This window comes from Acaryochloris thomasi RCC1774 (assembly GCF_003231495.1).
Classification (GTDB): domain Bacteria; phylum Cyanobacteriota; class Cyanobacteriia; order Thermosynechococcales; family Thermosynechococcaceae; genus RCC1774.
In genome coordinates this window covers 1-51,060 of record NZ_PQWO01000028.1, presented here as the reverse complement: position 1 = coordinate 51,060, position 51,060 = coordinate 1, and the positions used below count along the sequence as shown (strand labels likewise).

The 51,060-nt window shown below is 49.7% G+C and carries 42 protein-coding genes, 1 tRNA gene and 4 pseudogenes; 29 read left to right on the top strand and 18 right to left on the bottom strand.

Translation table 11 applies throughout. The annotated features are described in order from the left end of the window. Nucleotides 1-228 precede the first annotated feature (228 nt). On the top strand, nt 229-636 hold the full coding sequence (locus tag C1752_RS24710; RefSeq protein ID WP_110988716.1) for a hypothetical protein: 408 nt from the start codon (nt 229-231) through the stop codon (nt 634-636). Nucleotides 637-674: 38 nt separating this feature from the next. Here C1752_RS24710 and C1752_RS24705 read toward each other — a convergent pair whose 3' ends face one another. Together C1752_RS24705 and C1752_RS24700 are read right to left on the bottom strand one after the other, a co-directional pair. Next, the gene (locus C1752_RS24705) at nt 675-866 is read right to left on the bottom strand and encodes a hypothetical protein (protein ID WP_110988715.1); all 192 of its coding nucleotides are present in this window, start codon (nt 864-866) and stop codon (nt 675-677) included. Nucleotides 867-940: 74 nt separating this feature from the next. Continuing rightward, entirely contained in the window at nt 941-1,207 is a 267-nt protein-coding gene (locus C1752_RS24700; RefSeq protein ID WP_233501875.1) for a phospholipase D-like domain-containing protein, read from the bottom strand. A gap of 546 nt (nt 1,208-1,753) precedes the next feature. Here C1752_RS24700 and C1752_RS24695 point away from each other — a divergent pair. From C1752_RS24695 to C1752_RS24685, 3 genes are all read left to right on the top strand, one after another. Continuing rightward, on the top strand, nt 1,754-2,107 hold the full coding sequence (locus C1752_RS24695; protein WP_110988713.1) for an Alr5209 family pentapeptide repeat protein: 354 nt from the start codon (nt 1,754-1,756) through the stop codon (nt 2,105-2,107). A gap of 493 nt (nt 2,108-2,600) precedes the next feature. After that, a complete protein-coding gene (locus C1752_RS28145; RefSeq protein WP_146242423.1) occupies nt 2,601-2,888 on the top strand; it encodes a hypothetical protein in 288 nt (95 codons plus the stop codon). Nucleotides 2,889-3,358: 470 nt separating this feature from the next. Next, nucleotides 3,359-3,637, top strand: coding sequence for a hypothetical protein (locus C1752_RS24685; protein ID WP_110988711.1), 279 nt, complete (start codon nt 3,359-3,361; stop codon nt 3,635-3,637). 231 nt (nt 3,638-3,868) lie between these two features. On the opposite strand, the gene C1752_RS24680 is transcribed toward C1752_RS24685, so the two are convergent. Together C1752_RS24680 and topA are read right to left on the bottom strand one after the other, a co-directional pair. Beyond that, on the bottom strand, nt 3,869-4,084 hold the full coding sequence (locus C1752_RS24680) for a Nif11-like leader peptide family natural product precursor (RefSeq protein WP_110988710.1): 216 nt from the start codon (nt 4,082-4,084) through the stop codon (nt 3,869-3,871). A 302-nt stretch (nt 4,085-4,386) separates the two neighbouring features. Next, nucleotides 4,387-6,549: a type I DNA topoisomerase gene (topA, locus tag C1752_RS24670; protein ID WP_110988709.1), complete on the bottom strand. Its 2,163-nt coding sequence runs from the start codon at nt 6,547-6,549 to the stop codon at nt 4,387-4,389. A 270-nt stretch (nt 6,550-6,819) separates the two neighbouring features. Between topA and C1752_RS24665 the strand changes: the two genes are divergently transcribed. Further along, on the top strand, nt 6,820-7,662 hold the full coding sequence (locus C1752_RS24665) for a hypothetical protein (RefSeq protein WP_110988708.1): 843 nt from the start codon (nt 6,820-6,822) through the stop codon (nt 7,660-7,662). A 188-nt stretch (nt 7,663-7,850) separates the two neighbouring features. Here C1752_RS24665 and C1752_RS28640 read toward each other — a convergent pair whose 3' ends face one another. From C1752_RS28640 to C1752_RS24645, 5 genes are all read right to left on the bottom strand, one after another. Then, nucleotides 7,851-7,994 (bottom strand): hypothetical protein, encoded by a 144-nt coding sequence (locus C1752_RS28640; protein WP_158535192.1) that lies wholly within the window; start codon nt 7,992-7,994, stop codon nt 7,851-7,853. 154 nt (nt 7,995-8,148) lie between these two features. Further along, nucleotides 8,149-8,442, bottom strand: coding sequence for an Arm DNA-binding domain-containing protein (locus C1752_RS24660; protein ID WP_146242422.1), 294 nt, complete (start codon nt 8,440-8,442; stop codon nt 8,149-8,151). Nucleotides 8,443-8,580: 138 nt separating this feature from the next. Next, a tRNA-Pro gene (locus tag C1752_RS24655) sits at nt 8,581-8,654 on the bottom strand. A gap of 29 nt (nt 8,655-8,683) precedes the next feature. Further along, nucleotides 8,684-10,570 carry a GTPase family protein gene (locus tag C1752_RS24650; protein ID WP_110988706.1) on the bottom strand — a complete coding sequence of 629 codons (1,887 nt, stop codon included), beginning with the start codon at nt 10,568-10,570 and terminating at the stop codon, nt 8,684-8,686. A 41-nt stretch (nt 10,571-10,611) separates the two neighbouring features. Continuing rightward, on the bottom strand, nt 10,612-11,922 hold the full coding sequence (locus C1752_RS24645; protein ID WP_146242421.1) for a PulJ/GspJ family protein: 1,311 nt from the start codon (nt 11,920-11,922) through the stop codon (nt 10,612-10,614). Nucleotides 11,923-12,215: 293 nt separating this feature from the next. Between C1752_RS24645 and nrdR the strand changes: the two genes are divergently transcribed. From nrdR to C1752_RS24615, 6 genes and pseudogenes are all read left to right on the top strand, one after another. Continuing rightward, nucleotides 12,216-12,725, top strand: a complete 510-nt coding sequence (gene nrdR / locus C1752_RS24640) for a transcriptional regulator NrdR (RefSeq protein ID WP_110988704.1) — start codon at nt 12,216-12,218, stop codon at nt 12,723-12,725. A 310-nt stretch (nt 12,726-13,035) separates the two neighbouring features. Next, a complete protein-coding gene (locus C1752_RS24635; protein WP_110988703.1) occupies nt 13,036-13,995 on the top strand; it encodes a 30S ribosomal protein S1 in 960 nt (319 codons plus the stop codon). A 22-nt stretch (nt 13,996-14,017) separates the two neighbouring features. Next, the gene (gene pdxA, locus C1752_RS24630; RefSeq protein WP_233501874.1) at nt 14,018-15,037 is read left to right on the top strand and encodes a 4-hydroxythreonine-4-phosphate dehydrogenase PdxA; all 1,020 of its coding nucleotides are present in this window, start codon (nt 14,018-14,020) and stop codon (nt 15,035-15,037) included. A gap of 174 nt (nt 15,038-15,211) precedes the next feature. Continuing rightward, on the top strand, nt 15,212-15,478 hold the full coding sequence (locus tag C1752_RS24625; protein ID WP_158535190.1) for a hypothetical protein: 267 nt from the start codon (nt 15,212-15,214) through the stop codon (nt 15,476-15,478). A gap of 100 nt (nt 15,479-15,578) precedes the next feature. Further along, nucleotides 15,579-15,680 (top strand): annotated as a pseudogene (locus C1752_RS30590) (IS6 family transposase); the annotation flags it as partial. Between the two features lie 859 nt (nt 15,681-16,539). After that, a complete protein-coding gene (locus C1752_RS24615; RefSeq protein WP_158535189.1) occupies nt 16,540-20,679 on the top strand; it encodes a PAS domain S-box protein in 4,140 nt (1,379 codons plus the stop codon). Between the two features lie 160 nt (nt 20,680-20,839). On the opposite strand, the gene C1752_RS24610 is transcribed toward C1752_RS24615, so the two are convergent. Next, the gene (locus C1752_RS24610; RefSeq protein WP_110988720.1) at nt 20,840-22,456 is read right to left on the bottom strand and encodes an NAD(P)H-quinone oxidoreductase subunit 4; all 1,617 of its coding nucleotides are present in this window, start codon (nt 22,454-22,456) and stop codon (nt 20,840-20,842) included. A 321-nt stretch (nt 22,457-22,777) separates the two neighbouring features. Here C1752_RS24610 and C1752_RS24605 point away from each other — a divergent pair, with 321 nt between their 5' ends. Next, nucleotides 22,778-25,138: an endonuclease MutS2 gene (locus tag C1752_RS24605; RefSeq protein ID WP_110988699.1), complete on the top strand. Its 2,361-nt coding sequence runs from the start codon at nt 22,778-22,780 to the stop codon at nt 25,136-25,138. A gap of 95 nt (nt 25,139-25,233) precedes the next feature. On the opposite strand, the gene C1752_RS24600 is transcribed toward C1752_RS24605, so the two are convergent. Further along, on the bottom strand, nt 25,234-27,105 hold the full coding sequence (locus C1752_RS24600) for a protelomerase family protein (protein WP_110988698.1): 1,872 nt from the start codon (nt 27,103-27,105) through the stop codon (nt 25,234-25,236). Nucleotides 27,106-27,202: 97 nt separating this feature from the next. On the opposite strand from C1752_RS24600, the gene C1752_RS30390 reads away from it, so the two are divergent. Then, nucleotides 27,203-27,550 carry an alpha/beta hydrolase gene (locus C1752_RS30390; RefSeq protein ID WP_315865276.1) on the top strand — a complete coding sequence of 116 codons (348 nt, stop codon included), beginning with the start codon at nt 27,203-27,205 and terminating at the stop codon, nt 27,548-27,550. Between the two features lie 32 nt (nt 27,551-27,582). On the opposite strand, the gene C1752_RS24595 is transcribed toward C1752_RS30390, so the two are convergent. The 3 genes from C1752_RS24595 to hemH all read right to left on the bottom strand — a co-directional run bounded on the left by C1752_RS24595 (nt 27,583) and on the right by hemH (nt 30,330). Further along, nucleotides 27,583-28,194, bottom strand: coding sequence for a chromophore lyase CpcT/CpeT (locus C1752_RS24595; RefSeq protein ID WP_110988697.1), 612 nt, complete (start codon nt 28,192-28,194; stop codon nt 27,583-27,585). A 55-nt stretch (nt 28,195-28,249) separates the two neighbouring features. Beyond that, nucleotides 28,250-28,966 carry a biliverdin-producing heme oxygenase gene (locus tag C1752_RS24590; RefSeq protein WP_110988696.1) on the bottom strand — a complete coding sequence of 239 codons (717 nt, stop codon included), beginning with the start codon at nt 28,964-28,966 and terminating at the stop codon, nt 28,250-28,252. A gap of 200 nt (nt 28,967-29,166) precedes the next feature. Continuing rightward, nucleotides 29,167-30,330, bottom strand: coding sequence for a ferrochelatase (gene hemH, locus C1752_RS24585; RefSeq protein WP_110988695.1), 1,164 nt, complete (start codon nt 30,328-30,330; stop codon nt 29,167-29,169). Between the two features lie 585 nt (nt 30,331-30,915). On the opposite strand from hemH, the gene C1752_RS24580 reads away from it, so the two are divergent. The 3 genes from C1752_RS24580 to C1752_RS24570 are packed head-to-tail and all read left to right on the top strand — an operon-like array spanning nt 30,916 to nt 33,450. Next, the gene (locus tag C1752_RS24580; RefSeq protein ID WP_110988719.1) at nt 30,916-31,797 is read left to right on the top strand and encodes a phycobilisome linker polypeptide; all 882 of its coding nucleotides are present in this window, start codon (nt 30,916-30,918) and stop codon (nt 31,795-31,797) included. 4 nt (nt 31,798-31,801) lie between these two features. Continuing rightward, nucleotides 31,802-32,239 (top strand): rod-capping linker protein CpcD, encoded by a 438-nt coding sequence (cpcD, locus tag C1752_RS24575; RefSeq protein WP_110988694.1) that lies wholly within the window; start codon nt 31,802-31,804, stop codon nt 32,237-32,239. After that, the gene (locus C1752_RS24570) at nt 32,239-33,450 is read left to right on the top strand and encodes a class I SAM-dependent methyltransferase (RefSeq protein WP_110988693.1); all 1,212 of its coding nucleotides are present in this window, start codon (nt 32,239-32,241) and stop codon (nt 33,448-33,450) included. Before cpcD ends, C1752_RS24570 begins: the two co-directional genes overlap by 1 nt. A 56-nt stretch (nt 33,451-33,506) precedes the next feature. On the opposite strand, the gene C1752_RS24565 is transcribed toward C1752_RS24570, so the two are convergent. Then, nucleotides 33,507-33,932 carry a hypothetical protein gene (locus C1752_RS24565; protein ID WP_110988692.1) on the bottom strand — a complete coding sequence of 142 codons (426 nt, stop codon included), beginning with the start codon at nt 33,930-33,932 and terminating at the stop codon, nt 33,507-33,509. A 608-nt stretch (nt 33,933-34,540) separates the two neighbouring features. Here C1752_RS24565 and C1752_RS24560 point away from each other — a divergent pair. The 9 genes from C1752_RS24560 (at nt 34,541) to cpcF (ending at nt 43,831) form a co-directional block, all read left to right on the top strand. Further along, a complete protein-coding gene (locus C1752_RS24560; protein WP_110988691.1) occupies nt 34,541-35,161 on the top strand; it encodes a phycobiliprotein lyase in 621 nt (206 codons plus the stop codon). 333 nt (nt 35,162-35,494) lie between these two features. Continuing rightward, entirely contained in the window at nt 35,495-36,184 is a 690-nt protein-coding gene (locus C1752_RS24555) for a phycobilisome rod-core linker polypeptide (RefSeq protein ID WP_110988690.1), read from the top strand. Between the two features lie 604 nt (nt 36,185-36,788). After that, the gene (locus C1752_RS24550) at nt 36,789-37,652 is read left to right on the top strand and encodes a phycobilisome rod-core linker polypeptide (RefSeq protein WP_110988689.1); all 864 of its coding nucleotides are present in this window, start codon (nt 36,789-36,791) and stop codon (nt 37,650-37,652) included. Between the two features lie 356 nt (nt 37,653-38,008). Then, nucleotides 38,009-39,109, top strand: a complete 1,101-nt coding sequence (locus C1752_RS24545) for a ParB N-terminal domain-containing protein (protein ID WP_233501873.1) — start codon at nt 38,009-38,011, stop codon at nt 39,107-39,109. Between the two features lie 450 nt (nt 39,110-39,559). Continuing rightward, on the top strand, nt 39,560-40,288 hold the full coding sequence (locus C1752_RS24540; RefSeq protein WP_110988688.1) for a phycobilisome rod-core linker polypeptide: 729 nt from the start codon (nt 39,560-39,562) through the stop codon (nt 40,286-40,288). Between the two features lie 603 nt (nt 40,289-40,891). Beyond that, nucleotides 40,892-41,407: a bilin-binding protein gene (locus C1752_RS24535; RefSeq protein WP_110988687.1), complete on the top strand. Its 516-nt coding sequence runs from the start codon at nt 40,892-40,894 to the stop codon at nt 41,405-41,407. Nucleotides 41,408-41,506: 99 nt separating this feature from the next. Further along, the gene (gene cpcA / locus C1752_RS24530) at nt 41,507-41,995 is read left to right on the top strand and encodes a C-phycocyanin subunit alpha (protein WP_110988686.1); all 489 of its coding nucleotides are present in this window, start codon (nt 41,507-41,509) and stop codon (nt 41,993-41,995) included. A gap of 175 nt (nt 41,996-42,170) precedes the next feature. Next, nucleotides 42,171-42,983 carry a C-phycocyanin alpha-cysteine-84 phycocyanobilin lyase subunit CpcE gene (gene cpcE / locus C1752_RS24525; RefSeq protein ID WP_233501872.1) on the top strand — a complete coding sequence of 271 codons (813 nt, stop codon included), beginning with the start codon at nt 42,171-42,173 and terminating at the stop codon, nt 42,981-42,983. A gap of 77 nt (nt 42,984-43,060) precedes the next feature. Beyond that, a complete protein-coding gene (gene cpcF / locus C1752_RS24520; protein ID WP_110988684.1) occupies nt 43,061-43,831 on the top strand; it encodes a C-phycocyanin alpha-cysteine-84 phycocyanobilin lyase subunit CpcF in 771 nt (256 codons plus the stop codon). Between the two features lie 25 nt (nt 43,832-43,856). Here cpcF and C1752_RS24515 read toward each other — a convergent pair whose 3' ends face one another. After that, nucleotides 43,857-45,443, bottom strand: coding sequence for a response regulator transcription factor (locus C1752_RS24515; RefSeq protein ID WP_110988683.1), 1,587 nt, complete (start codon nt 45,441-45,443; stop codon nt 43,857-43,859). A 502-nt stretch (nt 45,444-45,945) separates the two neighbouring features. On the opposite strand from C1752_RS24515, the gene C1752_RS24510 reads away from it, so the two are divergent. The 4 genes and pseudogenes from C1752_RS24510 to C1752_RS30385 form a co-directional block, all read left to right on the top strand. Continuing rightward, nucleotides 45,946-47,178 (top strand): serine/threonine-protein kinase, encoded by a 1,233-nt coding sequence (locus tag C1752_RS24510; RefSeq protein WP_110988682.1) that lies wholly within the window; start codon nt 45,946-45,948, stop codon nt 47,176-47,178. Nucleotides 47,179-47,447: 269 nt separating this feature from the next. Continuing rightward, nucleotides 47,448-47,639: an NblA/ycf18 family protein gene (locus C1752_RS24505; RefSeq protein ID WP_110988717.1), complete on the top strand. Its 192-nt coding sequence runs from the start codon at nt 47,448-47,450 to the stop codon at nt 47,637-47,639. 102 nt (nt 47,640-47,741) lie between these two features. Next, entirely contained in the window at nt 47,742-48,050 is a 309-nt protein-coding gene (locus tag C1752_RS24500; RefSeq protein ID WP_110988681.1) for a transposase, read from the top strand. A gap of 2 nt (nt 48,051-48,052) precedes the next feature. Beyond that, nucleotides 48,053-48,345: pseudogene (locus C1752_RS30385) on the top strand (transposase family protein); the annotation flags it as partial. A 4-nt stretch (nt 48,346-48,349) separates the two neighbouring features. Here C1752_RS30385 and C1752_RS24490 read toward each other — a convergent pair. Further along, nucleotides 48,350-49,231: pseudogene (locus C1752_RS24490) on the bottom strand (IS630 family transposase). 379 nt (nt 49,232-49,610) lie between these two features. After that, nucleotides 49,611-50,074, bottom strand: a pseudogene (locus C1752_RS24485) (IS630 transposase-related protein); the annotation flags it as partial. Nucleotides 50,075-51,060: the final 986 nt, after the last annotated feature.

The following is a 51,060-nucleotide window of genomic DNA, read 5'->3' as shown; positions in this document are numbered from 1 at the left end:
TCTATCTGCTCCCATTGATCATCGCGCAGAGCATATCGTCGGGGCATCTCAAAGCTCCTCACAGTAGAAGAGTCTTTAAGATGAAAGATTAATGTAGATACGTCAAGTTAATTGATGACACGCCCTAATGAGCTGTTGTTCTGTAATATATCTTGACACTACCTTGATCGTTTACTTACTCCAAGTGTCCAAGCTGGTTATGCAACCCTAGTAGGTTCGATAGTCATAATGAGAGCGATTGAAGTTGCCCGACTCCAAAACATCTTAGATCGACTGGAGGTAGGAGAACCCAAAGACTTATTGCTGCGATGGATTGAACGTCAGGTCAAAGCTATGGGTGAGACCCGTTTTCATCAGTGGGTAGAGTGTGATTCATCAGAGGATCTAGGTATGCTATTGCATCGGCGTTTCAATGATGCAATCTTGTCTCATCTGTCAGAGCTTGAAGATCAGTTCATGCGGCAGAACTATATGCCTATTGCCCAGTGCCTGATTCAGGATGGATTTCAGCTTGGTACAGACTTCAGTAGCTATAACGGTAGCCTTATGGTTTCAGAGGAAGCCAGAGAATACTTGCTAGGCGCAACGCCCCCTGAAGGGCTAAAAGAAATTCAGCTCACGTTGCCTGCTCTCTGACAGCTGATGTGAACTTGCTGAAGCTCGGACTTTCGATATCAGATCCGGTGCTCTTCTGGAATCTGTGCGATCGCATCCCTCTGCCTTTGGTCCCGCTCAGCTCTCTGCTTGGCAGCTAGTCTAGCTTGAGCATTCTTGGCCCGCATCCGTTGGGCATCACTTTTGTAGGACTTCTGGATACCTTCGACATTCCGAGGGGCGGGAACGGCGTACTGTTCTTGTTCTTGCATGGATGTCTCAACTGCAGATAATTATTAGGTATCAATCATTACAAATTATCGATGAGAGAACAGTGGTGAAATCACTACGCGGATAGTTCGGTGGGGTTGTTCTTTAATTTTAGAAGTGGTGCTTTTACTGGCGAGATTGTAGGTGCATCCTCATAGCTCTGCAGTCGTTGATGGATCGCGTTTTGGTCAGTCGTCCGTAGGCTCACCTGTCGCTCCTGAGATCCATCATCCGGAGTCAGGAAGTTGTGGGTTCCGATCATGGCGAAGGATCGATCGCAAACCAGGAACTTCTCATGAGTGCCAATCGCCTTCAATCGTAGGTTTGAGTGCTGTCTGGCCAATTGTTGCACCAAGAGTAGTGCGTCATAGTAGATGCTGTCCCTGCACTCGCCTGTCTCCAAATTACGCAGCCGTCCCGCTGATGCCGATCGCAACCTCTCGTTTCAGAGCTGACTGTAGGTGGTGTATGAGCACACTATCGATAGCCGTCTTCTTCAGCCAGGGACACACGAACAGCAGGTGCTGCTCTGCCGTTTGGTGTGCATGGATAAGCTGCTCACGGCTGGCTGTTCTACCGAACCTTAGGTACTATGTCAGCAAACGTTTCGCGGGCTTTCTATCGTCTCAGTACTGATGGCATACTTATAACCAAAGGGATGTAGATTGAGATCTTAGATCGCGATTGCCTCCAAATGCTTAGTCATCCATCAACACTTGAGCAGTCCCTAGACTTAACATAGTTCCGAAAAATGTATGGATAGTGATTAGAAGCTGGTCTCTTGCCTAGAACATGCCACTGAGAACCGATAACTATCGCTGACCATTACTGGCAATCTCAGCTCAGTGACATAGGCTTGAATGTAGAAAGTCAACTCACGAATCAGAATATGGAATCGAGTCACAGTTCCCAGGTCGATGAACTCCTTAAAAGCTATGCCGCTGGAAAACGCGATTTTAGAGAGATTGATTTAAGTCAAGCTGACTTGAGTGGCCTGAATTTAAAGGGTGCAGATCTCAGTTATGCAGACTTCAGTGAAGCCAATCTCAATAGTGCCAATCTGAGGGGAAGCGACTTGAGTTATGCAAACTTAAACGAAGCTGACCTAACCCAGACTGATCTTAGAGGAACTAGCTTACTAGGCACAGATCTTAGAGGTGCAATCCTTGAAGACGCTGAACTTGCTGAGGCTGACTTTGATGACACGACTCACTTCCCGACTGGATTTAACCCAAATAATTAGCATTCAACCTCCTGCAACGACTATTTTTCCAATCATTGCAGGCATCTAACAGAATTTGAACGCGCCTTGACATTTATCGGGGCATCAATACTGTCATAGGAGCTGCAATATAGATCGCCCGCTGTGTGATGGCAGTTGTAATCACTGTAAGTTCTGCGGTTTTGCTGAGGTTGGGCACAGTCTAGAGAAAGAAGGGCTGATCTCTGAGTGCCCAGAGTTGCGATGGTCTCCGACCGGCCTTAGACCATTGCTCCTGGGAGTGGAGTTGCGATCAGGGTGTGTTTTGTAGTTTGGGTGAGAGAGGGTATGAAGTGTGGGGGAGGGTATGAAGTGTGGGGAGCGATTGTCTCAGCTTAGGGTTCTCCCTTTCTCAGTTTTCTCAGCAAGCTCGACCGAACCCCTCAGCAAGTTTGTCATGCGCGTATCGAAAGGGATCATCTGGTTCTCAGACAACCCTCGTAGATTGAAGTCATCGAGGTTGGAGAACCAAATAATGAACAACAAAAACCGTCTAATCAATACCACTCTTGTCGGACTCGTCGTGATGACCCTTGGCTTAACGACAGGTCGCACAGCCGAAGCGAAGACACTTGACCATTCCATTGAAAGCCAGTCAGAGACGCAACTGGTGGCCCTTAAGTTCAAGAAATTCAAGAAAGGTCATCACGGTCACAAGAAATTCAAGAAAGTGAAGAAAGGCCACCATGGTCATGACAAATTCCACGGCAAGAAGAAGTTCATCGGCCACAAGAAATTCCACAACGTTCACCGTTTCCGTTAGTCCCCTGACAGCACGTAGATAGATACTTCCTAACTCCACAATAGTGCTGGCAGAAATAAGATAGATGCGCTGCTCTGCAGTCAGAGCTGAACGATATCGTTCAGCTCTGATTAATCGCATGGTTGTTTGACTATCCTACAAACCGAGTTCTCTCTAACCCTATTTCCCGCTGCTGGATGCCAATGCTAACAGAAGCGGGATTTTTCTAAACCTATCTAGTATTCACGCGAAATCTGTCATGCAGCCTATTAACCCCCTGCTTCATCAATTAATGGTGGCGAAAGACTCTGGTCATCTCGCTGGCTCAGATTTTTCTAAGACGGCCCTGAGAGAGACATTCCAAATTACGAATCCTGCTCTCAGTGGAGGCTAAAAATACCCCTCTAGAGTAGGACTTAACGAATCAACTGCACGGGGCATCCTTGCCTTAAGCAGAAAGAATCGTTAGCTCACCTACAAATGTTAAAACTATGATCTCTTCCCCAAGCCAGATTGGTCAACTTTCTACAATAGACACAGCACTTTCCTCACTTATCAGAAAAGTACAAAGCTGGGTCCGTCATGAAATTATTGATGAAGATCCCTATGATGACGCGGCATTGCTGGAAGAAGCATTACTTGCTGAATTAATGAAATCTGACCCGACTCACATTCAAAATCAAATTGTAGATTCTTATCGTACAGACGAAGAGTATCGGGAGACTTCATCAATTCTGAGGCAGAACCTGCAGACCATAGGCTTTCTATAGACCAATAGAAAGGATCAGTACTTTTGGATATGAAATGCTCTTGCTGCCACTTTATACCCTATTTGAACGAACTAATACAGGAGGGTAAGCTGGTCGGAGACCATCGCTGGTGAGTGCTGCTGACGCTACTTGAACGGTTTAGCAGGGTTCGTGAATCGAGTGAAGAGAGGCGGGAGAGACTCTCAAGATTTCAGCCACTGCTGATCTCACCCAGTTTTTGCGACACTCCCTTTAGTTGTACTCTCCAGGAGTATCTATTTTTGTAACAGTAACCCTGCCAACTTTCATACCTGACATTCTCAATAGTTCATCACCTGAAAATTCAAAACCAAGCTTTAGTGCTATTCGCGCAACATCATCTGCAGTTGATGCTGCTTGCACCTCATTGTTAAGTGCAGGTTCAGACTGCATTTTCTTTAAAAATGCTTCGAGTTGATCTATAGCCATATCCTAAACTCTTATTCTCGCTGGCTGGTCTATGAAACAGGGAAACCTTTACAAGCTTCAAGTAAATTCTACAGCAATTGTCATTATGGAATCGATCATCGCTAAAGGCTGGCAGCAGGAGGACCGATGGACCAGAGCCAAGGGTTTCACTGGCAACGTTGAACCCTGCCATTGCCATGTATAGGTTGACACAGTGCTCTCTAAATTAGCGTGGGATAGATAGCGTCTCAAGCTCCATCAGTCGTAAGCCTGATCCTCATTGTCTTTTATATCTGTACCTTGACTCTGAGTTCGCCAGCACCTCATCGCTCGGCCTCCTCTCCCAACACCCCAAACTTAGGGGACCACCAAGCCCCTTTAGATTGAAAGTAAACCACATCTTTGTGCTTTCGATCCTCCCTAGTAGCGGCACTTGAACAGCGCAGCAATGACTTTTGCTGTCCATCCTTCGTATAAAAGTATTCCTCTAGCTTTAGGTCACAGGCTGGGCAAACATACTCGGTTAATTTCGGTGCTTTCAGTCCCTCTCCGGTTCCACTGCCTCCCGGTTGCTGCCAAGCTTTATTCCGGCTACTCCAGAACATTACTAATTCCTTACCCGGTTCGGTCTCACATCCCTGCTGACACTTCAGGAAAAATCCCTTCTTCACCTTCTTGCTCTTCGTTGGCACTTTTGACAACGCCTGATTACAAAGCGGACACTTTGTCCGTGACTTCTGCAGCTTCCTTTCCGGGTATTGTCCTGGTTTTGGTGCAGGTAGAGTACTCACAGCCTTACCTAAAGCTGGCTCAAAATAGCTCTGATTCCAACTGATCAGATACTGCTGCCAGTCCTGCTTCCCCTCCGAGATTAAATCAAGCTGCCCCTCCATCTGTGCCGTGAACTTAGCTTCGAGCAATTCCGGGAGCGCCTTCCCCATAAACTCATCCACCTCTAGCCCCATCATCGTCGGCTGCAGCTGCTTCTTCAACACCTCCACATACTGACGCAGCTTGAGGGTCTTAATCGTGGTGGCATAGGTAGAAGGACGACCAATCCCTTTCTTTTCCATGATTTGTACCAGCTTTGGTTCCGTAAAGCGGGACGGTGGCTGCGTTTGCTTCTGCTCATGACCCACCTGCTGAACCCGCAGCTGTTGACCATCCTGGAGAACAGGGAGTTGCTTGTCTGCACTAATGTCTTGCCAATATTTGCTGTAGCCCTTGAACTCCACCACCTGCCCTTTGGCTTGCCATTGGATTGGACCGGAACGGATCAAGACTTTCGTTTTCCGAATCTGAGCCGGTTTACATTGCGACGAGATCGCCCGCATCCAAATGAGAACGTACAGCTTAAATTCATCTTCAGGCAGCTCTTGCTTTAGGCCCTCAGAACTTTTGGTCAGCTCAGTCGGTCGAATTGCTTCATGGGCTTCTTGAGCACCCTTCTTACTTCGTTGTTTTGCCACCTTCTGTGGGACATTCTTCGAGTCATTCGCCTGCAGCCAACTGCGGGCCGCTTGGCAAAAATCAGGACTGAGCTGCACTGAATCAGTTCGCATGTAAGTAATCAGACCCTTCTCATAGAGCTTTTGCGCCACTTCCATCGTCCGCTCAGGGCTGAATTTCTGACGTGACCCTGCCGCCTGCTGCAGGCTAGAGGTAATAAACGGAGCTGGGGGTTGCTTGGGGCTGAGCTTTCCCTCTATCCGTTCAATGGTGTGACTCTCTGCCTGAGCTATACCTACCAAGCGTTCTGCTTCGGCCTCACTTAAAACTCGGGTTGATTCTGGAGAGGCGACTGAGGCACCCGCATCATCAATACTGGATTGTTCTGGATGTGAGGGTGAACTAGATCCGTGATAAAAGGCTCGAAAGCCTTCCTGGTAGTCCACAAAGACAGACCAGTAATCTTGGGAAGTAAAAGCTTGGATTTCTCTCTCTCGCTGGCAGATGAGATGAAGGGTGGCAGATTGGACCCGGCCCACGCTTTTTGCGCCATTATTCAAGCTCCATACCAGGGGTGAGCCACGATAGCCAACCAATTTGTCCAGGCAGTCGCGACATCGGCCCGCATCGACAAGAGCTTGATTGAGCGGTCTGGGATTGGAAACTGCCGCTTTGACCGCCCGATCTGTGATTTCGGTATAGACGACGCGTTGAGCCTTTTTGAGGTGCAATGCATCCTGGAGATGCCAAGCGATTGTTTCCCCTTCGCGGTCGGGGTCAGTGGCCAGAAAGACTTGCTTAGCTTTTTTGGTCGCAGCCCGTAGGTCAGAGATCGTCTGTTTTGCTTGAGGGCTACGGGGAATATAGCGACAGTCAATTTGATGAAGTCCAAGATCAAAGCCGAGGGAGTCTTTTCCATCGTTTGCTAGTTCACGGATGTGACCCACGCTGGCCTTCACTATCCAGTCACTGCCGAGGATACCCTTGAGCTTTTTAATTTTGCCGGGGGATTCAACAATCAGTAGTTTCATGACCATTAGCTTTGTCTAGGATCAATTCCCACATCAATCAATAGTATTTGGCTTTTGCCATAGCCTGAAGCAGCATTCAATGGCCTTGATGCTTTCATCAAATGTATTGGGTTGATATGTATTCCTCCAAATTGAACCGAAGTGATGACTATCAATGTCAGACGTGACCCACATCATCAGGTGCGCTAAGCCATTCACTTAACTTAGAGAGTGTAAAGACAGGGGCGTTGTTTGAGCTGTAGATCATCAAACAACATATTTATGAGAACTAACATCATGAAAAAACTATCAATACTAATTAAGCCACTTCTGGCCACAACTGCTATCGCCTTGATGTGTGGTCCCGCTCTAGCCGCGACCTGGGCTGCCCGACATGGCATGACCTCAGCACAGTATCAACAACGGTTCGACCAGTATGTCAGTCAAGGTTATCGCTTATCAGATGTCAGCGGCTACAGCATCAATGGTAAACCTAAATATGCAGCCATCTGGTCCCAAGGTCGTTCAGTCCCCTGGGTTGCACGGCACGGGATGACCTCCGCCCAGTACCAACAGAAGTTTGACCAATATGTAGGTCAAGGCTATCAGCTCGTAGATGTCAGTGGGTACGAATCCAACGGCCAAGCACTCTATGCAGCCCTCTGGCAAAAACGAGGAGGTACAACACCCTGGCAAGCCCGCCACGGAATGAGCGTCTCCCAATACCAACAAACCTTTAATGACTTAGTGGGCAAGGGATATCGCTTGACCCACGTCAGTGCTTATAACGTAGGCGGCAAAGCCCGATTTGCCGCAATCTGGCGTAAGGGTGGCAATGTTCAATGGCAAGCTCGTCATGGAATGACCTCCTCTCAGTATCAGGCTAAATTCGACAGCCTTGTCTCTCAGGGTTATCGGCTAAGCACCGTCAGTGGCTATGAGGTCAACGGCATAGCCAAATATGCCGCACTGTGGGTCAAAGGAGGCTCATCTCCTTGGCAAGCTCGTCATGGCCTTAGTTCAGCTCAGTATCAGCTGACCTTTAATCAATTGACCTCCCAAGGATATCGGCTGACCCACGTGAGTGGCTATGAGGTCAATGGCCAAGCAAAATATGCCGCAATCTGGCGAAAAAACTAGACATCCTGGCAGTTCATTACTGGGTGTTCAGAATTACCTCGGCTTTCAACATATCGAAGCCGGGGTAGTCACTTTGGTTCTGTTGCAGGGATCGGAGCTGAAGATGGTAGGTTGAGACCTTTGCAACTTCGAGCTTTTAGTTATGCCTCTTGATAGCCCTTTCAAAGATCAACAATATCCGCTGTGCATTATTCTGTGGGCTGTGCGCTGGTATCTTCGTTATCGACAAAGGGCTTCACCTTCTGTCTCAGTTCAGGCTTGATGGCTTTTGCTAATCCCACCCACGGGTTACGTCCGGCCAATAATCCGGCCTCAATCGCCCATTTCCGCATGATTGAAGTAGCCAGACCCTCGCCCTAGCAATGTGAGTGGTCACCCGCTCCCGTTGGATAGAAACAAAGTCTTTCGCCTTGCCTTCATTTACTGCATGAGCAGGAACATCAAGCCACTTCTGCAAAGCTGCCACCACGGGCTGATATCGGGTTTCTATCGACCGAATAGAAACCCCCAAGTTTCGTTCTTTATGGTCAGCGAACTGGCTGAATAGGCTTGAGCAAGATAGCCTGTTTGGCCTATTGCCTGGGGTCTGTACTTGTTCTTGCTGGGGTCAAACTGCCCACAACAGATATCATCATCAATCTGACGGGCGATGCTTTTTGCATAGGCTCGATTAGAGCGGGTATCCTCTAGCCCCAAGCTAATACTGTGGCGCTTCCCGATGTGGGTCCACCTTAACCGCAACATGCCGCGATCATTAATCACTGATATTTTCTTCCTCACGGGCTAACCTTCCGGCCACTTAGTTTACTTAGCCAGCCCTAACGTCCCTAAAGTCTGTGGATATATTCACAAAAAAAGAGGTCTCAAGGACTGACATAAAAGTCCCTAAGCCTCACCAGTGATAAGTTATTTAGCCAATCGGAGCGGCGGGATTTGAACCCACGACCCCCACTACCCCAAAGTGGTGCGCTACCAAGCTGCGCTACGCCCCGCGATCGCTTATCAAGCGTAGCATAAGGCATTACATTTTTGTCTTTGCTTCCTGCAGATAACTTTGATAGCGAGTCTGCATTATTGAGAGCGGCATTTCTTTCCCTGAGGCCGTATCTAGCCAGTACTGCACTAAGGTTTGACCAAAAGCCCAAGCATCCTGAGTGGGTGATGAGGATCTTTCAAGTACCAGGGGCCACAGCTGTAGCAAGTCAAAGGTTTGTTCTGCTGTACTTAGCAAAGCGTAAAGTTCCCAGGCTATCTGGAGCTTGCCCATTACAACTGGAGACTGCTCAATGGGTAGGTTTGTTGCTAAGACCGTGGCGAGCGCTGGAGTCCCGGACATCATGGTTGAAATAAAGCCCAGGATCGGACTTTTTAGCAATGCTGCGAGCCCTTGGGTCGTACTCATCTGAAAGGCGTACCGGTCGATGATTTTAGCCGCAGCCTGGATCCGGGTGTCTTGATCTGTGAGAAATCTGGCTAATCGGCCCTGCTGTGCCGAGGGGAGGGCTTCAACTAAGGCTTGAGATAGCATTGTCTTGCCCCACATTGAGCGATCGGGGGCATCCGCTACCAGCGGCAATATCGTGGAGCTGTAGTCTGCTAACATTTCCTGGCGATAGGCTATTGCATCTCGAATCGCGCGTTCTTTAGGTTTTTCCCCCTGCTGCCAATCATAGGGAGGTTGCCATTCACGAATGGGGCGTAGGCGGTCTACCTGGGTGACCACAACAATAATAGGGAGACCATCCGCTTGCACTTGACTCAGGAAGTCACGATCCATTTTTAGGGCTGGGTCAGGGGCTGGAGTTAACAGCAGCAGGATGTCTGCTTCTGTGGCTTTCTCTAGAATGTGCGATCGCAAATCTTCTCGACCTGCCTGCTCATATCCTGGTGCATCCCAGAGCGTCAGTGCGTCACCCTCCGGCGTCGCAAAAGCGTAGGATTGGAGGCGATCGGTGCTGGGTAATACATCTACTGCCGCTAACTCTTTTGCGAATAGCGTATTAATTAAGCTACTTTTTCCGGCTCCCGTGCGCCCCACCAAAAGTACGTTGAGAGGCGATCGTTCTAGACTGTCAACCGACTCAGATTCTTCAAAGAGCGACCGCAGGGTTTGCGTCTTTTCTGGAGCCACCTCTTCTACCACCATTGGTTGAGGTGCTTGACCGCTGTAAAGAGCGATGGCCCGCTCTCCTAAAGCCTTAAGCGTTGTTTCACGCAGTAATTGACCTAAGTTGCCCAGTAACTGTTGGTTGGCCTGTTCTCGATAGGGTTGGGTGGCTGTTCGGGCCGCCGCTGCTGCTGGATTAAATAACCAGCGAGACCAGTTGAAAACCTTAAGTGCCTTGCGGGCGGCAGGCTCTAGCCGTCGATAGGTTTCGTACGTCTCATAAGCTTGACCGATTGAAACCTGTCCTAAGGTAGGCGCAAGCTTCTGCATCCATAGATCTACATCATCGACGGTGCCTCGCAGCAGCCCATAGGCCTGCGGCACGTAGATATTCAGCAGAGGGCGCTTAACCTCTGGATAGTAGATTTGGGCCACTCCCGAGACTAAGTCTTGGCAGCGTCCAAAAAACGTTGCCCAATCTTCCCAAGGCAAGATGTCATCGCGGGCTGCCGTCAACACACGCTGAACCTCCAGCTCGGCCTTGGCTTTCAGATTTGCTTGTGACTCGCTCTGGTGATCTGCCGTCGTGAAATTAGAGAAGTCAGCGGTCTCGAACTGGGGAATTTGCAGCCACCGCGCCAGCAGCCATCGCCAGACCAACAGAACAAGAACGACAACAGCCCAGATCCAGCTCAGGTGCCAGCGGTGAATCTGTAAGCCCGCTGCTACCGCCAGGAATCCAATCACCAGCGCCAAAGGCAAAATTAGCGCAACCCACTGCCAAACTCTGAGACGAATCACCTGTTTGCAGCCCCTAACTTAACAACTTGCCGCGAAGGCCATTATTCCTCGTCAGGCGTGATGGTGGCAACGACCACCAGATCCTGCATATCGAAGGGCGATTCCTGATCTTCAAGGGGTTTACTGCTGTCGAAATCGACACCCAGCTCAAACAAGAAGATGAGCTGGTTAGCAGCCAGCGAAATCTTCCGAGTATCGGGATCAAGATAAGGCTGTCTCGTTCTAGGATTCTCAGCTGTCAGAAAGCTTGCTATTCCGTTTTGCTCTAGATATGTCTCAAACGCAGGCACGCTTTCACCGTCTCGTAGGGTGATCACCTGTCTTTGTTGATCTGCCTCTGAGCTAACTGTAGTATCTCGAATGCAGGTTGTGTTTCTAACCTGCACTGAAAAGGCCAACGTTGTATTTGGCTCCACTGTCTCTACCAAGTCGCCGCCGGGATCTGGCAGCGACATACTTGATGAGCCAGACGCTGAATTTGAACTCAATAGAACCGTACCTGAAACGCCGTCGTTGACATCGTTACCGTTGCTGCACTGAAGAGCGCCTCCCAGGTTAGAAATGGTCACTCTGGATCGACGATTACTTAAGACCCCCGATACTGTTCCCCCGCCTCCAATAATATTGAGGGGCGGTTGTGTGCGGGCAAACACTTTTGTCTCTAAGGCATAGGCTTCAGGATTGTCTAAAACCTTTTTAAGTTGACCCTTATGAAAAATGCTAGCCACTTTTCCCGTGGGACTCACGCACGAATAGAACCCCGTTGCATTTGTTGATGGATTAGCGGTCCAGCGGATAGGCGGTGAAGTGGTTGTGTCCATTGGACAATCGGGCGTTGAAGTTTCCTCTGAGATCAGATCAATTAAAGGCTCATATTGCCATGCATTAGGTGAGATCGTATCGTCGTAGCTACCGTCAGAGTTGAAATTGGGTCCCCAACGATAAATGACTTGAGGTCCACGCCACATGCCCTCGGCACCAGCGAGGTAATAGATGATTCGTTGATTGACACCCGGAATCTTGAGGGTCAAGACAGGAACTTTGTCAGTGGCATCGAATGCAGGCGCATCAGGCAAGCCCTGGTTTGCGTCAGGTTCGATGCGTTCTGCCTGCCTGACCTCGGTAGCAATGAAGTCAAGGGAACGGTTTAGCTCAATCCGCCGTTCGTTTTGGGTGCCACTGTCAGAGCTTGAACTCAGCATAGAAGCAAGCCCCACACCGCTGACGCCGACAACTGTCGTGGTTAAGGCTCCCGCAACCAAAAGTTCAGTGAGAGTAAACCCGTTGTTTACTTGCGAAAATAGGGGGGAGACAGCCTTAAACAATGGAAATGTCTTTAATGAACTCAGCATAGCCATTAGCGCAAAATCTAAACTAATCAACCCCCATTACTCATCTCCGCAGCCCTGTTTAGCAGGGAATATCGACAGAGAGATTCCTAATTCAACCTAGGGATAAAGCTCGTCTATCATCGAACACGATGCGCCCATACTAGATTTAATATTCTCTATTTGAAGTCAATCATAGCGGACTCTCTTCGCCTACTGCAGGACTTCCTGCTGAGATAGGCAGCGACAGGCTGGACCACACTAGGCTAAGGTAGTGGGTAGTAGGTGCCTACACGGCTTTTGGAGGATAGGCTCACGTGCAGTGTCCATTCTGTCAGCATACAGATAGCCGAGTCTTGGAATCTCGCTCCGCTGAGTCGGGTCACAGTGTTCGCCGACGGCGAGAGTGTCTGCAGTGCGATCGCAGGTTCACCACCTATGAGCGAATTGAATTTGTTCCCATTACCGTCATTAAGCGAGACGGACAGCGCGAGTCCTTTGATCGTTCTAAGCTGCTGCGGGGCGTTGTAACCGCCTGCGAGAAAACGGGCATCACCGCGACCCGGATTGAAGCCTTGGTTGATGATATTGAAGCTGAGCTGCAGCAACGCTCTGTCCGGGATGTCACCAGTACTGAAATTGGGGAAGCCGTCCTCAAAAGCTTGAAAGCACTGAGCGAAGTTGCCTACGTGCGATTTGCTTCTGTTTATCGACAGTTTCAAGGTATTTATGACTTTATTGAAGAACTCAATCAGCTTCAAGATCCTGCGCCTGCAGCTGCAAAGGCTTCCGCTCCAGAACCCTTCGCTTTTATCACTCACCCTTAGAAGATCAGTTGGCCTGTGTCAAACGTGCTTTAGCCGACCCATTTAGAAAAATGAACCTCAAAAAAGCGTAGACTCTGGTGAACGCCACCCCGAGGTTATTTAGCGAAGAAGCTCTGCGGCGTAAGTCGTCACTTTTCATGATCTTAGAAGCCCTAAGATGCGCTAAAATAGTAGACTTAGCGCAACAGTGTAGCTAGAAATTCATCTAGATTCATCTGACTGCCCTTAATTACGCTCCTAACATTCAGGTTCACACCTACTCTATGGGGAGGCGTCACCACTACGGAGAAAACAACTAGGAAACTTTAGCATGGTCAATCAGCAAACCTCAGCACCAGATGTGGGTTTTACTCACGAAGATTTTGCGGCTCTACTCGATCAATATGATTACCACTTCAATACTGGGGATGTGGTCCCTGGTACGGTATTCAGCCTAGAGCCAAGGGGTGCTCTGATTGATATTGGCGCCAAGACGGCGGCCTATATCCCGATTCAAGAGATGTCAATTAACCGGATTGAAAACCCGGAAGAGGTGCTTCAGTCTCTAGAAATGCGGGAGTTTTTCATTCTAGCTGATGAGAATGAAGACGGTCAGCTGACGCTCTCCATTCGACGTATTGAATATATGCGCGCCTGGGAGCGGGTTCGCCAACTGCAGGAAGAGGATGCCACGGTTCGTTCGGCTGTGTTTGCCACAAATCGAGGGGGAGCCTTGGTGCGAATTGAAGGGCTGCGCGGTTTTATTCCGGGTTCTCATATCAGCACCCGGTCGGCTAAGGAAGAGCTGATTGGCGAAGATTTACCCCTTAAGTTCTTAGAGGTTGACGAAGAGCGCAATCGTCTGGTTCTCAGTCATCGTCGTGCTTTGGTTGAGCGCAAGATGAATCGCCTTGAAGTGGGCGAAGTTGTGGTCGGAACCGTGCGCGGCATTAAGCCCTACGGTGCCTTCATTGACATCGGTGGCGTTAGTGGCCTGCTGCACATTTCAGAGATTTCTCACGATCATATTGATACGCCCCACAGCGTCTTTGGTGTGAACGATCAGCTCAAGGTGATGATCATTGACCTTGACGCTGAGCGCGGTCGTATCTCGCTGTCAACCAAGCAGCTAGAACCTGAGCCTGGTGATATGGTCAAGAATCCTCAGATTGTCTTTGATAAGGCTGAGGAAATGGCGGCTAAGTACCGAGAAGAAGTGCTAGCGAAGCGTCAGCAGGCTGAGCAGCCTCAGGAAGCCGATGTTGAAGAAGAGGCGACTGCAGCCGTCTAGCTTTACTAGGCTCAGGTTGGCTGTGGTTCAACAGCGCCCACGATTAGCGATTGCCCTTGGGGATCCGGCAGGTATTGGTCCTGAGGTGATTCTCAAGGCGCTAGCTCACGGCTCGCTGGACTGTGGCGTTACGATATTTGGTCATAGAAGTCTTTTAACGGACTGCTATCAGCAGCTCATTGATCAAGGCGCTCAGGATTGTATTGATCCTGAGCGCTTGATGATCGTTGATGTTGGAGAGTCGATCTCGGCTCATTGGGGGCAGCCTACTGTGGAGACGGGGGCTGCTAGCTTCTGTTATGCGAAGACTGCGATTGAGCGGACTTTGGCCGGTGAGTTTGATGCCGTCGTCACGGGGCCGATCGCCAAATCTGTCTGGAAGCAGGCGGGGCATCACTATGCGGGTCAGACGGAATTGCTGGCGGAATGTGCGAGGGTTGAGCGCTTTGGCATGATGTTTGTGGCTCGATCTCCCCATACTCAGTGGCAGTTGCGGGCTTTGCTGGCGACCACTCATATTCCCTTGGCTGAGGTGCCTCGGCAGTTAACTCCCGGCCTGCTGTCGCTGAAGCTCGATCTATTACTTAATTGTCTGAAGGATAATTTTGGACTGACGGCTCCGCGAATTGCGATCGCAGGTCTTAATCCCCACAGCGGCGAACAGGGACAGCTAGGACGCGAAGAAATCGATTGGATCATTCCTTGGCTAGAGGAGATGCGATCGCAACATCCTCAAATCACTTTAGACGGACCTATCCCGCCGGATACGATGTGGGTTAAACCAGGACAGGCTTGGTATGGTCCCGGCATAGACGCACCCCATGATGCCTATTTGGCGCTTTATCACGATCAGGGCTTAATTCCCGTGAAGCTGATGGCCTTCGATCGAGCTGTTAACACGACCATTGGTCTCCCGTTTGTGAGAACCTCTCCCGATCACGGCACTGCTTTTGACATCGCAGGTCAAGGAATTGCAGATGCAACGAGTATGCGGGCTGCAATCGAGTTAGCGATCGAACTGACGGCCCATAGACAGAATTGACCTTGATTCTGTGGGTCAATATTTTCGACACCGTTTTAGATCTCTCTATGGGTGAGCAAACTAAAAAGCACCGACAACTCAACTTTGGACGGTATACAAATAGCGGCATCTATTGCGAGTCGTTCATTGATTCCTTGTCAAGCTAAGATAAAGCTATCCATCCCCATCACAACGATGCAAGACGCCAATAACCACGTTCAAAATCCGCTGGCTAAACTAATCAGCTACTCCCAAGCCAACGCTGCAGGCATCGCAGTACTGTTAGCCGTCCTTGGTGGTGCATGGGGGATACTGGCTAGCACGTTCAGTTTTGCTGTTGAGCGCACTGTTGACCCACGGTTTGAGGCATTAGAGCAGCAACTCAATGAGAATCATCTTGAGTTGAAGTCGACGTTAGCTGGGATAAGTAATCGTCTGGAAGCACTAGAGAAAAAGCCTTAATTGCACTGACAACTTAGCTGATATGGCACCGCTTTCAAGCCTATGCCATGCTTAGGTCAGGAGCATTGCCCTTAACCAACACCGCTTTTCAGCCGAGATTATGTCTTATGGCATCTGGCTATACTGCGCTTTCCCTCTTGGCTTCAGAGACACTCAGAAAATGATGTTGTATCGGGGCGTTGAGGTGACCTATGAGGCCATCTGAAATTTGAAAGCTGGCGAGGGCTATCAAGTCTGAGTGCTGCTGCCTAATTCACCCACTGAAGTTTTACAACCAAAAGTAGTGCCTACATTTTGAAGGCTGATTTTTCGGTGTCAATTCCTCGTCAATTCCTCTGGAATACCTGACCGTTTTTTGTTGTGGGTAGAGAGAGATAGCCGATGGTGCGATCGCACCTTAGACAAGATATCAGCAAGATAACCACACTGTTCACCGGTCAGCACTAACTCAGTAATATTACGGATTTAAATGGGTATCCTCAAGATAACCCTCCAAGTTAGTGCGTACAGAACCAGCGAATCCCCTGTTAGACGTTTAAAGACAACAAAAATAGGCTCCTGAGATAGGTCACGTCTCAGGAGGCTGCCCAAAAAGAAAAAATTGCTGTAGCTCAACGGAGACTAACGTTGCTTATGCCTCTCCAATATTAATTAAGTAAATGAAAATTTTCTGCCGGATAATTATCAAGACCACTTTGAGAAAAAAGATTTCAGCGATGTGTTAAATCGCTAAAACCTATACACTAATTTCTTTTCAATCAAACTATCTTGTTCAACGTGACTCCTCGTATATGAAATAGGGTCCTACGTTCTAAGATCCTCATGAACTTTCCATAAAACTGCGATACTCTTCATCAGCAATGTTGGGGCAATTGAGATTCATAAGACTGATAACGCAAGCTGCAAAATTCTTCTAGAAGATCTCTCAGATCACTTAGTCATAGTGCCGCGTCATGCTTTCTCGTACTAGCTCATCCTTGCCTTCAAGCCAGCCAGATTCACCCTCCCTCAATCTCCAAGAGCAATTGGGGATGGATCCACACCCCTTGACGGTGACTGCTATGACCTTGCTTAAGGACGTAGTGGTGAACATGAGTCAATCATCCACTGTCTGTACCTTAGCCTTGGCTTCAGGAGAAGCTACATCAGATCAGCGGCGCAGCTATGCCTTGGTGATGATGGAAGATAAGCTGCTGGGTATTCTCACCGAACGGGATTTAGTGAAGAAGATAGCGGAGGGGGCTTGTTTTGCCGAGATGATGGCTCTGGAGGTGATGAGTACCTCTGTTATCACCCTCAATGCCTCAGAGATCAAGGATGTCTTTACGCCTGTCAACCTGATGCGCCAGTATCGCATTCGGCACTTACCTGTTCTTAATGATCAGGATGAAGTCGTCGGGGTGATTACCTCTGCTCGTCTCCGGCAAGCCTTGCCCGCCTCGGCACTGCTCAAGCGAAGGCAGGTAGCAGAGGTGATGGCCACTCAAATTATCACTGCTGCTCCCAGCACCCCCGTCATCGAAGTGGCTCAGTTGATGGCGATCCATCGGGTGAGCTGCGTGGTAATTCAGATTTCTGAAGCCCATTCTCCCCAGGGCATCATCACTGAATATGACATTGTTCAAATCCAACGACTAGAGCTGAATCTGACGACCCTTCTTGCTGAAACGGCCATGAGTTCGCCGCTGGAGTGCTTACATCCTGAAGATCAGCTTTGGGAAGTCCAGCAGAAAATGCAGCAGCTCCATGTTCGGCGCTTAGTCGTGGTCAATGATCAGGGGATTCTTGCAGGTCTAATCACCCAAACCAGCATCTTATCGGTGCTAGACCCGCAAGAGATGACCTCAACCATTGAGATGCTGCAGCAACAGGTAGAGCAACTCCAAGATGAACGGGTCAAGCTGCTGCAGGAACGCAACTTGAATTTAGAAACACAGGTGCAAACAAGTGAATCATCACTGCTAGTCTGTCAGGAGAAATTTCGAGCCACCTTTGAGCAAGCTGCAGTGGGTATTGCCCATATCAATCTTGATGGATACTTTATCGCCATCAACCAACGTTTTTCCCAAGTCCTAGGCTACTCAGCAGCTGATCTGCTCAATAAACACTTTACAGAATTGACCTTTGAAGAAGATAAAGAAGCTGGCCTCGATGACCTTCAGAAGCTGATTCGAGGAGATATCTCCTCTTTTGCCCAAGAGAAGCGATACTACCGTCAAGACAGCTCCACTTTCTGGGGGAATGTCACCGTCTCTGCCGCAACTCGGCCCTCCGGTGAATCGGATTACCTGATTGTGGTTCTTGAGGATATCAGCAGTAGAAAACAGGCGGAGACAGACCTCCAGCACCTCAATCGTGAATTAGAAGAGAGGGTGTCGCTCAGTACCCTTGCTTTTAAGGCTAGTGAGCAGCGATACCGAATGTTATTTGAGTTTGCCCCTGATTTGCTCTTTGTCCTGAATATGAAAGGGGAGATTCAAACTGTAAATACAGCAGTTATCCAGCGATTGGGGTATACAAAAGCGGAACTCGCAGGGAAATCATTACCGAATTGCTTGGTGACGGGTTCCCCAGAGATGCATGCCAAAGATTTTGAGTCTTTGCTAAAACACGGAACCTCTCGGAAAGAAATGGAGGTACTGTGTCGCAATGGTTCCACCCTCTCGGTAGACTGCGCTTGCTCCATCATTGCTGATACCTTGGGTAAAGCTCCCTACATTCTGGTCATTCAGCGAGATATTAGCGATCTGGTTCAGGCAAAAGCGAAGCTCAAAGCTAGTGAAGAGCTGTTTCGCCTTGCCTTTGAAGAAGCTGCCATTGGTATGGCTTTAGTTGCACCTGACGGACGCTGGCTGCAGGTGAACCAGGCTATTTGTGACCTTGTTGGCTACAGCGCGGCAGAGCTGCTGGATCTAGATTTTCAGACCATTACTTACCCCGACGATTTAGGGACAGATCTTAGCCACGTCACGAAAATGTTGGCTGGAGACATCACGACTTATCAGATGGAGAAGCGATATCTCCATAAGCAAGGCCACATCGTTTGGGTTCTATTGAGTGTTTCATTGGTGCGCGATCATCAGGCTCACCCCCTCTGCTTTATCTCTCAAATTCAAGACATCAGTACCCGAAAAAATCTCGAAATGAGACTGCGTGGCTCAGAACAGCAAATGCGCTCTGTCTTTGAAGCCATGCATGATTTAGTTCTGATCTGTACCATCCAGGACAATACGATTACCGGAATTGATATCGCTCCCACGACGCCAAAAATTGAGGATGATTGTTCTAGCGACTTAGCCAGTCAAACCCTTGAATATCTTTGGGACAGCGCTGAGACAGTACCAGGACAAAAGATACAGCAGGTTATGGCCACTGATACATCGGTTCAATTTGAGTACAAACTCTCTATGTGCGGTCGAGAACGGTGGTATTCAGCCAATATCTCTCCGTTAGCTGGACAGGCTATTCTCTGGGTTGCTCGGGATATCACGGCTCTTAAGCAGGCAGAGAAAGACCTATTTCGAGAGAAAGAACTGGCGCAGGTAACGCTGGAGTCCATTGGTGATGCCGTCATCACCACCGATACCCAGGGAAATATCTACCACTTCAATCCAGTGGCAGAACACCTTACAGGGTGGAAAACGTCGGAGACACAAGGACGCCCCCTCGCTGAGGTCTTTCACCTTGTCCATGAAGAAACGCGGCAGCCTGCCGAGAACCCTATTCAAAAAGCATTGCGGGAAGACCGTGTGGTGGGTCTAGCCAACCACACGGTTCTAGTGGCTCGTAATGGAACTGAATATGCAATTGAGGATTCTGCAGCCCCCATTCAAGACCGAGATGGTCAGGTTATCGGGGCCGTTATGGTTTTTCATGATGTGACTCATTCTCGTAATCTCACCCGTCAGCTCTCATGGCAGGCCAGTCATGATCCATTGACCGGCCTTGCCAATCGTCGCAAATTTGAACAGATCCTCCTCCACGCACTGCAGGTATCTCAAGAAGAGGCACAGCAGCATGTGCTTTGCTTTTTGGACCTTGACCAGTTCAAGGTTATCAATGATACCTGTGGCCACGCAGCGGGTGATGAAGTACTCCGTCAGGTGTCGAAGCTTTTGCAACAGGCCATTCGGGTAACAGATGTTCTAGCTCGCTTAGGAGGAGATGAGTTTGCAATTCTCCTTCATCAATGTCCGTTGGAGCGGGCGACTGAGATTGCGGAAAACCTACGCCAAGCGATTCAATCCTTTAGATTTCAATGGAACAATAAAGCGTTTAGCATTGGAGCAAGCATTGGCCTCGTGACTATAGATCAAGAGAGTGCTGACCTAGAGAGCATTGTGGGGGCTGCTGATGCAGCCTGCTATGCAGCGAAGGCCAAGGGCCGCAATCGCATTCAAGTGTATCAGGATGATGATGCAACCCTCTTACAACAGCGTGGAGAACAGCAGTGGAGCGTACGGATTAAGCAAGCGCTGGAGGATGATCTTTTCTGTTTATATGGTCAGGCAATCGTCCCAACGATAGAGAATTCTGGAAAGCAATACTTCTGTGAAATTTTGCTGCGGATGATTGATGAGCAGAATAGGGTGGTTACGGCAGGGGAGTTTATTCCGGCAGCAGAACGCTACAATCTCATCTTAGAGGTTGATAAATGGGTGATTAGTAAGTTCCTGAACGACTTTTATCCTCGTTTACATATGAGCAAGGAACAGAAGGCACAGCCTACCCAATATATGATTAACCTATCCGGGGCGAGTGTGGGGGATGGGCAATTCCTTCACTTCCTGAAGCAGCAATTGGGGCAACATCCAGAGGCGGCCCAGTGGATTTGCTTTGAAATTACGGAAACGGCGATTATCTCCAACTTGGGCCAAGCCGTTAGCTTTATGAAGGAGATCAAGGAATTGGGCTGTTCGTTTGCGCTCGATGACTTTGGGGCAGGCATGTCATCTTTCGCCTATCTCAAAACATTGCCCGTCGATTATCTCAAGATTGATGGTGGGTTTATGGATGACCTGGCAGATGACCCGGCGACCTATGCGATTGTGGAATCCATCAACCATATTGGGCATGTGATGGGGCTGCAAACGATTGCTGAATTCGTTAGCAGTGTAGAGATTCGAGAAAAACTTCAGAGCATCAGCGTCAATTATGTGCAGGGTTTTGATATTGAACTTCCAAAAGCGTTGGCCGTGTGAGGTGAGGGTCACTGACCAACCCCAAATCGCTGCAATGTGATTTGACGGGATCTCTACCAACTAAAAAGCTGACAACGGTTTAGATCCGCTGCCAGCTTCGTTTTGAAAATTTGAGAGTGACGGTTTGGTTTATCCCCAATCCTTTTCTAGAAAGATTTATCTATCGAGCTGGATTCATAACTCCCATGATTTTTTGACCAGAAGTAGATAGGTCAGGGGCATGAAATTCTTGAAGCGCCAGCGCACTGGAAAAATGACCTTGCTGCGCAACAACCGTCACTTCTTGCTCTAGATTCTGGGCAATGGCCATCGTCGTTACATCGTAGGTCTGCATCACTATTTTGGGATAGAGACCAATCCCAATAATCGGTAGCAATAGGCAGATGGTGATGAAGACTTCTCGAGGCTGGGCATCAATCCAGGCAGAAGATGCAATATCACCTGCTTTGCCGTAGAACACGCGGCGCAGCATGGATAGCAGATAAATAGGGGTCAAAATCAAGCCAACCGCCGCTAACAAGATCACCATCAATTTGAAGGAAGCGGTGTAGACCGTTGTGTTCGCTACACCCAGGAAGATCGTTAGCTCACCCACGAAGCCACTCATGCCGGGTAGCGCCAATGACGCCATGCCGCTAATCGTGAATAAAGCGAAGACTGTGGGCATTAGCTTTGCCATGCCACCCATTTTCTCAATCGTGAGGGTGTGGGTGCGATCGTAGATAATCCCAGCGAGGAAGAAGAGTGAGGCTGCAATCAGTCCGTGCGAGACCATCTGGAGGACTGCTCCATTGAGACCCAGGTTGCTCAAGGTGGCGATGCCGATCAGAACGAATCCCATGTGAGAGATAGACGAGCAGGCCAGACAACGTTTCAAGTTAGCTTGGCTGAAGGCGTTCAATGCCCCGTAGACAATGTTGACTACGCCTAGGACTGCCAATATAGGGGCTAAGTGAATGTGAGCGTGGGGCAGCATTTGGACGTTCATACGAATCAATCCATAGCCTCCCATCTTCAGGAGAACTCCAGCTAAAACCATTGAGACGGGAGCAGAGGCTTCACCGTGGGCATCAGGTAGCCATGTGTGGAATGGGAAGATTGGTAGCTTGACGCCGAAGGCAATCAGAAGACCAATGTAGCTAAGCATCTCAAAGGCCAGCGGATAATGCTTTTGAGCCAATGCTGCCATATCAAAGGTGGTGGTGTCGCCATAGAAAGCCATTGCTAGGCCAGCGACCAAAATAAAGATGGAGCCAACGGCTGTGTAAAGAATGAACTTAGTGGCGGCGTACTGACGCTGCGGTCCGCCCCAAATCGAAATCAGTAGATAGACCGGAATCAGCTCAATCTCCCACATCAGGAAAAACAGGAGCATATCTTGAGCGGCGAAGACTCCAATCTGAGCACTGAGCAGAACTAGCATCAAACAGTAGAACAGTTTTGTCTTTTTCGTGACGTTCCAGGCGGCGAAGATTGCTAATGCGTTGATGAAGCCCGTCAGCAGAATCAGCGGCATTGAAAGGCCGTCAACGGCTAGAGACCAATTGAGGCCAATTTGTGGGACCCACGGGTAGGTCTCTGTGAGCTGAAGGTCTGCAAGGCTAAAGGTGTAGTTTCCCCAGAAGGCGTAAACCATTAGGGCCAGTTCAATTAAGGCCGTAGAGAGGGCGTACCAGCGAGTCGTTTTCCCGTTTGGATCTGGAAGGATGGGAATTGCGATCGCACTCACTAAAGGAAAGGCGATTAAAACCGTAAGCCAAGGAATTTGAGTAAGCATAATCATCGACGCTAGGGCGGTCAGAGAATTGAGGCGGTTTATAGGTTTGAGCTAAGAGAGTATCTTGCTGAACAGACCAACGAAACCATCTTTGGGCTACCCCAGCTCAGGTTGCCTGAACGGTGGCTACGCTAATCAAAAACGCTTGCAATAAGAATTAATACCCAGTATACCCAATCTTTACAAAATGTTAAGCATCTTGAAGAGAAATTTTCCTCGTCGATCTGATTAGCGGTCTTTTGACCCTTGTAGCGTCTGTCCCACATAGCGTCTAGCGTAGGAGTGTGTCACGATAATTCTGTTAGCTGTTTTAGGTCTAGAATGCCTGTCAAAACTCTGGATTTGCTGGAATGGCCGCGTCTGTGCCAGCACCTATCGACTTTCGCTGCAACAAAGTTAGGGGTTGCCGCAGCACAGGCATTGGAGATTCCGGGGCAACTGTCTGAGAGTCAGACGCTTCTCAATCAGACCCGAGAGGTCTATGACTTAGAAAATCGGCTGTTGACGCCGCTGGTCTTTAATGGCATCTACGATATCCGAGCGGCTTTGGAGCGCTCCGAAAAGCAGGGCGTTCTCAGTGGTGAAGAATTGCTGCAGTTGGCGACCACCCTCGCTGGCACCCGGCAGCTGCGACGCCTGATTGATCGCCAGCCTGAGCTTCTTGCACTCAATCGCCTGGTGGCTGATCTGAGAACTTACCCGGAACTAGAACAGGAAATTCATCACTGTATTGATGATCGAGGAGATGTTGCTGACCGCGCTAGTGAGAAGTTGGTCGGAATCCGTGCCAAACAGCGTCAGACCCACGCTCAGATTCAGAAAGTTCTGCAGAGTTTGCTGCAGCGCAAGGCAGGGGCGCTTCAGGAACAGTTGGTTACACAACGGGGCGATCGCTTTGTTCTGCCTGTGAAGGCACCTCAGAAAGATGCCATCCCTGGTATTGTTCACGATACGTCCACCAGTGGGGTGACGCTCTATATCGAGCCACAGTCTACGGTCAACCTCAATAATCAACTGCGCCAACTTAAGCGAAGAGCAGAGGCTGAATCAGAGGCCATTCGGCGGCGTCTGACGGAAAAGGTCGCAGAGGTCCAGGCTGACCTTGAACATCTGGTCATGATTGTAACTACGTTAGACCTGGCCGCAGCGCGGGCGCGCTATGGCTATTGGCTGGGGGCTAACCAGCCTCGATTTGTTGATTCAGAAGAACCTTTAACGCTGCGGCAGCTTCGCCATCCTCTTTTGGTTTGGCAGCAGAATCATGAGCAAGGCGATCCTGTTGTGCCTATCAACGTGGTGGTCTCGCCCCAGATTAGGGTTGTCGCGATTACCGGCCCCAATACCGGCGGCAAAACCGTCACCTTGAAGACGCTAGGGCTGGCGTTCCTAATGGCAAAGGTGGGTTTGTTCGTCCCGGCTCAAGAACCGGTTGAGCTGCCGTGGTTCGATCAGGTGCTGGCCGATATTGGCGATGAGCAATCTCTGCAGCAGAGCCTATCTACTTTCTCAGGTCATATTCGGCGGATTCAATCCATCATTGAAAGTCTGACGGATCGCTCTCTAGTATTACTGGATGAGGTCGGGGCCGGGACTGATCCATTAGAAGGAAGTGCGTTGGCGATCGCACTTCTGCAGCACCTGGCTGATCACGCTCAGCTTACGGTTGCCACAACTCACTTTGGTGAACTCAAAGCGCTTAAATACCAAGACCCAAGATTTGAAAATGCCTCGGTTGAATTCAATGACCAAACCCTCTCGCCCACCTATCGCTTGCTGTGGGGTATTCCAGGGCGCTCGAACGCCCTGATCATTGCCAAACGTCTTGGATTTCGAGAGTCCATTCTTGATCAGGCCCAGCAGTCCATTGGTGGGGGTACCCAGGAAGTCAACGAAGTGATTGCTGGTCTTGAAGATCAGCGGCGACAGCAGGAAACCAAGGCGCAGGCAGCGGCACGCTTGCTCCAAAGTACGGAGCAACTCCATCAAAAGGTTTCTGACAAGGCTTCTGAACTCAAAGCGCGAGAGCGAGAACTGAGGCAGCAGCAGGAGCGAGCGATTCAGCATGAAATTAAGATTGCTCGCAAAGAGATTGCCAAGGTTATTCGGCAACTGCAGCAGGGACCGATGACGGCTCAGGCTGCGCAGGAGGCGACTCAGAAACTGGAGCAGGTAACGCAGCAGCGCCTCCCGTCTCAGAAGCCTGTTGCAAAGGCAAAGGTGCCGACTTTTAAGCCACAGATGGGCGACCGCGTGCGGATTCCCAGTATTGGACAAAAGGCGGAGGTGATTGGTCTAGCCCCAGATGCAGATGAGGTGACGGTACGCTTTGGTCTGATGAAAATGACGGTTAGTGTGACCGAGATTGAATCAATGACGGGTGAGAAGGTAGAGCCAAAGCCGAAGCCGGCCCCTGCACCTCCGGCTCCCAAACCGTTGACAGTACGGACGTCTGAAAATACGCTGGACCTTCGCGGATCACGGGTCGCTGATGCTGAGCGGGTTTTAGATGATGCGATCGCACAGGCCCACGGCTCTCTCTGGATTATTCACGGCCACGGCACCGGAAAGTTGCGTGCAGGTGTGCAGGCATACTTGAAGCAGCATCCCCGAGTCGAACGCTATGAGTTCGCTGAACAATCTGAGGGGGGCACAGGCGTAACCATTGCTCACTGTGCGGTGTAATGGTCTCTATGTTGACGGCGCGGTTCTTTTCCTCTTGCACTCAGACGGCTTTACTAGACGCGGCAAAACCCCCTGTATCCTCTGTTTGAGCATCGCTATTGGAACGCCTCGGCAAACAGTTTAAATCCGTCAATGTCTTTGCCTTTGTTGTGTGTCAGTAGTCTTTCGACACCGATTTCAGCATGGTGATCTTCAATTTCGTTTTGAAACTCTTGGCAGAATTCCTTCGCGGCTTTGCGGTGAACTTTGAAGATTGTCTCTAGAAGTCCAGGGCTAAAGGCTAAGGTGTCATCTGGATGCTGATCATTCCATGCTCGTATGGCATCGAAAATGATTTGTGCTCTCTGAGCTGCTTTTCCGGGTGCCCGCCTTCTCCGCTGTGTCGTTGTTGTAGGGCTTTCCTTTGTCTTGCGTTCTGTCGGCTGCTCTTCGACTTCTTTTTTGACTTCCTCGTTGCCCAACAATAGTTGACGAAAGCTGTTGAGTTTCGCTTGGGCGTCTGCAAGCTGTGCTGCGATTTCTTGCTTCTCTTGCTGTGCCTGATCCAGCTCGGTTTTTAGGGTGTCAATTTCCTGCGTGAGTTCCTGTACGGCTTCTGGCTGGAGCTGCCGCCGCAATGTTGTCATTTGCTGCTCGATCTGTTGTTTAAATGTCGTTAATTGCTCTGACCAATCTGAGCGCAATTCTTGTTTGACCTGCTCGATCTCCTGCAGCCAATCTTGCCGCAGTGTTGCCTGAAGTTCTTCCGTATTCATTTCTTCGTTATTCCTCTGCCGTGGCGCTGTTAGGGTTACTTCTCTGTCTTGAGGCTGCTGTTCTGGCGATAGATCTAGTGACGGATCCACCGTATCAAAGCCTGCTTCATCTACTTCTTCGGAGGCATTCTCGATCTCCAACAACGGCAGAGGGGGGATGTCTTGGAGCTTGACACCTTTTTGCTGCAAGAGCTGTCCTTGACGGTCAACTAGTATGTATCGAAAGTAGTGTCCTGTGGCAGATGATTCCAAAATATGTCCGAGATAATGCTGCAAGAAGGCATACTCGTGTTGTTCCGGTGGACAGAATAGGAAGGTTGCGATCGCCCCCCATAGACTTCTCAGGTTATGAATGGTCACATGCTCTTTACCATCGAGAGGAGGCATGACGCCAGGTTTCATCAATAGCTTGTCGCATTCACGGTTGACCTGAACGTCAAACTTGTTAATCGCTTTCTTCAACTCTTGACCCTGCATGGCTGCCAAAGGCTTCAGTTCCGGCATTTCTCGGAGGCGTTCGAGGTGCATGAGAATAATCTCAGCAGGAATGAGGGTGATGATGTCATAGCCGTCGCGCTCACTCTTTTGCTGACCTTCAAAGCGCAGTAAGTAGGGATGGGACGTTAATGAAAACGAACCGCGAGCGACCACTTCTCCAAAGCGGCGACCCGTGAACCCGACAATGGCGATAGTGCGATGCCGAGCCGCAAATTTCCCGGTCGCCAGCAGCAGCTCATTGAGAGTATCGAGATACTGCCAAGGATTCACCTTCTGTAAATTCAGGAGGCGCTTGCGATTGGTTTTTGCCTGTCGGTGGTCAAGGTGTTCGTACTGTTCCTGCGAATACTTGAAGAAGGTTAAGGCCCAGTGTTCGTCACGCTCTTGAGGAAGACCGGTCAGACGTTGGTGATGGAGGTATCGATGCTTTGAGGAAGGGAGTTTTTGGGTTGCGATCGCTTCAGCAATTGCTTTTCGGTAGCGAGGAATATAAGAACTAGCAAGCGTTGGTCGTGGATAGCCTTCTTCTAATAGTTCAATTTCGTTTTGGCAGGCAGCTTGAATTCTCTCGGGTTCATGTATAGTTTCGAGTGTATTGATGAATCCATGTATAAGTTCTTCGAGTTCACGCTTGTAGAGTCGAACGTGTTTGCCGAGCGAGATCCTTTGTCTGTAACGTTCAATGATAGTTTCTCTGGCGGCGATAGCGTCCATGGATATCACGTCTTGAGCCTTTAGGCTGTATATAATTCCATTTACTATACGTATCTCATTGAATGTTGTCTAGCTTTACTCTACCTCCCTTAAAAGCCTGTATCGTCCCCCGGATCCGGATCCGATAGATACGCGCTCGGTCCTCGAGGATTTTTTAGGTAGCCTTCCCTCTGAGCGTCCAGATTTATATCGTCGAGCCTCTCCATTGACGTATGTTGCAGAAGGTCTTCCTCCAACATTGCTGCTTTATGGGAGTCGGGATCAGCTAGTGGAATCTCGTTATGGCCGTCATCTTCACCGTCGTCTTAAGGGCCTTGGCAACGTATCGGTGTATATAGAGATACCATGGGCGGGCCATTCGTTTGACAGTGTGTTCAACGGAGCGAGCAACCAGCTAGCGCTATACACAGTAGAGCGTTTTATTGCGTGGTCCCTGTATAGATAGAGTATGGCGTATATTTATTGTGTATATATTGATTATACAATGTTCACCATATTGTTTTTATTTTCAAAGTGGAACCTTTGAGTGAGTTGGAACTGGAAGGGCCCCGCCACCGAACCCCATGCTCTCTGGTCCGTTTCCGGATCTCTCCCGCAGTCGAAGCTACGCATCCTTTTTTCATCAATTTCGAACGTACTATCGAGGTACGTCGTCATGCCCTTGCGTACGACCCGGCATGCCTTTCCCGGCTCCACCCTTCCTTTGAATCGGTCATCTTGCCACTGGACAACCATGTTGCAGCCCTCCATGACCTCTAGATCCTCAGGAGCGAGGGAGTCGAGTCGTTCCGGCTGCCGCGCCGCCCCTATAAACTTTTCTGCATCATTCAACCGATAGTTTCGGATGATAATGCAGTCATCTTGTGGCATCAGACTCAACACCCGCGTCCGATAGGGATGCTGGAGCTGATAATCATAGGCCTGCTCCAGATAGAAGCTAACGCCCGCATCAAGATCATCTAGCGCAAGGGGGTGCATACAAACCCGAATGTGGGCAAAGAACGGCGGATTTTCAAAAGCCTGCTCTTGATTACTAAAATCTCCCGCCATCCATCTTGCCAGCGTCGCTATATCCGTATTGTGAGTCATCGCCGCTTGCCTAGAGGAAAGAGTATTAGCCGTAGCGCCATCTTGAGACCCAACCTTACTCCGCCGTCGCCAGCGCCGTATTTTTGCGAGGCCGTCGCTGGGTCAACGTATTGAAGAGCATCTTACCAATGGCCGCGATCAGACTTCCTTCTAACTCATTAAACATGGCCATATTCATGCCAAAAGCCGCATTTGCCTCCTCCACAATGCGCTCTGCATCGGCTTGGTCAATGGGCAAATTATCTAACGCCTGCCGGTAAACCGACTTAAACTCTTTCTCATCCGAAATTTCATCGAATTCATAGAAAGCCGTGCCGGCGCCATCGGCCAACCGCATCGCTCGCTGCGCGATATTTTTAAGAATTTGTCCCCCCGATAAATCACCGAGGTAGCGCGTATAGGAATGGGCCACCAGCAGCTCTGGTGCCTGTTCCGACACCCTTTCTATTTGCTGAACATAGGCTTGAGCCGCAGGAGACGGCGCGATTTCCCCCTTCCAATTGGGACCATAGTAATAATTGAGATCACATTCGAGACTTTGTTTTCGATTCAGCTCAGGAAAGTAAATCATCGAAATAACATCGTGATTTCGATGACGCTTGAGTTCGACCTCCAGCGCTGAATAAACAAAATATAAATCTTCCACCAGCCGTCGATAGGACTTCTTCTCTACCGTGCCCTTTAAAAAGCACTTTACAAAGCCCACGTTTTCCGCCATCGTGTGCGCCTTTTTAGTGCCTTCACGTAATTGAGTTGCTAAGTCAGTGCTCATACTAAACTCTTGTTAAACGACTAATTTTTGCAAAGCTGGTGCAGTGGGTTTACGCAAATCAAAGCATTAACAGCGCATGATTTAAACCACCTATCTGACTCTCTAGAATAATCTAGTTCGTTTCATTTTTTCATTAACTTATTTTACGTAGCTCCACCGCCGTTTTGGCCTCTCAATGAGAGTGGTAAAGGCGATATCCTCTACATAAATCCTAATAAATGAAAGGGGCCTAACCCCATCCAAACCTCCACCAAAACTGCCACCAAGCCCAGCATTGCCAGCCGTCCATTCCAGACCTCCGCCGACGTCGTAATGCCCCAGGTCCAGCGTTCCTGCGGATAGAGCTTGACGCTTTTCTGCGGCCGCACAGTTTCCGAGAAAAAAGTAGGTGGCTCCTCCAGGGATTGCGTCACAATTTCCTCCAGCGCCTGAATGAACACAGGATCTGTATCCGGGGCCGGCACCCTGGCAAAGGTTTTAATCCCGGCCTCCAGCGCCACCTCGCGATATTCAATATCAATTTCTTCAAGGGTTTCAATGTGTTCAGAGACAAAACTAATGGGGACCACCACCAGCTCTTTGGTTCCTTGGTCGGCTAGTTCTTGAATCGCTTCATTGGTGTAGGGCTGCAGCCATTCGACGGGTCCCACGCGGCTTTGGTAGGCCAGCGTATAGGGATTAGACCTTTTCAACGCCTGCATGATCAGCTGCGCGCAGCCCTCAATTTCACGCTGGTAAGGGTCCCCCGCCTCCTCCACATAGCTAACCGGGACACCATGGGCGCTGAAGAAAACATGTACATTCTGTGGATCATCCACCTGGGCCATTGTCTTCTCAATCAACGCCGCCATGGCCCGGATATAGGTGGGGTTGTGGTACCAAGAGGGCACCACCGTATATTGAATGTCCTGCAGCTGCGGATCTTCTTGCCAGAGTCGTTCTAGCTCTCGAAAGCTGGAGCCGCTGGTGCTGATCGAGAACTGCGGATACAAAGGCAGAATCACTAATCGTTCGATGTTGTCACGCTTGATCTGTGAGATCGCTTCCTGGGTAAAGGGATGCCAGTATCGCATTCCCACATAGACCTTGATCGATTGTTCCTGCGTTTGCAGACGACGCTGCAGCGCTAGAGCCTGCGCTTCCGTAATCTGCCGCAGGGGTGAACCACCCCCAATCTTTTGATAGTTTTTCCGTGACTTTTGAAACCGCAGCGTTGAAATGAGCCAAGCCAGTGGAGCCTGCAGCCAAGGTGCAGGCAGCCGCAAAATTTCTGGGTCTGAAAACAAATTGTATAAAAAAGGCCGAACATCTTGAGGTCGTTCTGGCCCTCCCAAATTGAGCAGTAGAACGCCTACCCGCCCCATAGCAAGTCCTCTATTTTTATTTATCTGTACATGTCACTTCCAAAAGAATGCAAGCAGAACAGTCTGCTGAGCTGAATCGGTCGATTGGAAAGCGTCATTACCCGTAGGTGTATAGGCTTAACGGTACCAAGAAGACGGTCAGATTAAGTCCTTCTTTATGCTAGACGCAACAAAACTTCTTGAGAGGCCGGTTGCTTGCCCCCGCTTGCTCTCCAGCCCTGCAGCTCCCTCTTGAGGTCACACCCAGCGCTCTGAACGCTGGGTGTGACCTCAACTTCTAGAATGCATGCCGCAGAGATCAAATGCGCCGTTAATTCCCCATTTTGCACAAAAAATGCACAATTGGACTGCTTTAATGTGGGCAGTGCTGCAAGCCTTCTGAGACGTCTGCCTAGTCAGGGTGCCGCTCAGACACAAGACTTACAAAGTGACGGAGAGAAGCTGTCTTTGACGGTGCCGTTCCCATGAGCCGTTTGACGGTGCTCATTGGGGGCTAGCTTGGTGGCGCTGAACACCAATGCCTGTCGCCTTGTCATCTGTGATCGGCGTTTCAGCCTACTTTCTTTGATTAAAGGAGCGTTATTCGTGGCCATTACCACTACTGCGTCTCGTCTGGGGGCACGGGCCTTCAACGAAACAAAACCCGTTGAGCTGCGGCCCAACGCGACCCAAAAAGAGGCCGAAGTCGTCATTCGTGCTATCTATCGTCAGATTTTAGGCAACGACTATTTGATGCAGTCAGATCGTCAAGGCGATCTGGAATCGCTCCTGATTGGCGGTCAAATTAGCGTCCGAGACTTTGTTCGAGGGCTGGCTAAATCTGAGATTTACAAGACCAAATTTCTTTACCCTCATTTCCACACGCGGGTGATTGAACTGAACTGCAAGCATTTGTTGGGTCGGGCCCCCTACGACGAATCTGAAGTGATTGAGCACCTTGATCGCTATCAGAATGAGGGGTTTGACGCTGATATCGATTCCTATCTTGATTCGGCGGAGTATGACCGGAAGTTTGGCGACGCCATTGTTCCCTACTACTGCGACTTAGTGACCACCGGTGCCGGTCAGCAAACCGTTGGGTTTACCCGCTTTTTTCAGCTGTATCGCGGCTATGCCAATAGCGATCGCGCCCAGCTTTCAGGGACCAAGTCTTGTCTGGCCACTGGCCTAGCCACCAATAGTGCTGCTAGCATCATGCCGCCTTCAAGCGGTGACACGGCTGGCTGGTCTTATCAGCCCGCTGAGAAGGGCACAACCCCGGCTCGCACCTTTCAGCCTGCTGCTTCCAACTCCCGCATGTATCGCATTGAAGTGACTGGCTTCAGTCTGCAGCGCTATCCCAAAGTGCGGCGCAGCAACCAAGAATTCGTGGTGCCCTACGAGCAGCTTTACAGCACCCTGCAGCAAATTAAGAAAAGAGGCGGCAAAGTCGCCAGCGTTACCCTTGCCTGCAGCACAGGAGAATAGAGCCATGCTAGGAAAATTCCAGAGTGCCCCATCTTCTGCCAACAGTCGCGTCTTTATTTACGAAGTCGAAGGACTGCGGCAAAACGACCAAACTGAAGGCAACAGCCATGAGATTCGGGATAGCGCCGTCTTGCTGAAGGTTCCCTATCGCCGCATGAATGAAGAGATGCAGCGCATTAGTCGTCTGGGCGGCAAAATCGTCAGCATCCGCCCGCTGGACGGCAGCACCCCCGTGGGTAAGACGCGCAAAAAAGCACTGCGGTCCTTTGCGCCGAATCAGGAGTCCCTCTATCGGGTGCGGTTTGCGCAGTCAGGTCGTCCCGGCACGCCGCAGGTGCGGCGCAGCATGAACGAATGCGTTGTTTCTCGGGGACAGCTCTCGTCTACCCTGCAGCGACTCAATCAGCGCGGAAATCGGGTTGTGGACGTGTCTCCGGCCTAATGTCTGACGTGTCTTCCGTGAGTGCGGCCGTTGCGCAGCTCTATAATACCTATCCCTTTCCACCAGAACCTCTGTTAGATCATCCCCCACCCGGCCATAACTGGCGGTGGAATTGGCTGACGGCCTATCACTTTTGCACAGGGCAAAAGCCTGCCCGGCAAAATGTTCGGATTCTGGATGCAGGGTGCGGTACGGGGGTGGGGACAGAGTATCTTGTGCACCTGAACCCCACCGCTGAGGTGGTGGGGATTGACTTAAGTGTTGAGGCACTGGCGGTGGCCCAAGCGCGCTGCCAGAAGTCAGGAGCTGAGCGTGCTCAATTCCATCCCCTTAGCTTGTTTGATGTGGCACAATTGCCGGGGCAGTTTGATTTGATCAACTGCGTCGGCGTGCTGCACCATACTGCAGATCCGATCCGGGGTCTGCAGGCTCTGGCGCAGAAGCTGGCGCCTGGGGGCCTGATGCATATTTTCGTCTACGGCGAACTGGGCCGTTGGGAAATTAAGCTGATGCAAGAGGCGATCGCACTTTTGCAGGGCGATCAGCGGGGCGACTATCAAGATGGCGTTCAAGTGGGGCGGCAGCTCTTTGAGACCTTGCCGGCCGAGAACCGCCTGCGTCAGCGTGAGCAAGAGCGCTGGTCATTGGAAAACCATCGGGACGGCTACTTTGCCGATATGTACGTTCATCCCCAAGAGATTGACTACAGCATCCCGACGCTCTTCGAGTTGATTGATGCCTCTGGGCTTGAGTTTATTGGTTTTTCTAATCCTCGCGTTTGGGATTTAAACCGGCTGATCAGCAGAGCGCCTGACCTTTTAGAACGGGCGCAGACCCTCAGCGATCGCCAAACCTATCGCCTGATCGAGCTTTTAGATCCCTCCGCCATCTCACACTACGAATTTTTCCTGGCTCGATCCCCCCTGCCTCAGCAGACCTGGACTATTGATGAACAGCTCCTGCGGGCCATCCCTGAACCGAGCCCCTGTTTAGAGCACTGGCGCGACAGTCCCCAGTTCTTCGGGCCTAATTACGACCTCATCAAGCTAGAGCCATCAGAATGGGACTTCTTGCTGATCTGTGACGGCAATCAAAACTCGCTGAAAAGCGTGGGTGAGCTGCTCCAGGAAATCGACAGTAGCCTAGAGGTTGTGCGATCGCTGCACCGACAGCAGTTGATTCTCTTAACGCCTTCCCCTGCCGAAGCCTAAATCAGCAGCGCTCGGGTACGCTAAACCATCGCTGGGCTCATCCAACGTTGTACCGCCTATTGTGTATAAAAAAGCATTCTTGCGCCCAGTATAATCACCGATAAACAACCGACTAGATAGACCGTAGCCATCCGCAGAAATCCCTGTTGAATCAGGCTTTGAGACTGCTGAGCCGATTGCTTTGCCTGGTGGGCTAGTTGCCACTCCCGTCGCTCAGATCTGTGGCTATGGGTTGCGATCGCTTGCAAATCCTGGGCCTTTGCCAGACAGTCTTGAGTCTTGGTCAGATTGCCTTGTCTTGCATACAGTTCTGCATAGAGGTGGTAGTGGTGGGCGATCTCGTTGAGCAAATCAGAGCAATAGTGCAGTCTCTCTGCTTTCTGCCAGTGATTGGCACCTGACCCAAGCCTCGCGTCTGAGGCTTGGGAGAGCGCCCATAAATAGGCATCAGATTTGACGTCGCTCTTGGGGAATGGCTTCATGGCAACAATCCATTAACTGGCTAAGTACCAAACAGCAGATGAAGAAATCTAGAAGACGGTCTTCAAGCCGTGGCGCTAGGGAGGATCGCCCCATCCTTATCGGTCTGGGCGATATTTTTCAACCAGATCCCAACGCAACACTTCTTGTACAGTATTTTCACTGCTCTATAGAAGTTATATTCCTCGCGCTCTGTTGTAATTGAGGGGCTAGACGCTGTCTCCAGCGCTACGCCAAATTTTACTCAAGCTGATGTGCAATATTTGTGCGGTGGTTGAGTACTGATTCTGTTGAGGAGGCAGGCGCTGTGTTGATGGCTATCATCTTACCTCTCGATATTGAGGCCCTTCTCAGTCTTAATCGTTCTGTGGGCTTGAACTTGTGTTCGCCCCACTGCATACTTAAAGTCAGTCGATGGCCCCAATCAGCCTGAGACATCAAGCGCCGTTATTGCGGCCCCAAATCTAACTTCCTGTGGGATATCAGCCCACATCCTCCTCCGCCCTAACATTCTGGCTATGGCGAATCGACTATTCAACGGATCGCCCTTTATCTGGGTGAACTGTGATATCGGGTGCGAGAAAGTACAGCTTTTAGCAGAGTATAAAAAATGGATGTAATGGCGTTTTTTGAACTGAGTACTGGCACATGGCAATCTCATCGGACCACACATCATCTGGCCTTCAAAAAGGCTGAATCGGGTCAATTTGAGATTCAGGTCGAGGCCCTGCCCGCAAGCGATCCGCGCATTGTCGAGCTTTGTCAACTGCATGGTGTCGACTCCAGTTTGGCCGTGGGTGGCGCGTACGTAGGCTGGAAAGGTTCAATGGCGTGGGATAAAGAAAATGAAAGCCATGACTCCTCCAGTGTCTTTGCGCTGATTCCAGATGCTGACCATCCCCGACGGGGGAAACTCCTCAGAGAACAGGGCTATGCCGAAACGGTTCCCGTGGCTGGGCAATACTACATGGATGAACAGGATGCTCTTGTCCTCACGACCGAATACGAAGTGATGAGTTCAGTGGAGCGCTTTTGGTTTGCCAGTCCGAATCTCCGTATGCGAACCAGTACCGTAAAAAGGTTCGAATCTTTCACCACCGCAACCTTCTGTACTGAATTACGGCGTGGGCTCGCTTCAGTTCCACCTGCCGCTCAAGCTGTCCAATCAAGCTTATCCTCCGATGCAGTAGCAGATTCGCCCTCGCAAGATTATTCACGTCTCGGTTCGTAAATCTGCTTATGCCAGATTGTTTAGATCTGCAGGGATAGGGATTCTCTATGAACTGTGCATTGTTTCTTTAAATAAATTTGTGAATTAATGTATGTGCACTAGCGTATGATAGCGACTAAAGATCTCGCTATACGCTAGTGCTGCTTCAGGTCTCGATAGCAAGGACTGAGTGACAGCTAATGGAAAACATAAGCATTTTTCGTTAGTGAGTCCAAGCTCGATCGTCGGTTCATTACTATCATTCATTCATTATTTGCAGCTGCCGAATGCTGACGCTTTGTATTAACGTCGAGGTTTTTCCTATAAATTATTAATTTTTGAGGTGTTTTAAACATGCCGTTGCCATTGCTGGAATATTCTCCTACCTCTCAGAATACGCGTGTCTCCTCTCGGTTTGATGTTCCTGGCGATGAACAGCCACGGGTTTTTTCAACAGACGATCTATTTGAACCGAGCGACATTGAGACCTTGATTGAGGCTGCCTATTTGCAGCTTTTTCACGAGCAGCAGATGCTGGACTTTAATCGCCAGACGACTCTAGAATCTCAGCTGAAGACCGGCCAGATCACCGTCAAAGATTTTATTAGAGGTCTGGCTACCTCTGATTCTTTTCGCCGTCTCAACTTTGATGTCAACAACAATTACCGATTTTCTGAACTCTGTGTTCAGCGGATTTTAGGCCGACAGGTGTACAGCGATCGGGAAACAATCGCTTGGTCTATTGTGCTAGCGAACAAAGGTCTGAACGGCTTCATTAACGCACTACTCGAGAGTGACGAATATCTCGATAACTTTGGTGAATATACCGTTCCGTATCAAAGACGTCGGGTCTTACAGCAGCGAGCCGAAGGCGAGGTGACCTTTGCCCATATGCCCCGCTACGGTACTGATTACCGGAATCAGCAGGCGAGTGCTGAACGCTCTAATCGCTCTCAACGTAGCGCAGCGAAATCGAAGAAAAAAACAACAACTCGAATTCTAAACTTTATGACCAGGGCGACCAGGGTTGGAGCGAGTCGCTGAGACTTCGTCGTTGGTGCATATGACTTCAGTGGGAATGTCTCCATAATTTGATCAGTTATTGTTGACGGCTGGTCAAATTATGGAATTCACCTGGGTGAAAGGGGACACGCGCTCACCGATACGTCTAATCCGACACCACTTTTCTCCGGTGCTAGAGCTTTAGGCGATCAGACCACTCTATGGATTAGAGATGCGGGTTTAGCGAGGTGCAGCAGCATGAAAGATATGGATAGAGAAACCTGCGCCGGTTGAGGTGATGTTGTGATGCTGTAGGGTCGCAATTCCCTTGAGAATTTTTGATGAACTCTCATTTCGCCTTCAAATAACTTCGTAAATTAATGTGTGGGCACTAGCGTATGATGAGCACTAGAGATCTCACCCTTTGCCAGTGCTATTTAAAGCCACGATGGCAGTGACCGAGTTATTGCCTGTGGCAAATCAGCCATAAGCTTTCTCCATCAGCGCATTGAAGCTTCATTGTAGGCTCATGGCTATTCTATTCAATAGTGACGACTGCCGAAGGCTGGTGCGTTTTATTAACGTCGGGGTCTTTCATATCAATCATTCATTTTTGTAAATCATTCATTTTTGAGGTGTTTTGAATATGCCGTTGCCGTTGCTGGAATATGCTCCTACGTCTCAGAATACGCGTGTCTCTTCTCGTTTCGATGTTCCTGGTGATGAGCAGCCCAGGGTTTTTACCATTGAGAATGTTCTGTCACCCGGTGACATGGAGACTTTGATTGAGGCTGCCTATCTACAGATTTTCCATGAGCAGCAAATGCTGGACTTCAATCGCCAGACCGCTCTAGAATCTCAGCTGAAGACCGGCCAGATCACCGTCAAAGACTTTATTCGGGGCCTCACCACCTCTGATTCTTTTCGTCGTCTCAACTTTGATGTCAACAACAATTACCGCTTCGCTGAGCTTTGTGTGCAGCGCCTTCTCGGCCGACAGGTTTATAGCGATCGTGAAACCATTGCTTGGTCTATCGTCTTGGCTACTAAAGGCCTCAATGGTTTTGTGAATGCCCTGCTAGAGAGTGATGAATACCTCGATAACTTTGGCGAGTATACGGTGCCCTACCAAAGACGCCGGATTCTACAGCAGCGAACCGAAGGCGAGGTGACGTTTGCCCACGAAGCTCGCTATGGCGACGACTACAGAAACCAGCTATCCGGTTCTGGGCGATCTAATCGTTCTTCTCGACGATCGAGTGCCAAAACTCGGGTTCAGCGTCCTTCCGGTGGTACCTTTGCTCGTCCTGCAGCAGCCCGTCGTCCTGCAGCAGCTCCTCGTCCTGCAGCCCGTCCTGCAGCCCGTCCTGCAGCAGCTCGCGTTAGCCGCTCCTCCTCCTCTTCAACGTCCGATGGTGGTCAAATCAAGTTCACTGAGCTGTTAGCACCTGTGCTGATTATTTCGGTACTGATTACTCTTGTCGGAGCTGTTGCTTTATTTAGCTCTTAGCTCAATGCCAGCGGCTTACTCGCTGGCCATGCTTTAAATCAAGACATTTCTGAAGGCTTCCACTGAGACAAGTGGAAGCCTTTTTTGAGTGCGTTTTGCAAAGGCTAAACTGGATAACCGTTTTCTGTCGATGCGTCTCTGCTCATGCAGCGATTGCCGGATATCCTGACTCCAGACCTAAGGAGGGGAAGAATATCCCTAAGGGCTGTCCTACCTATACTGACTGTTCTATAGACGGTCAGCAGAACAGGTTCGTATACTCAATGACTCTCATTGGCCTATACAAGGAAATGTATCTGTTAAGATTACCAGATATATTTCTTTACATTTTTGGTTGGCCTTATCCAAGAGCGTCCATGTCTGCGATCCAATCCCATCCGAAGTCGCGCCGTCTAGAAGCAGGGACCGACGTCTCTACAGTCCAGGTTGACTGGATCCGTATTCAAAGCATTCGTCGGGATGGTGGTACTCAGTCTCGTGCCTGTTTGGACCCAGAAACCCTAGAGACCTATCGCCGTAGTCTAAACGAGGGGGAGCAGTTCCCGCCTGTTACTTTGTTCTACGATGGCGAGAGCTATTGGCTCGCCGACGGTTTTCATCGCGTTAAAGCCCATGAAGTGGCTGAGCGGAAGGAAATTGCGGCTGAAGTGAAAGCCGGTACACGGCGAGATGCCATTTTGTATAGTGCAGGGGCCAACGCGACCCACGGTCTGCGGCGGTCTAATGCCGATAAGCGGCGGGTGGTCGAAACTCTGCTTGATGACCCAGAGTGGCGACAGTGGAGCGATCGCGAAATTGCCGCGCGTTGTCACGTGAGCCATCCGTTCGTAGGTCAGCTGCGCCAAGAACGGCAGGGCCGAAAGGGTGAGCCCGCTGCGCCTGATGTTTCTGAACCCTCACCTCGTCTCGCTCAAAGGGGCGGAAAAACCTATACCGTCGATGTCAGCAATATTGGCGGCAGCCTCTCTTCTAGAACCAGGAACAGACATCAAAAGCCATCCCCTGCAGCGCCGTTGGTGAGCGTTGAACCGCCCACGGTCAAAAAAGGTGAGACCTGGCTGTTGGGCCGTCGCCATCGGCTTTTTTGTGGGAATCAATCCTCTCGTAAACTTCAAGCCTTGCTGCCTGCCGAGATTACCCTGTTGCTGTTGTTTCCCTCGACCTCTGAGGAATGGTTACCCAGTCTGCCGCTGGAGGCCCAAAGCGTGTTGGCCTTCTACAGTCAGCATCTTGGAGAGATTCACTTAGAAACGCTGCGGAACATTATCTACAATAGCCTCTCCGGCACTACGGATGCAGAGGATACGGTGGTGATGCTGAACTTGCCCGACCCTTCGAGCTTTCTGTTGATTGAAGAAATGGACTGCAGCAGCTTCTGTGCCGAGCCTGACCCAAGCCGCTGTCGAGAAGCCCTTGCAGCCTGGGCCGTGACCGGGCAACCCATTCATAAGCTCTAAGCATAGCTCCTGTGACTCTATGCGACCCCGTCTCCACAGCGGTGGGCCGCAGGGTGTGACAAGCCGTCGATGTTGCTTGGATCGCCTTATTGTGAATAATTCCTAATTTATAGTCGAATTGCTTAAGCAAAAATACTTATTTACCTTATGATTGAGGCCTAGGCTTTAAAAGTCAATATTATCCGCTTTAAAATCAGAGTCAGGAACCTTTGATATTGGGGCTCTAGACATTTTTTCGTATCAACCCTCACGTCTTCGGCACTCATTGTTGGAGCGATGGCCTGCGGAGCTTGAACGCCGATTTTAAGAAAAGATGCGGGACGTTGAACGATTCTGTTTTGCCGTAGTTTGGTGGCCTGAATGCGGGGCTAGGATTGCTGCCGGGGCGGGTGCCATTAGATTCGTATTGAACTTTTGGAGTCCATTACACTCGTTGGAGGTGCGTTGAATATGCCATTACCTTTACTGGAGTTTACTCCGACCTCTCGAAATACTCGTGTCCCAGGATTTGAGCTTCCTGGTGATGAGCAACCCCGACTCTATTCGACAGAGCGTTCACTGTCGGTGAGTGAGAAAGGCGACCTGATTGAGGCTGCCTATCTACAGATCTTCCACGAGCAGCAGATGCTGTCTTTCTGTCGTCAAACCTTTCTAGAGTCGCAGCTCATGATTGGGCAAATAACGGTGCGAGAATTTATTCGTGGTTTGGCTACATCTGATGCTTTTCGCCGACTCAACTATGAGGTCAACAATAACTATCGATTTACTGAACTGTGTGTGCAGCGGATTCTGGGTCGGCAGGTCTACAGCGAACGGGAGAAGCTTGCTTGGTCGATTATCTTGGCTACAAGGGGACTGCAGGGCTTCATTGCCGAGCTGATTGACAGTGATGAATACATGCGGCACTTTGGCGAGCATACGGTTCCTTACCAGCGGCGTCGGGTTTTGCCGCAGCGAACGCAGGGCGAATGGACCTTTGCCCATACGGCCCGCTACGGCACTGATTATCGCGATCAGCTGCCTCGCCCGAGTCGTGAGGACCCTCTCCGAGCGTCAGGGCTGAGTGGTTCTGGCCTGCGCCTAAATCTGGGCTCGGATGAAAAACGTCTGCTAATCGTTGCTATCTCTGTTGTAGCGGCAGCGGCGTTGTGGCTGGTACTGCATGCGCCAGCCGGATAGTCGGTCTACGGCCTGACCCTTCATCTATAGATGTAAGTCTATGGACGGGGGCACTTTACCTGTCCATTCCCTCTTTACCTATTAGATGCGTAGGATGGGGAAGCGGGGCACCGAGAGTCTTCTCTGGTTCAGTCCCATCTCAGTCTTGAGTCGAGTCAGCCTTCTGTTGCCTCGGCTTAAAGATTTTCTGCTGGCCAACCTTATAGTAAAGCGAAGAAGTTTGAAGAAGGTTGGCTAATATGGGCAGTAATATATTTTAGATTTATTGCGCTATGATGAGGCGCAAACTGCTTGTAGTTTCTGGGCTCTAGCGATTATTCGCTCGATTTATGGTCTTCATAGAAGCCCTGGTTTTTTATAATTCGTAATAAATAAGGAACCTGCGACATAGTACAAACAAAGTAATGCAACAAAGTTTCATTACTACAAAAAGATAGGTAAAGTCCTTCATCTGCTTTAGGGATGAAGGCAGGGCAAAGGCCCGTTTCACTGCTTTACCTGCTTCAGGCAGGCTCAGAGACTTTAAGTCTTGAGCTTTTTGCCGCGCCATTGTATTGGCTTATAAAGCGTACTCCCATATCCATTCTAGGAGAGTTGAATTTTATGTTGGATGCATTTGCAAAAGTAGTCTCTCAGGCTGACACGCGGGGTGACTTCCTCGATGATTCTCAAATCGACGCCCTACAGGCGATGGTTTCAGATGGCAACAAGCGTTTGGATGTTGTCAATACTTTAACTAGCAATTCTTCGACCATCGTGTCGAATGCAGCCCGCGCGTTGTTTGACAGTCAGCCTGCTCTAATCGCTCCCGGTGGGAATGCCTACACCAACCGACGGATGGCTGCTTGCCTGCGTGATTTAGAGATCATTCTGCGCTATATCACCTATGCTGCCTTTGCTGGCGATGCCAGTATCTTAGAGGACCGCTGCTTGAATGGCCTCAAGGAAACCTATCAAGCTCTAGGCGTTCCTAGTTCTTCGATGTCAGCTGCGGTTAAGAACATGAAGGATGAGGGCGTTGCGCTCATCAGCGACCCAAGTGCCTTTACTCAAGGGGACTGCTCCAACCTGATCGCTGAAGTTGGCAGTTACTTTGATCTAGCCGCTCGCGCTGTGTAGTCTGCTTCAGACTGCTTGTCTTTTTGGCTCGTGATGAGGGCATGACCTCAATCGCGAGTCACCCTACTCGTGAACTCAATTCTTTTCGGGAGATAATTAATGAAAACCCCTTTGACTGAAGCACTGGCTTCTGCGGATTCTCAAGGCCAATTTCTCACCAATAGCGAAATGCAGGTTGCGTTTGGCCGCTACAAGCAAGCAACTGCAGGTTTACAGGCTGCAAAAGCCCTAACAGGCAAAGCTGATAGCCTCATCAGTGGTGCTGCTTCTGCGGTGTATTCAAAGTTCCCTTACACCACTCAGCTAGATGGCGATAACTATTCTTCAACCCCTAGAGGGAAAGATAAGTGTGCCCGTGATATTGGTTACTACCTACGGATGGTGACTTACTGCTGCGTGGCTGGTGGTACTGGCCCTATGGATGAGTACTTGCTCAGCGGCGTCGCTGAAATTAACCGCACTTTTGAGCTATCACCGAGCTGGTATGTTGAAGCGCTTAAGTACATCAAGTCAAATCATGGCTTGAATGGAGATGCTGCTTTGGAAGCGAACTCCTATATTGACCACGCTGTTAATGCGCTCAGCTAAGATCGCTTAACCTCGATGGCCTGGCAATCGCAAACTGTCGCGGCTTTTTGCACCTGCTGGGCCTGTCATCACGGCTAAACATATACTCGGGCCACCTTGTATTGGTCATTGCTTTTCCGGAGAAGATGCGATCGCTAACGCGAGCATTTCTCCGGTTTTTTTTTGAGGGATAGCTGTGGATACATGCGAGCAGGAAAATCAGCAGCTTACGGTTGAGCAGGCTGTTGATCATTTACAGGGAGAGGACCTAGGGCTACGCGTCTATGCGGCTTGGTGGCTAGGACGGTTTCGGGTGGATACACCGGATGCCGTGGATGGCTTAATTGCAGCCTTAGCGGATGAGGACGATCGCACAGAGGCTGGTGGATATCCCCTCCGGCGCAATGCGGCTAGGGCGCTAGGGAAGCTGGGGCATCAAAGGGCAGTCTCAGCTTTGCTGGTGGCTCTAGAGTGTTCTGACTTTTATGTGCGCGAAGCGGCGGCGCAGGCACTCGAAAGTTTAGGCCATCCAGACTGTATTGCGCGGCTCGTGGCATTGCTCAATGATCAGGTCCCTGGGACGCTACCGGCACCGGAACCTCCGCATCTAGTCCAACCCTTTGAGGCGATTATTGAAGCGTTGGGGACGCTGGGGGCGCAAGAGGCGCGGTCTTTAATTGAACCCTTTTTAGATCACAGTGTTCCGCGCATTCAATATGCGGCCTTGCGTGCGATGTTTCAACTGACCTCAGATCCTCAGGCTGCTCGCCAATATGGGGAGGGGCTGGTGCAGGCGCTGTCCCATGACAATCTGTCGCTCCGACGGGTGGTGCTCTCTGATTTGGGAGCCATTGGATATTTGCCGGCGGCGGTTGCGATCGCACGCACCCCGGCTGAAAATAGTTTGAAGCTGATCGCCCTCAAAGGCGTATTAGAAAAGCAGGTTTCTGGGCCTGACCTCTCTGCCGAGGCCGTGGAGGTGATGACCTTGATGGATGGTTTACTGTAGGGGGCTACCCTGAACCGCAGCAGCACAAAAAATAACGGCACGCAAAAGACTTTGGATGTTAACGACTGATTTTCCCTATGGCTGACGATCTTGCTTCTTTAATTGAGGCCGTTGATGCTGCTGATTCCTCTGCATCACTGTTTCGAGCTGTGCAAAATTTGGCAGGGGCGGGTCTAGAGGGTGCGATTCCGACCCTAATTGCGGCCCTGAGCTACAACAATCCTGGCGCTGCGATCGCATCCGTTAGCGGACTTGTACAGTTGGGGACCGCGTCGGTCCCAGCGATTATGGCGCAGCTTGACGGTCACAACTATACGGCTAGAGCCTGGGCCATTCGGGCACTGGCCGAGATTGGCGACCCGAGGGGGATGGCAATTTTATTAGAGGCTGCCACCTCTGACTTTGCAGTCAGCGTCAGACGGGCGGCAACGAAGGGTCTCGGTTCTATCCAGTGGGACGGTTTTCCGGCTTCGCTTTTGCAGCCGGCTCAGACTATTGCGCTGTCGGCGCTATTGCAAATTGCCCAACAGGATGATGAATGGGTCGTTCGCTATGCCGCAGTGGTGGGTCTGCAGCAGTTTGCCAGCCACCAATGGCCGAGGACTGAGGAAAGATGCTCGCAAATTCAGACCCAGCTAGCGCAGATGCTGCCATCTGAACACAGTCTCGCCGTGCGTGCCCGCGTTCAGATGGCGCAGCAGCACCTGCAATCTATGGACGATCAGACGACAACAGCAAGGGCTGAACAGCCTTCACCCCTGACCGAAAAGGACTGGACTGTGATTCGAGATCAGCTGCGGGCGTTTGAGCAAAGTACTGTGGGCGTTACTCTCAGCGCGATAGTCTGACAATATAAACGCAGCGGCCTGGTCGCTACGGCGCTGCTCGGCGCTGTAGCCGATTGAGAATGCGCTCGGCTAGCTCGAATCCCATGATTGGTTTATGTAGATAGTCGTCTGCACCTGCTTTAAAAGCTTGGCGTTGAGTGGCGGCATCGGCGGGAGCACTGAGGAAGAGTATGGGCAACTGGCACCAAACCGGATCGCTGCGCAGCAGCCCGCAAATTTCTAGCCCGCTCACCTCAGATAGATGTAGGTCTAGGACAAGGGCATCGGGCATCACCGCTTTAATCACGGTCCAAAACTGCTGTGGATCGGCGAGGGTCGTGACCTTAAAACCCCACGGCTTCAGCAGCGTGGTCACGGCGTATAGCCAATCTTGATCGTCATCTAGAACCATGACTTTGCTGGATCGATTGAGCCGGTCTAAAAACTGGACAACCGCCTCAATGACCTGCTCTGGCTGCCCCAGCTCTAGGAATAGCCGCCCGCCCCAACGGAGAACCTCGATGCGATCGCGTAACTCTCCCTGCTCAGCCATCACCAACACAGGTACGTCTGGATAATAGTGGCTAAAAAAACGCCATGTTTTTGACAGTTCGCTTGACTGATCCATGGGTTTGCGGGCCGTGTCTCCCCGCCGCGATTCTGAAGGGAACTGAAACAAAATTGCATCGGGATATTGCGTGATAAATTCACCGTTAGAGGCCTGTAAATCTAAGCCTGATTGCTGTGGTAGACCTGACAGGCTTTGAAGATGCAGACCATGCTTTTCTGCTGCCTGCACCAGGGAGTGACTAATGTCGACATCTGAACTCATGAGGATTAAGTTTCGGGTGCGGTGCGTCGTCGGCTGATTCTGCCTTGCGGGCCTCAGGAGAGAATGGGGCTCAGAGAAGGGTAAAGCCTGAGCCGGTATGGTTGAGGACGGGGATGCCTCTTCTCGCTTGGAGGCCTTCAGGTAATACCCCCGCCCGTGGACTGTGGCAATAAAATCTTTCGGGGCACCGGATTCCACTAGCTTTTGCCGCACGCGCCGAATATGGGAGCGCACGGTGGCTTCCGATGGAAATTGTTCTAAGGACCACAGGCGATCGATAATTTCATCGGTGCTAAAGACGTGTTGGCTGTCGCGCAGCAGCAGCTCTAATAGCTCATACTCCATGGTGCTTAACGTTAAGGGCTGGCCGTTGTAGCTCACTTCATAGGTACTGAGATTGAGCAGCAGATCTCCCCATGCGAGAATCGGTAAGGGATTGGTGCTGCTGCGCCGTAGTAAGGCGCGCACACGTGCCAAGAGTTCTGCTGCTTCAAAGGGCTTGACGACATAGTCGTCTGCGCCCGCATCTAGTCCTTCGACCTTCGCTGTTGTTGTATCCTGATCCGACAGCAGCAAGATCGGCGTGGTAAAGCCTTCTGTACGGAACCGTTTACACAGACTAATGCCATCTAATTTTGGGACTGCGACATCTAATATGATTAGGTCATAGTCAAAGGTTGACCCATAGGTCCAGCCCATTTCACCCTCTTTGGCGACATCTAAGATATAACGGCGGAGCATCAAATACTTGGTCAAGTCTTTAATCAGTAAATTGTCATTTTCTATTAATAAGACTTTCATAGATGCACCGATCAGATGTAGGCTCTTATGCCTTCTGACTATCTAAAAACGTTTATTTAATTCCTATACTTTTCTCTAAGTCAACGCCTTCAGTGTCGAGACAGGAGTCAAGAGAGAAGCAGCAAGATCGGATTGTCTCAGATCTTAATCGAGTCTGATTTTTGTGTAGAAAAATGACGACACTGGTGAGCCTAGTGAGTTCCTACAGCTCTGTTAAGAGATTTATCCTCTGATTATTGAGAATAGCAATAAAGATCTATGTTTTGATACAGATGCCTAAGAAACTTAACTTTTCTGAAGAATATAATTGTTTGAGACTTTGCGATCGCAAGCCTTTATAAGTTATGAAATATATTTAAGGTTGGCGTGAATTTGCTCGACACTATTTTCTGATCATCAACGTCAATACATCGAATCTATTGTCTTTTGTTGATTAAGGGAATAGCGGCACTGCCGCTCTTATTTCACGAGAACTCGATATTCCATTTGCAAGGTGAGCACTATGCTAGCAGGTCGCTATAAAATCATTAAAGAATTTAAGGATGGCGGCTTTAGCCAGACCTTTTTGGCTAAGGATCAGCGTCATCCCCAACAGCGGCGCTGCGTGATCAAGAAACTGCAGCCTCAGGACACCGATGCGTTCACCGTTAAGACGGCTCGCCATCTGTTTACAGAAGAAGTGAATGCCCTTAAGAAGCTGGGACACTATACACAGATCCCTCAACTATATACAACGTTCACGGATGGGTCTGATTTTTACTTGGTTGAAGAATTTGTTGTGGGTCGCAGCCTTGCCCGGGAGCTGCGATGGGGGCGGAACTGGAGCGAAGCTCGGGTGCTAGAGCTGTTGCAGAACATTTTGACTACCTTGGCGTTTGTCCATCGTCAGGGTGTGATTCACCGAGATCTGAAGCCGCAGAACCTGATTCGGCGTCAGTCAGACCAAAGTATTGTTCTAATTGACTTTGGCAGTATTCAGCAGTGTCAAACTAGCTCAGATGCGGTGGTGGGGACCGATGGCTACATCCCCCCCGAACAGCTCCAGGGATATCCCAATCTGTGTAGCGATGTCTATGCTGTGGGCATGGTGGCGCTCCAGGCGCTGACGGGCATTGATCCTACGAAGCGAGCCTTCGATGTTGATGAGCGCACGGGCAAAGTGAATTGGGGTCGGTATCCAAAAATTAGTTCTGATCTGGCCAACGTGATCGACACGATGGTTTGTTATAAGCTGCGAGATCGCTATAGTTCGGCTTCCGAAGCCCTGAGAAGTATCAATACACTTTTCGAGACACCGCGACGTTCTGCCGCTGTGCCGACAAGACGGAGGTTTTTGCGATTTGTAGGGGCCTTCGGGCTTTTAGGGACGGGGCTGGCTCTGCCGACGCTGTTATCGAACTCTGAGACTAGCGATCGCGTTTCCTTTCAGTTGCCGCTGCCAACCGCTTCCTCCGGCCGCTCTCCAAAAGCAGACGAACCAAAACCCTTTCCCTTAGTTCCTGTGCCTACCCCCCTAGAGAAAGCTGAATTAATCGAGCGCTATGGATCTTACAACGAGTGCTGCAAGATCGCAGTAGCGCGGGGCATTCAGTTCCATGGCGCTCCTAGTTGGGAGAAGCTGATCCAAGCGTTTAGCTACTTAGATGCGATTCAAGAGTTTAGCCATGGCTATATGGCGGCTTATCCTAGCTTGGCCCTGTCGGAAGTCAAATTCGAGGTGAATCTCCTGGTCTGAGGCAAAAGCGTAGTGAAGCGTGGGTCAACCTGTCTCCGATTCTGCAGATGAGAGGAGAAGATGCTTCACAAATGTGTGCTGAATCCCTGAGCAGGGAACACTACGAATAATATCTCAATGAGAACGATCACATTTGTAGCAATTTTGTCAAAAAATTGTTACTTTGCATAATATAGTAAGCCAAATTGAGATTGCTAACCTAGTCTTTTTTCTGCCTGACAGGCTGAGCATCTTAAGGTTTGGACCTTTTCGTAGTGGAGCAAATGTTTGTGAGTGAGTCTGTACAGCTATCGTTAGAACAGCAGTTTAAATTGCGCTCCTTTATGACTCAGGTCAAAGGAATGAGTCGAGAGCAGTCTCAGGAGTTCCTAGTGCAGCTCTACGAGCAAATGATTGTGCGCGAGACTCTCTACAAAGAACTGCTCAAAAATGAATGGGAGATTGGCAATCCTATCTTTTGATATCTTCTGCACTGACTGCCGTGCTTAGGTGTATGTATAGAACCCATTTGAAATCTTTTTTCTAATCGACGGAAATGATAGGTGTCGTCAAGTCCAAGTGTCATGACCTATTCCAGTAGTCTGACTGATTCAGAATGGGAAATCCTCGAACCGCTGTTGCCAGAAGTTCTGCCTCCCAAGAAGAAGACCCGTCCGCTTGCATGGGGCTATCGAGACCTGATTAATGGGATGCTCTGTCGACTCAAGAATGGCTGCAATTGGCAAGACTTACCCAAAGACCTGCCTCCCTATTCAACGGTATTTTGGCATTACAATCAGTGGCCTCAAGCCGGCTCCATCGAGAAGCTGATGACGCTGCTGCACGAGCGGGTCCGAGAGCAGGTTAAAAAAAGCCCACATGGACCACATTAATGATGGCCGACTCCCAGGCCGTCATTAATACCTGCAATGCCTCTGTTGAGTCCAAAGGCTTCTGTTTCTACAAAGCAACCAATGGAATAAAGCGGCATCTAGCGGTTGATACCCTTTTCCCTTCTTTACTCACTGCACCGCTGCGAATCTGTCAGACGACGCTGGCTTATTGGAAATGCTGATTGACAACATCGATTATTTTCGCTCGAAGCCAGTGAACATTCCTAAAATAACGATCTTGCTAGACAACGGTTATCATCCTCAGCCGTTGGAGATAGCGCTCAAGAAGGTGTATAGCATTACGCATATACGTTAGGACTATTTTTGAAGGCGGCATCGACACAGTCTCGAAAGGTGTCAAACTCCATCCACCGTTGCTTCATCCAATTTTTAAGTACAAACCACCATCGTTCTATCTTGTTGAGGTCTGGTGAATAGGGCGGCAGATACCAAATCTCACAGCCCTTCTCAGTGACCATCTCCTCTATCGCTTGGCCTTTATGAAAGCTGGCATTGTCAATAACAATGATATCTCCTGGCTTTAACTGCGGCAGCAGACTCTCCTGAAGCCACATTTTAAATAATGAGCGGTTGCAAGAGCCACTAAACGTCATCGGTGCAAACACTTTGCCGCTCTTGAGCGCTGAGATAAAACTGACTCGCTCTGTCCGTTTCCCTGACTTGAGGGCATGAACTCGGTCCCCGATTGGACCATAGCCATAGAGGTATTCATCTCGATTATCTATGCCTGCTTCATCAACATAGGCGATCTGATGAGGACGCTTTGTCTTGAGGCGTTCTACAAAGGCTTGGCGTTGTTGCTCATCTCGTTCTTGATAACCGTAGGTCTTTTTTTTCGCGTGAAGCCGATTTTAACAAAAGCATCGCTAATATTTTGCTGGCTGACGCCCTCGCCCCAAAGTTTTGCCATTTCCCTGAGTTTTGCCACTATGTTGCTGGGCAAAAGCTCGAAAACGCGGCCAATCTGTGATCTTATGTCGGTTGCCTTGTTGATAGTTTGTGTTCGCCTGATAGTCGCCTGTTGATGATTGGCGTTGAAGCCATAGATGTAGAGTGTTGCGGCTGATATTGAACATCCGACACACTGCTGCTTTGCGCTGACCACTGTTGACGGCATCAATGGCTTTGCTGCGAAGGTCATAGCTATAGGGAGCTGGCATGGGTCTCAAATAATGATGCTGTCACACAGTACTAACATGATTTTGTACTGCTATAAAACTGACTCGCTCAGTTCGTTTCCCTAACTTGAGGGCATGAACCTGTTCTCCGATTGGACCGTAGCTAGTCGTCCCTGAAAAACCTCATTAGCCCATATATCACCAGCCTTTCAGGCACTAAAATGTGGATCTAAATTGCAAGTCAATTCGCTGCCCCTTGCAAAAACTGGTGAAATGGCGCTTTTCTTAATTGCTTGAAGCCCCCAATCCATGTGTTTTCACAAATCTATGTGCTCTAAATCGGGTCTCTAGAAGCTCTGATATACAGGGGCCGCAGCAAAATACCTTCAAAATGCAAGGGGTTTTTCAGGGACGACTAGCTATAGAGATAGTCATCTCGATTATCAATACCAGCTTCATCAACATAGGCAATCTGATGAGGCTGTTTCGTTTGCAAACGTTCTACAAAGGCTTGGCGTTGCTCTTCATCTTGTTCTTGATAACCATAGGTCTTTTTTTTCGAGTAAAGCCAATCTTATGAAAGGCATCGCTGATGTTTTGCTGCGTCACCGACTCTCCCCACAGAGCCGCCATTGGACTTTGAGTCTTGTCACAATGCTGCTGGGCAAACTCGCGGAAACGAGGCCAATCTGTAATTTTATGACGGTTACCTTGCTGATAGTTTGTGATGGCCTGGCCGTCACCGATAGACTCCGCTCGCTGGAGCCATAGATGTAGGGTGTTGCGACTGATATTGAGTATACGACACACGTCTACTTTGCGTTGACCGCTGTTGATGGCGTCAATGGCTTTGCGGCGAAGGTTATAGCTGTATGGCATTGGTATCGCTTCCTCTGTACGCTCCAATATGAAGACTAAACAGCCCAAGGCTTGTACTCACTTACTGCAACGACTGAGGCGTTTGATTGAGACGGTCAATAGTCAGTTGAGTGAACGATTTCACTTTGAAAGGGTGTGGGCTAGGGACCGATGGCATTTAACCAGTCGAATCAATCGAAAAATACTGGCGCACACGGTCTGTTGTTCTCTCAATCATCAGATGGGGTGGGAGTTGCTGCACTTCGATACCCTAGTTATTGATTAGTCGCACATCGCCTTAAGTATTAATGACGTATATTATCCATTCTTAGTATCCGCTATTAATATACGTGGATGAAATTTCCAATAGAGCCGTGTTCGAGTATCATCAATAGGCATCGTCTAGAAGAGTAAGATCGTATTTTCTCTTCACCTGTAGATAGTTGATACTGCTTAGTAGCTTTGATAGAGCGCATCTTCATCCCTTCCTGATGCATATAATGAGGCAGCCCTAGAAAATGTTATGAGAGCGACCTCATGTCCTAGACTCTTTACTGAAGACGCAAGAATAATGAGCTTTAATAGCGTATATTCAATTGATCGTCTATACATGGTTGAGTTCATCTTGTCTCTTTATGTATCTTTTAGAAAAAGTAATATGTCTCATTTAATTTGTTCTCTTTGAGGCGAGAAGATATAACTCTTGAATAAAGAGTGCTTTAGTTGTTTCGATGTACCGATGTTTGTGATTTGTGCAAGCATTAGAAAATTCCTAGCGCGTATAAATTTATTATGTATAGTATGTAAGAGCAGAGAACGCCGTACATACTATGAGTGCTAAGCTACCGAAGACAATAAATAAGTGCTGAAACGTTTGCTAATGGGGAGCTGCTGCGAACTAATGGCTAGTAGTTCTTGACGATTTTGCGGAGCACGCACAGGGCGATAAGTACAAGTATACGTTGTATGTACTATGTATACTTGTGTAGAAGGGTAGTGTTTTATTAGTAACT

What these genes read in the sequence shown, in the direction of transcription:
- C1752_RS24710 (WP_110988716.1), top strand. Translation starts at nt 229, where the DNA reads ATGAGAGCGATTGAAGTTGCCCGACTCCAAAACATCTTAGATCGACTG.
- C1752_RS24565 (WP_110988692.1), bottom strand. Translation starts at nt 33,932, where the DNA reads ATGAAGCCATTCCCCAAGAGCGACGTCAAATCTGATGCCTATTTATGG.
- C1752_RS24665 (WP_110988708.1), top strand. Translation starts at nt 6,820, where the DNA reads ATGAAAAAACTATCAATACTAATTAAGCCACTTCTGGCCACAACTGCT.
- C1752_RS24610 (WP_110988720.1), bottom strand. Translation starts at nt 22,456, where the DNA reads ATGCTTACTCAAATTCCTTGGCTTACGGTTTTAATCGCCTTTCCTTTA.
- cpcA (WP_110988686.1), top strand. Translation starts at nt 41,507, where the DNA reads ATGAAAACCCCTTTGACTGAAGCACTGGCTTCTGCGGATTCTCAAGGC.
- C1752_RS24645 (WP_146242421.1), bottom strand. Translation starts at nt 11,922, where the DNA reads ATGCTGAGTTCATTAAAGACATTTCCATTGTTTAAGGCTGTCTCCCCC.
- C1752_RS24515 (WP_110988683.1), bottom strand. Translation starts at nt 45,443, where the DNA reads ATGAAAGTCTTATTAATAGAAAATGACAATTTACTGATTAAAGACTTG.
- C1752_RS24540 (WP_110988688.1), top strand. Translation starts at nt 39,560, where the DNA reads ATGCCATTACCTTTACTGGAGTTTACTCCGACCTCTCGAAATACTCGT.
- C1752_RS24695 (WP_110988713.1), top strand. Translation starts at nt 1,754, where the DNA reads ATGGAATCGAGTCACAGTTCCCAGGTCGATGAACTCCTTAAAAGCTAT.
- topA (WP_110988709.1), bottom strand. Translation starts at nt 6,549, where the DNA reads ATGGTCATGAAACTACTGATTGTTGAATCCCCCGGCAAAATTAAAAAG.
- C1752_RS24705 (WP_110988715.1), bottom strand. Translation starts at nt 866, where the DNA reads ATGCAAGAACAAGAACAGTACGCCGTTCCCGCCCCTCGGAATGTCGAA.
- cpcD (WP_110988694.1), top strand. Translation starts at nt 31,802, where the DNA reads ATGCTAGGAAAATTCCAGAGTGCCCCATCTTCTGCCAACAGTCGCGTC.
- C1752_RS24625 (WP_158535190.1), top strand. Translation starts at nt 15,212, where the DNA reads ATGCAAGACGCCAATAACCACGTTCAAAATCCGCTGGCTAAACTAATC.
- C1752_RS28145 (WP_146242423.1), top strand. Translation starts at nt 2,601, where the DNA reads ATGAACAACAAAAACCGTCTAATCAATACCACTCTTGTCGGACTCGTC.
- cpcF (WP_110988684.1), top strand. Translation starts at nt 43,061, where the DNA reads ATGGCTGACGATCTTGCTTCTTTAATTGAGGCCGTTGATGCTGCTGAT.
- C1752_RS24535 (WP_110988687.1), top strand. Translation starts at nt 40,892, where the DNA reads ATGTTGGATGCATTTGCAAAAGTAGTCTCTCAGGCTGACACGCGGGGT.
- C1752_RS24570 (WP_110988693.1), top strand. Translation starts at nt 32,239, where the DNA reads ATGTCTGACGTGTCTTCCGTGAGTGCGGCCGTTGCGCAGCTCTATAAT.
- C1752_RS24510 (WP_110988682.1), top strand. Translation starts at nt 45,946, where the DNA reads ATGCTAGCAGGTCGCTATAAAATCATTAAAGAATTTAAGGATGGCGGC.
- C1752_RS24605 (WP_110988699.1), top strand. Translation starts at nt 22,778, where the DNA reads ATGCCTGTCAAAACTCTGGATTTGCTGGAATGGCCGCGTCTGTGCCAG.
- C1752_RS24590 (WP_110988696.1), bottom strand. Translation starts at nt 28,966, where the DNA reads ATGAGCACTGACTTAGCAACTCAATTACGTGAAGGCACTAAAAAGGCG.
- hemH (WP_110988695.1), bottom strand. Translation starts at nt 30,330, where the DNA reads ATGGGGCGGGTAGGCGTTCTACTGCTCAATTTGGGAGGGCCAGAACGA.
- C1752_RS24595 (WP_110988697.1), bottom strand. Translation starts at nt 28,194, where the DNA reads ATGACTCACAATACGGATATAGCGACGCTGGCAAGATGGATGGCGGGA.
- C1752_RS24600 (WP_110988698.1), bottom strand. Translation starts at nt 27,105, where the DNA reads ATGGACGCTATCGCCGCCAGAGAAACTATCATTGAACGTTACAGACAA.
- C1752_RS24615 (WP_158535189.1), top strand. Translation starts at nt 16,540, where the DNA reads ATGACCTTGCTTAAGGACGTAGTGGTGAACATGAGTCAATCATCCACT.
- C1752_RS24550 (WP_110988689.1), top strand. Translation starts at nt 36,789, where the DNA reads ATGCCGTTGCCGTTGCTGGAATATGCTCCTACGTCTCAGAATACGCGT.
- C1752_RS24680 (WP_110988710.1), bottom strand. Translation starts at nt 4,084, where the DNA reads ATGGCTATAGATCAACTCGAAGCATTTTTAAAGAAAATGCAGTCTGAA.
- C1752_RS24545 (WP_233501873.1), top strand. Translation starts at nt 38,009, where the DNA reads ATGTCTGCGATCCAATCCCATCCGAAGTCGCGCCGTCTAGAAGCAGGG.
- C1752_RS24560 (WP_110988691.1), top strand. Translation starts at nt 34,541, where the DNA reads ATGGATGTAATGGCGTTTTTTGAACTGAGTACTGGCACATGGCAATCT.
- C1752_RS24500 (WP_110988681.1), top strand. Translation starts at nt 47,742, where the DNA reads ATGACCTATTCCAGTAGTCTGACTGATTCAGAATGGGAAATCCTCGAA.
- C1752_RS24685 (WP_110988711.1), top strand. Translation starts at nt 3,359, where the DNA reads ATGATCTCTTCCCCAAGCCAGATTGGTCAACTTTCTACAATAGACACA.
- C1752_RS24635 (WP_110988703.1), top strand. Translation starts at nt 13,036, where the DNA reads ATGGTCAATCAGCAAACCTCAGCACCAGATGTGGGTTTTACTCACGAA.
- C1752_RS24555 (WP_110988690.1), top strand. Translation starts at nt 35,495, where the DNA reads ATGCCGTTGCCATTGCTGGAATATTCTCCTACCTCTCAGAATACGCGT.
- C1752_RS28640 (WP_158535192.1), bottom strand. Translation starts at nt 7,994, where the DNA reads ATGCGGAAATGGGCGATTGAGGCCGGATTATTGGCCGGACGTAACCCG.